Source organism: Bradyrhizobium centrosematis, from assembly GCF_045571495.1.
Classification (GTDB): domain Bacteria; phylum Pseudomonadota; class Alphaproteobacteria; order Rhizobiales; family Xanthobacteraceae; genus Bradyrhizobium; species Bradyrhizobium centrosematis.
In genome coordinates this window covers 508,598-564,132 of the sequence record NZ_CP120703.1, presented here as the reverse complement: position 1 = coordinate 564,132, position 55,535 = coordinate 508,598, and the positions used below count along the sequence as shown (strand labels likewise).

Annotated in this window: 55 protein-coding genes, 1 tRNA gene and 1 pseudogene (2 of these 57 running past the window's edge); 19 read left to right on the top strand and 38 right to left on the bottom strand. The window is 63.6% G+C overall.

From position 1 onward, the window contains the following. Nucleotides 1-706: the 5' portion of a methyltransferase domain-containing protein gene (locus P6U31_RS02665; RefSeq protein ID WP_407186734.1), read on the bottom strand. It extends 41 nt beyond the left edge of the window; the window shows 706 of its 747 coding nt (coding positions 1-706); the start codon lies at nt 704-706; the stop codon falls past the left edge of the window. A 108-nt stretch (nt 707-814) separates the two neighbouring features. Here P6U31_RS02665 and gloB point away from each other — a divergent pair, with 108 nt between their 5' ends. Continuing rightward, nucleotides 815-1,582 carry a hydroxyacylglutathione hydrolase gene (gene gloB / locus P6U31_RS02660; RefSeq protein WP_407186733.1) on the top strand — a complete coding sequence of 256 codons (768 nt, stop codon included), beginning with the start codon at nt 815-817 and terminating at the stop codon, nt 1,580-1,582. A gap of 23 nt (nt 1,583-1,605) precedes the next feature. Next, nucleotides 1,606-2,028, top strand: a complete 423-nt coding sequence (locus tag P6U31_RS02655; protein WP_407186732.1) for a cupin domain-containing protein — start codon at nt 1,606-1,608, stop codon at nt 2,026-2,028. Nucleotides 2,029-2,047: 19 nt separating this feature from the next. On the opposite strand, the gene P6U31_RS02650 is transcribed toward P6U31_RS02655, so the two are convergent. The 3 genes from P6U31_RS02650 to P6U31_RS02640 all read right to left on the bottom strand — a co-directional run bounded on the left by P6U31_RS02650 (nt 2,048) and on the right by P6U31_RS02640 (nt 5,226). Further along, nucleotides 2,048-2,917 (bottom strand): DMT family transporter, encoded by an 870-nt coding sequence (locus P6U31_RS02650; protein ID WP_407186731.1) that lies wholly within the window; start codon nt 2,915-2,917, stop codon nt 2,048-2,050. Nucleotides 2,918-3,079: 162 nt separating this feature from the next. Then, complete coding sequence (gene phbB, locus P6U31_RS02645) at nt 3,080-3,805, bottom strand: acetoacetyl-CoA reductase (RefSeq protein WP_407186730.1); 726 nt, start codon at nt 3,803-3,805, stop codon at nt 3,080-3,082. 242 nt (nt 3,806-4,047) lie between these two features. Beyond that, complete coding sequence (locus tag P6U31_RS02640; RefSeq protein WP_407186729.1) at nt 4,048-5,226, bottom strand: acetyl-CoA C-acetyltransferase; 1,179 nt, start codon at nt 5,224-5,226, stop codon at nt 4,048-4,050. 314 nt (nt 5,227-5,540) lie between these two features. Here P6U31_RS02640 and phaR point away from each other — a divergent pair, with 314 nt between their 5' ends. Continuing rightward, nucleotides 5,541-6,131, top strand: a complete 591-nt coding sequence (phaR, locus tag P6U31_RS02635; RefSeq protein WP_407186728.1) for a polyhydroxyalkanoate synthesis repressor PhaR — start codon at nt 5,541-5,543, stop codon at nt 6,129-6,131. A 97-nt stretch (nt 6,132-6,228) separates the two neighbouring features. After that, nucleotides 6,229-6,846 carry a class I SAM-dependent methyltransferase gene (locus tag P6U31_RS02630; protein ID WP_407186727.1) on the top strand — a complete coding sequence of 206 codons (618 nt, stop codon included), beginning with the start codon at nt 6,229-6,231 and terminating at the stop codon, nt 6,844-6,846. Between the two features lie 44 nt (nt 6,847-6,890). Here the strand turns inward: P6U31_RS02630 and P6U31_RS02625 are convergent, their stop codons facing one another. Beyond that, nucleotides 6,891-7,778 (bottom strand): branched-chain amino acid aminotransferase, encoded by an 888-nt coding sequence (locus tag P6U31_RS02625; protein ID WP_407186726.1) that lies wholly within the window; start codon nt 7,776-7,778, stop codon nt 6,891-6,893. A 351-nt stretch (nt 7,779-8,129) separates the two neighbouring features. On the opposite strand from P6U31_RS02625, the gene P6U31_RS02620 reads away from it, so the two are divergent. Then, on the top strand, nt 8,130-9,065 hold the full coding sequence (locus P6U31_RS02620) for an alpha/beta hydrolase (protein WP_407186725.1): 936 nt from the start codon (nt 8,130-8,132) through the stop codon (nt 9,063-9,065). Nucleotides 9,066-9,071: 6 nt separating this feature from the next. On the opposite strand, the gene P6U31_RS02615 is transcribed toward P6U31_RS02620, so the two are convergent. Next, nucleotides 9,072-9,317 (bottom strand): hypothetical protein, encoded by a 246-nt coding sequence (locus tag P6U31_RS02615; protein ID WP_407186724.1) that lies wholly within the window; start codon nt 9,315-9,317, stop codon nt 9,072-9,074. Between the two features lie 209 nt (nt 9,318-9,526). On the opposite strand from P6U31_RS02615, the gene P6U31_RS02610 reads away from it, so the two are divergent. After that, on the top strand, nt 9,527-10,405 hold the full coding sequence (locus P6U31_RS02610) for a hypothetical protein (protein ID WP_407190069.1): 879 nt from the start codon (nt 9,527-9,529) through the stop codon (nt 10,403-10,405). Between the two features lie 229 nt (nt 10,406-10,634). Then, a complete protein-coding gene (locus P6U31_RS02605) occupies nt 10,635-12,218 on the top strand; it encodes a diguanylate cyclase (RefSeq protein ID WP_407186723.1) in 1,584 nt (527 codons plus the stop codon). Nucleotides 12,219-12,231: 13 nt separating this feature from the next. Here P6U31_RS02605 and P6U31_RS02600 read toward each other — a convergent pair. From P6U31_RS02600 to P6U31_RS02590, 3 genes and pseudogenes are all read right to left on the bottom strand, one after another. Next, nucleotides 12,232-12,795, bottom strand: a pseudogene (locus tag P6U31_RS02600) (carboxymuconolactone decarboxylase family protein). Nucleotides 12,796-12,902: 107 nt separating this feature from the next. Continuing rightward, nucleotides 12,903-14,066 (bottom strand): PLP-dependent cysteine synthase family protein, encoded by a 1,164-nt coding sequence (locus tag P6U31_RS02595; RefSeq protein ID WP_407190068.1) that lies wholly within the window; start codon nt 14,064-14,066, stop codon nt 12,903-12,905. A 66-nt stretch (nt 14,067-14,132) separates the two neighbouring features. Next, on the bottom strand, nt 14,133-14,597 hold the full coding sequence (locus P6U31_RS02590; protein WP_407186722.1) for an Lrp/AsnC family transcriptional regulator: 465 nt from the start codon (nt 14,595-14,597) through the stop codon (nt 14,133-14,135). A 158-nt stretch (nt 14,598-14,755) separates the two neighbouring features. On the opposite strand from P6U31_RS02590, the gene P6U31_RS02585 reads away from it, so the two are divergent. After that, nucleotides 14,756-15,772, top strand: coding sequence for a 1-aminocyclopropane-1-carboxylate deaminase (locus P6U31_RS02585; protein WP_407186721.1), 1,017 nt, complete (start codon nt 14,756-14,758; stop codon nt 15,770-15,772). Between the two features lie 181 nt (nt 15,773-15,953). Here P6U31_RS02585 and recQ read toward each other — a convergent pair whose 3' ends face one another. The 6 genes from recQ to P6U31_RS02555 all read right to left on the bottom strand — a co-directional run bounded on the left by recQ (nt 15,954) and on the right by P6U31_RS02555 (nt 24,704). Continuing rightward, entirely contained in the window at nt 15,954-17,819 is a 1,866-nt protein-coding gene (gene recQ / locus P6U31_RS02580; protein WP_407186720.1) for a DNA helicase RecQ, read from the bottom strand. 321 nt (nt 17,820-18,140) lie between these two features. After that, complete coding sequence (locus tag P6U31_RS02575; protein ID WP_407186719.1) at nt 18,141-18,884, bottom strand: polysaccharide deacetylase family protein; 744 nt, start codon at nt 18,882-18,884, stop codon at nt 18,141-18,143. A gap of 64 nt (nt 18,885-18,948) precedes the next feature. Next, on the bottom strand, nt 18,949-19,989 hold the full coding sequence (locus P6U31_RS02570; RefSeq protein ID WP_407186718.1) for a homoserine O-succinyltransferase: 1,041 nt from the start codon (nt 19,987-19,989) through the stop codon (nt 18,949-18,951). A 12-nt stretch (nt 19,990-20,001) separates the two neighbouring features. Further along, on the bottom strand, nt 20,002-21,303 hold the full coding sequence (locus tag P6U31_RS02565) for an O-acetylhomoserine aminocarboxypropyltransferase/cysteine synthase family protein (RefSeq protein WP_407186717.1): 1,302 nt from the start codon (nt 21,301-21,303) through the stop codon (nt 20,002-20,004). A gap of 527 nt (nt 21,304-21,830) precedes the next feature. Beyond that, on the bottom strand, nt 21,831-23,393 hold the full coding sequence (locus P6U31_RS02560) for an amidase family protein (protein WP_407186716.1): 1,563 nt from the start codon (nt 23,391-23,393) through the stop codon (nt 21,831-21,833). A gap of 129 nt (nt 23,394-23,522) precedes the next feature. Continuing rightward, complete coding sequence (locus P6U31_RS02555) at nt 23,523-24,704, bottom strand: MFS transporter (RefSeq protein WP_407186715.1); 1,182 nt, start codon at nt 24,702-24,704, stop codon at nt 23,523-23,525. Between the two features lie 98 nt (nt 24,705-24,802). Here P6U31_RS02555 and P6U31_RS02550 point away from each other — a divergent pair, with 98 nt between their 5' ends. Beyond that, nucleotides 24,803-25,753: a LysR family transcriptional regulator gene (locus P6U31_RS02550; protein WP_407186714.1), complete on the top strand. Its 951-nt coding sequence runs from the start codon at nt 24,803-24,805 to the stop codon at nt 25,751-25,753. A 262-nt stretch (nt 25,754-26,015) separates the two neighbouring features. Next, the gene (locus tag P6U31_RS02545) at nt 26,016-26,852 is read left to right on the top strand and encodes a hypothetical protein (protein ID WP_407186713.1); all 837 of its coding nucleotides are present in this window, start codon (nt 26,016-26,018) and stop codon (nt 26,850-26,852) included. A 20-nt stretch (nt 26,853-26,872) separates the two neighbouring features. Here P6U31_RS02545 and P6U31_RS02540 read toward each other — a convergent pair whose 3' ends face one another. From P6U31_RS02540 to P6U31_RS02530, 3 genes are read right to left on the bottom strand one after another with little or no spacing between them, the layout of a single operon-like run. After that, nucleotides 26,873-27,811 (bottom strand): hypothetical protein, encoded by a 939-nt coding sequence (locus P6U31_RS02540; protein WP_407186712.1) that lies wholly within the window; start codon nt 27,809-27,811, stop codon nt 26,873-26,875. 18 nt (nt 27,812-27,829) lie between these two features. Further along, nucleotides 27,830-28,600, bottom strand: a complete 771-nt coding sequence (locus tag P6U31_RS02535) for a DUF4145 domain-containing protein (protein WP_407186711.1) — start codon at nt 28,598-28,600, stop codon at nt 27,830-27,832. Between the two features lie 40 nt (nt 28,601-28,640). Next, entirely contained in the window at nt 28,641-29,057 is a 417-nt protein-coding gene (locus P6U31_RS02530) for a hypothetical protein (protein WP_407186710.1), read from the bottom strand. 117 nt (nt 29,058-29,174) lie between these two features. Here P6U31_RS02530 and P6U31_RS02525 point away from each other — a divergent pair, with 117 nt between their 5' ends. The 3 genes from P6U31_RS02525 (at nt 29,175) to P6U31_RS02515 (ending at nt 29,891) form a co-directional block, all read left to right on the top strand. Then, nucleotides 29,175-29,381 (top strand): GDCCVxC domain-containing (seleno)protein, encoded by a 207-nt coding sequence (locus P6U31_RS02525; protein WP_407186709.1) that lies wholly within the window; start codon nt 29,175-29,177, stop codon nt 29,379-29,381. A gap of 78 nt (nt 29,382-29,459) precedes the next feature. Further along, nucleotides 29,460-29,645 carry a hypothetical protein gene (locus P6U31_RS02520; protein WP_407186708.1) on the top strand — a complete coding sequence of 62 codons (186 nt, stop codon included), beginning with the start codon at nt 29,460-29,462 and terminating at the stop codon, nt 29,643-29,645. Between the two features lie 84 nt (nt 29,646-29,729). Beyond that, nucleotides 29,730-29,891, top strand: a complete 162-nt coding sequence (locus tag P6U31_RS02515; RefSeq protein WP_407186707.1) for a hypothetical protein — start codon at nt 29,730-29,732, stop codon at nt 29,889-29,891. Nucleotides 29,892-30,202: 311 nt separating this feature from the next. On the opposite strand, the gene P6U31_RS02510 is transcribed toward P6U31_RS02515, so the two are convergent. The 5 genes from P6U31_RS02510 to P6U31_RS02490 form a co-directional block, all read right to left on the bottom strand. Continuing rightward, nucleotides 30,203-30,517: a hypothetical protein gene (locus tag P6U31_RS02510; RefSeq protein ID WP_407186706.1), complete on the bottom strand. Its 315-nt coding sequence runs from the start codon at nt 30,515-30,517 to the stop codon at nt 30,203-30,205. A 528-nt stretch (nt 30,518-31,045) separates the two neighbouring features. Then, complete coding sequence (locus P6U31_RS02505) at nt 31,046-31,402, bottom strand: hypothetical protein (protein ID WP_407186705.1); 357 nt, start codon at nt 31,400-31,402, stop codon at nt 31,046-31,048. Next, the gene (locus P6U31_RS02500) at nt 31,399-32,952 is read right to left on the bottom strand and encodes a hypothetical protein (protein WP_407186704.1); all 1,554 of its coding nucleotides are present in this window, start codon (nt 32,950-32,952) and stop codon (nt 31,399-31,401) included. Before P6U31_RS02500 ends, P6U31_RS02505 begins: the two co-directional genes overlap by 4 nt. Continuing rightward, nucleotides 32,949-33,350 (bottom strand): hypothetical protein, encoded by a 402-nt coding sequence (locus P6U31_RS02495; protein WP_407186703.1) that lies wholly within the window; start codon nt 33,348-33,350, stop codon nt 32,949-32,951. Before P6U31_RS02495 ends, P6U31_RS02500 begins: the two co-directional genes overlap by 4 nt. Then, nucleotides 33,350-33,694, bottom strand: a complete 345-nt coding sequence (locus tag P6U31_RS02490) for a hypothetical protein (protein ID WP_407186702.1) — start codon at nt 33,692-33,694, stop codon at nt 33,350-33,352. The genes P6U31_RS02495 and P6U31_RS02490 overlap by 1 nt, the downstream gene beginning before the upstream one ends. A gap of 270 nt (nt 33,695-33,964) precedes the next feature. Between P6U31_RS02490 and P6U31_RS02485 the strand changes: the two genes are divergently transcribed. Continuing rightward, nucleotides 33,965-34,117: a hypothetical protein gene (locus P6U31_RS02485; protein ID WP_407186701.1), complete on the top strand. Its 153-nt coding sequence runs from the start codon at nt 33,965-33,967 to the stop codon at nt 34,115-34,117. A gap of 175 nt (nt 34,118-34,292) precedes the next feature. On the opposite strand, the gene P6U31_RS02480 is transcribed toward P6U31_RS02485, so the two are convergent. Beyond that, complete coding sequence (locus P6U31_RS02480; RefSeq protein ID WP_407186700.1) at nt 34,293-35,000, bottom strand: hypothetical protein; 708 nt, start codon at nt 34,998-35,000, stop codon at nt 34,293-34,295. Between the two features lie 6 nt (nt 35,001-35,006). On the opposite strand from P6U31_RS02480, the gene P6U31_RS02475 reads away from it, so the two are divergent. After that, complete coding sequence (locus tag P6U31_RS02475) at nt 35,007-35,450, top strand: hypothetical protein (RefSeq protein WP_407186699.1); 444 nt, start codon at nt 35,007-35,009, stop codon at nt 35,448-35,450. A gap of 109 nt (nt 35,451-35,559) precedes the next feature. On the opposite strand, the gene P6U31_RS02470 is transcribed toward P6U31_RS02475, so the two are convergent. The 4 genes from P6U31_RS02470 to P6U31_RS02455 form a co-directional block, all read right to left on the bottom strand. Then, nucleotides 35,560-35,790 (bottom strand): helix-turn-helix transcriptional regulator, encoded by a 231-nt coding sequence (locus P6U31_RS02470; protein ID WP_407186698.1) that lies wholly within the window; start codon nt 35,788-35,790, stop codon nt 35,560-35,562. 77 nt (nt 35,791-35,867) lie between these two features. Continuing rightward, complete coding sequence (locus P6U31_RS02465; protein ID WP_407186697.1) at nt 35,868-36,368, bottom strand: hypothetical protein; 501 nt, start codon at nt 36,366-36,368, stop codon at nt 35,868-35,870. Next, a complete protein-coding gene (locus P6U31_RS02460) occupies nt 36,358-37,557 on the bottom strand; it encodes a tyrosine-type recombinase/integrase (protein WP_407186696.1) in 1,200 nt (399 codons plus the stop codon). Before P6U31_RS02460 ends, P6U31_RS02465 begins: the two co-directional genes overlap by 11 nt. Nucleotides 37,558-37,686: 129 nt before the next feature. After that, a tRNA-Ser gene (locus tag P6U31_RS02455) sits at nt 37,687-37,776 on the bottom strand. A 195-nt stretch (nt 37,777-37,971) separates the two neighbouring features. Between P6U31_RS02455 and P6U31_RS02450 the strand changes: the two genes are divergently transcribed. Then, entirely contained in the window at nt 37,972-38,313 is a 342-nt protein-coding gene (locus P6U31_RS02450; protein ID WP_407186695.1) for a hypothetical protein, read from the top strand. A 51-nt stretch (nt 38,314-38,364) separates the two neighbouring features. Here P6U31_RS02450 and P6U31_RS02445 read toward each other — a convergent pair whose 3' ends face one another. The 3 genes from P6U31_RS02445 to P6U31_RS02435 form a co-directional block, all read right to left on the bottom strand. After that, on the bottom strand, nt 38,365-39,828 hold the full coding sequence (locus P6U31_RS02445; protein WP_407186694.1) for a trehalose-6-phosphate synthase: 1,464 nt from the start codon (nt 39,826-39,828) through the stop codon (nt 38,365-38,367). Between the two features lie 242 nt (nt 39,829-40,070). Next, nucleotides 40,071-40,889: a trehalose-phosphatase gene (otsB, locus tag P6U31_RS02440; protein ID WP_407186693.1), complete on the bottom strand. Its 819-nt coding sequence runs from the start codon at nt 40,887-40,889 to the stop codon at nt 40,071-40,073. Between the two features lie 4 nt (nt 40,890-40,893). Next, nucleotides 40,894-42,378 (bottom strand): MFS transporter, encoded by a 1,485-nt coding sequence (locus P6U31_RS02435; RefSeq protein ID WP_407186692.1) that lies wholly within the window; start codon nt 42,376-42,378, stop codon nt 40,894-40,896. 181 nt (nt 42,379-42,559) lie between these two features. Here P6U31_RS02435 and P6U31_RS02430 point away from each other — a divergent pair, with 181 nt between their 5' ends. After that, nucleotides 42,560-42,943 carry a DUF3175 domain-containing protein gene (locus tag P6U31_RS02430; RefSeq protein WP_407186691.1) on the top strand — a complete coding sequence of 128 codons (384 nt, stop codon included), beginning with the start codon at nt 42,560-42,562 and terminating at the stop codon, nt 42,941-42,943. 219 nt (nt 42,944-43,162) lie between these two features. On the opposite strand, the gene P6U31_RS02425 is transcribed toward P6U31_RS02430, so the two are convergent. After that, the gene (locus P6U31_RS02425) at nt 43,163-45,196 is read right to left on the bottom strand and encodes a methyl-accepting chemotaxis protein (protein WP_407186690.1); all 2,034 of its coding nucleotides are present in this window, start codon (nt 45,194-45,196) and stop codon (nt 43,163-43,165) included. Nucleotides 45,197-45,473: 277 nt separating this feature from the next. Then, on the bottom strand, nt 45,474-47,513 hold the full coding sequence (locus P6U31_RS02420; protein WP_407186689.1) for a methyl-accepting chemotaxis protein: 2,040 nt from the start codon (nt 47,511-47,513) through the stop codon (nt 45,474-45,476). 248 nt (nt 47,514-47,761) lie between these two features. Here P6U31_RS02420 and P6U31_RS02415 point away from each other — a divergent pair, with 248 nt between their 5' ends. Further along, the gene (locus P6U31_RS02415; RefSeq protein ID WP_407186688.1) at nt 47,762-48,928 is read left to right on the top strand and encodes an FIST N-terminal domain-containing protein; all 1,167 of its coding nucleotides are present in this window, start codon (nt 47,762-47,764) and stop codon (nt 48,926-48,928) included. Continuing rightward, nucleotides 48,925-50,283: a hybrid sensor histidine kinase/response regulator gene (locus P6U31_RS02410; RefSeq protein WP_407186687.1), complete on the top strand. Its 1,359-nt coding sequence runs from the start codon at nt 48,925-48,927 to the stop codon at nt 50,281-50,283. Before P6U31_RS02415 ends, P6U31_RS02410 begins: the two co-directional genes overlap by 4 nt. 7 nt (nt 50,284-50,290) lie before the next feature. Here the strand turns inward: P6U31_RS02410 and P6U31_RS02405 are convergent, their stop codons facing one another. From P6U31_RS02405 to P6U31_RS02385, 5 genes are all read right to left on the bottom strand, one after another. Next, on the bottom strand, nt 50,291-50,980 hold the full coding sequence (locus tag P6U31_RS02405) for a response regulator (protein ID WP_407186686.1): 690 nt from the start codon (nt 50,978-50,980) through the stop codon (nt 50,291-50,293). A 100-nt stretch (nt 50,981-51,080) separates the two neighbouring features. Then, the gene (locus tag P6U31_RS02400; protein WP_407186685.1) at nt 51,081-51,767 is read right to left on the bottom strand and encodes a response regulator; all 687 of its coding nucleotides are present in this window, start codon (nt 51,765-51,767) and stop codon (nt 51,081-51,083) included. A 123-nt stretch (nt 51,768-51,890) separates the two neighbouring features. Continuing rightward, nucleotides 51,891-53,087, bottom strand: a complete 1,197-nt coding sequence (locus tag P6U31_RS02395; protein WP_407186684.1) for a c-type cytochrome — start codon at nt 53,085-53,087, stop codon at nt 51,891-51,893. 134 nt (nt 53,088-53,221) lie between these two features. Continuing rightward, nucleotides 53,222-54,937, bottom strand: a complete 1,716-nt coding sequence (locus P6U31_RS02390) for a PQQ-dependent methanol/ethanol family dehydrogenase (RefSeq protein ID WP_407186683.1) — start codon at nt 54,935-54,937, stop codon at nt 53,222-53,224. Nucleotides 54,938-55,198: 261 nt separating this feature from the next. Next, nucleotides 55,199-55,535 carry the 3' portion of an SRPBCC family protein gene (locus P6U31_RS02385; RefSeq protein ID WP_407186682.1) on the bottom strand. It continues 113 nt past the right edge of the window, so the window shows 337 of its 450 coding nt (coding positions 114-450); its start codon lies beyond the right edge, outside the window; it ends in the stop codon at nt 55,199-55,201.

The following is a 55,535-nucleotide window of genomic DNA, read 5'->3' as shown; positions in this document are numbered from 1 at the left end:
GCTTCGCCAGCGAGGGGATCAGCCGCGCCCGCTCCCGCTTGGCGGGGATCGCGCGGTAGACCTGCTTGGTGGCCTCCACGATATGCACGCCGGCAAAAGGCAGCGACAGCGCCGCGCCGGCACGCTCCCACATCTGCGCCGATTTCAGCACCCAGCCGCCGGCATAAGGCGGCATGAACAGCGCTTCGCCCCAGGCGGTCGGCGTGAACCAGGTCTGGCGCAGCAGCTCGGTGATCTGCGAGCGCGAATAGGGCCGGCCGTGTCCGAACGGCGTGCTGTCCGTGCGCGTCCACACCCCGCGCCGGTTCGGGATCACCGCGATCACCCGGCCGGACGGCGACAGCACCCGCCACACCTCGCGCAGCAGCGCGGCCGGATCGTCCGACATCTCCAGCGCGTGAACCAGCAGGATCCGGTCGACCGCGGCCTCAGGCAGCGGCAGCGAGAATTCGTCGACCAGTGAGGCCAGCGCCGGCCGCCCCGTCGGCCATTTCAGCACGCCCTGGGCCGCCGGCATGAAAGCGATGCAGCGCTCGGCATCTTCGCGGAACAACCCCAGATAGGGCGTGGGATAGCCCAGGCCGAGCACGCGCTGGCCCTCGGCGCTCGGCCAGCGTTCCCTGATGCCGCGATTGATCATTTGACGCGCCACAATTCCGAGGCGACGGGAATAGAACTCGCGGAGATCGACGACATCGATGGTCATGACCGCAATGTAACACGCGCTGGGCCACGCCCGCGCGCGGAATATTGCATTGCCTGCGCAACGTTAACGCCATATTTGTCTGGCGGGGCTGAGCGCGATGGAGATGACATGGCCGCCGAAATTCGTACCTTCACCTGTTTAAACGACAATTTCGGTTATCTGATCCACGATGTCGAAACCAAGGCGACGGCGTCGATCGACGCGCCGGAAGCCGGCCCCATCGTCAAGGCGCTGGAGCGCGAGGGCTGGCAGCTCACCGACATCCTGATCACCCATCATCACGGCGATCATGTCGGCGGGGTCGCCGAACTCAAGCGGACATACAATTGCCGCGTCGTTGCACCGCACGACAAGACCACCGCAATCGCGGACGTCGATCTGCGTGTCGCCAACGCCGACGTGGTCAAGATCGGCAATTTGCTGGCACGCGTCATCGAGACGCCGGGCCACACGCTCGACCACATCTCCTACGTGTTCGACACCGAGAAGACGGTCTTCGCAGCCGACACGCTGTTCTCGATCGGCTGCGGGCGCGTGTTCGAGGGCACCTACGCGATGATGTGGGATTCGCTGCTGAAGCTGCGCGCCCTGCCCGACGACTTCAAGCTCTATTGCGGCCACGAATACACCGCCTCCAACGTCAAGTTCGCGCTGACCGTCGATCCCGAGAATGCGGCGCTGCAGGCGCGCGCCGCGGAGGTGGCGAAGCTCCGGGCCGAGAACAAGCCGACCATTCCCACGCTGCTTGGCGAGGAGAAGCGGGCCAACGTGTTCCTGCGCGCCGACGAGCCGCAGATCGCAGCAAGGCTGCACATGAAGGGCGCCGATGCCGCGGCGGTGTTCGGCGAGCTGCGCGAACGCAAGAACAAGTCCTGACGGACAAATCCTGACGAGGACCGATGCCAACCGCAGCCGAGATCATCGCGCGCCTTGAACTGCGGCCGCATCCCGAGGGCGGCCATTATCGCGAGACGTTTCGCGATCAGGCCACCGACCCCAACGGGCGCTCGCGCTCGACCCTGATCTACTTCCTGCTGGCACGCGGCGAACGCTCGCACTGGCATCGCGTCGATGCGGTCGAGACTTGGCATTATTATGCCGGCAGCCCCCTGACGCTGCGCATCGCCCATGACGGCTGCTCGCAGCATGTCGTGCGCCTCGGCACCGATCTTACCGGCGGCGAGCGGCCGCAGGCGATCGTACCGGCGCAGGCCTGGCAAATGGCGGAAAGCACCGGCGAATGGACGCTGGTCGGCTGTACCGTCGCGCCGGCATTCGAGTTCGCAGGCTTCGAGCTCGCGCCGCAGGGCTGGGAGCCGTAGCCTCACCCGGGCACGACGATCATCGCTTCCGCAGCACCATGTCCTTGGCTGCGATCAGGCCACCGCCTGCAATCAGGATTGCGGCAATGGCGATGTTGGCGCTGGCCTTGGCAAAACCGGCGGCGATGAGGAAACCGGTCGACAAGAGCGGCGTCGCATAGGAGGCGGCGCCGAGCACGCGGATGTCGCCACGCTTCATGCCGACGTCCCAGGCGTAGAAGGCGGCGCCGACGGGACCGATGCCGAGCGCGATCACCGAGAGCCATTGCAGCGTCGTCTCCGGCCAGACAGTGGCCTCAAGCAGGCCATGCATCAGTGCAGCGAGCACGGCCGTGGCAAGGCAGAAGCCCGCCACCGCGTCGGTGGGCACCGCCTTCAACCGACGCGACAGCACCGAATAGGTTGCCCAGACGAAGGCTGCGATGAAGGCCGCGATCAATCCCGGCACCGCTCCCGGTGCGAAGCCGGAGGTGTTGCCGGCGAACAGCAGCACGGTGCCGACCAGGCCGAGCACGGCGCCGACAATGTGATGCAGAGCAAGCCGCTCGCCGGGCAGGAAGGATGAGAACAGCACGATCAGCAGCGGCCACATGTAGTTCAGAAGGCCGGCTTCGGCCGGCGGCGCGAAGCGGAGCGCGAGGAAATACAGCGCGTGATAGCCGAACAGGCCGCCGACACCGATGACCCAGACCACCAGTGGCTGACGCAAGCTTCTCGCCGCATCGCCGCGGCCGATCCAGGTGAGCAGGCCAACGAGGCCGCCGATCGCAAACGTCATCGCGGCGAGCTGAAACGCCGGGATCTTTCCCGTTGCCACCGTCATCACCGAAAGCAGCGACCACATCAGGATCGCGGTCAATCCGATCAGCGTGGCGGTACGGGGAGTCATTCCAGGGCCTCGTCGTTCCGGGGCGGCTCGAAGAGCCGAACCCGGAACCTCGAGATTCCGGATTCGCCGCTGGCGCGGCGCTCCGGAATGACAGGGCATCATGCCCGGGACAAGCCCGGGCATGACGATGTGGAAAATATCAACCCGCGTGATGCGATCGCATCACACCATGTACTGGCCGCCGTTGACGGTCAGCGTCGAGCCGGTGATGAAACCGGACTCGTCGGCGGCGAGGAACACGACCGCGCGCGCGATCTCCTCGGGCTCGCCGAGCCGGTTGGCCGGGATCTGCGGGATCACGTTCTTCTCCAGAACATCCTTTGGCACCGCCTGCACCATTTCGGTGTTGATGTAGCCGGGGCAGATCGCGTTCACGGTGATGCCGCCCTTGGCATTCTCCAGCGCCAGCGCCTTGGTGAAGCCGATGTCGCCGGCCTTCGCCGCGGAATAGTTGACCTGACCGAACTGCCCCTTCTGTCCGTTGATCGACGAGATTGAGATGATGCGGCCGAACTTGCGCGCACGCATGCCCTCGATCACCTGGCGCGTCATGTTGAACAGCGAGCCAAGATTGGTGTTGATGACGGCATTCCACTGCTCGAGCGTCATCTTGTGGAAGGCGGTATCGCGGGTGATGCCGGCATTGTTGACCAGCACTTCGATCGGCCCAAGATCGGCCTCGACCTTTTTCACGCCCGCGGCACAGGCATCGAAGCTGCTGACGTCCCATTTGTAGACGGCAATGCCGGTCTCGGCCTTGAACTTCTCCGCCGCCGCATCGTTGCCGGCATAGCTCGCCGCAACCTTGTAGCCGGCCGCCTTCAGCGCCTTGCTGATCGCAGCACCGATGCCCCGCGTACCACCCGTGACCAATGCAACACGTGCCATGTCGGATTCCTTCCCTTGGACTCTCGGACGTTTCTGGAGTGATCGTTTTTAGCGTTGGATTATGCGGTTGGTTTGACGGACATCAAGAACAAAACGCCCGGCGTCGAGCCGGGCGTTTGTATTTAGTCGAGGCCTGCGCGGTTGCGAAGAATATATGATTTGCAACCGCTGCTTTTTAATCGCGTGCAACGCACTCACTGAGGTGTGCAGCGCACGCGCGCGAGCTGGACGTCAGCTATCGTTCAGTCGCGCGCGACACACATCGCGATGCCCATGCCGCCGCCGATGCACAGCGTGGCGAGGCCCTTCTTGGAATCGCGCTTCTGCATCTCGTGCAGCAGCGTCACCAGCACGCGTGCGCCGGAGGCACCGACCGGATGGCCGATCGCGATCGCGCCGCCATTGACGTTGACCTTGGAGGTGTCCCAGCCGAGATCCTTGTTGACGGCACAGGCCTGGGCCGCAAAGGCCTCATTGGCCTCGATCAAATCGAGATCGCCGACGCTCCATCCGGCCTTCTTCAGCGCGGCGCGTGAAGCCGGAATCGGGCCCGAGCCCATGATCTTCGGATCGACGCCGGCCTGCGCCCAGGAGACGATTCGCGCGAGCGGCTTCTTGCCTTCCTTGGCCGCCTGCTTGGCGGTCATCAGCACCACGGCGGCAGCGCCGTCATTGATGCCGGAGGCCGAGCCCGCGGTGACGGTGCCGTCCTTCTCGAAGGCAGGCTTGAGTTTGGCCATCGCGTCGAGCGTGGCGCCATGCCGCGGATATTCGTCGGCACTGACGACCACGTCGCCCTTGCGGGTCTTGATGGTGACGGGGACGATCTCGTCGTTGAACTTGCCGGCCTTCTGCGCGGCCTCGGCCTTCTGCTGCGAGGCGACCGCGAACTCGTCCTGCTGGGCGCGGGTGATCTGCCACTGCCGCGCGACGTTCTCGGCGGTGTTGCCCATGTGATAGCCATTGAAGGCATCCCAGAGGCCGTCCTTGATCATGGTGTCGACCAGTTCGAGGCCGCCCATCTTGACGCCGCCGCGCAGATGCTGGGCGTGCGGGGCCATGCTCATGGATTCCTGGCCGCCGGCGACCACGATCTCGGAATCGCCGTTGAGCAGCGCCTGGTAGCCGAGTGCGACGGTGCGCAGACCCGAGCCGCAAAGCTGGTTGACGCCCCAGGCCGGGCTCTCCACCGGGATACCGGCGCCAATCGAGGCCTGACGGGCCGGGTTCTGGCCCTGCGCGGCGGTCAGAATCTGACCCATGATGACTTCCGAGACCCGGCCGGGCTCGATGCCACCACGTTCCAGCGCAGCCTTGATGGCGATGGCGCCGAGATCATGGGCGGGAAGGGTCGCGAACGCTCCGTTGAAGCTTCCGACCGGGGTGCGGGCGGCGCTGACGATGACGACATCGTCTGACATGGGCATCTCCTGAGGCTTGAGGTTCTTGAAAGGGGCAGGCGGGGCTTGGGAAAACGGCTCGCCAGTCTCGTGAGCCATCCTCTTAACGTCGTTGAGGCATGTCAATTGGCCGACGACCGAATTCATGCCGCAGCGCATTCAAAATAGCGTTCTTGGCGCTTTCGCAAGCAAGATTTTGCCCGGCGATTAACCGTGCCGCACAAAACGGTAGCGTAAGCCCTTTGAAAATGTTTATTTTGTTGCGTTGCGTACTCTTCCCGCCCTGCGGCATCGCCCGCCGGGTTCCCGTTCTCCGCGTTTGCAAGTGAGAGCCCATGGCGAAATCAGACCAACCCACAACCATCAAGAAATACGCGAACCGCCGGCTCTACAACACCGGAACGAGCACCTACGTGACGCTGGAAGACCTCGCCGCGATGGTCAAGGATGGCGAAGATTTCCTAGTCTATGACGCCAAGACCGGCGACGACATCACCCGCTCCGTGCTCGCCCAGATCATCTTCGAGCAGGAGAACAAGGCCGGCCAGAACCTGCTGCCAACCACCTTCCTGCGCCAGCTGATCCGCTTCTACGGCGACAGCATGCAGATGGTGGTGCCGAAATATCTGGAGCAGTCGATCGCGACCCTGACGCAGGAGCAAGAGAAGTTCCGCAAGCAGATCGCCAACACCCTGTCCGGCACTCCCTTTGCTCCCTTGGAGGAGCAAGTTCGCCGTAACATGGAGCTGTTCCAGCAGACCTTCTCGATGTTCAAGCCGTTCGCCGCGCCCCGCCCGGCGGCCACGGCCGAGCCGGAGCCCGATGCCAATGCAGAGGCCCCGAAGGACAGCAACATCGACGATTTGCGCCAGCAGATGAAGGAAATGCAGGAACGCCTGGAGCGGATGTCGAAGAAGGACGAGTAGGTCTTTCGTTCGCGCCGGCGCGTCCGCGTGCGGGCGCGCGAATTTCATTGCGGCACCGCCCATGCGCGCTGCCGTTCCGGCCCAGGCCAGAGCCGCCATGTCCGACCGCACCACGCACTGGCAGAACGTCTACGCCACCAAGGGCGAAGCCGAGGTCAGCTGGTTTCAGGATGACCCGGCCATTTCGCTCGCGATGATCCGCGCGGCCAATTCCGATCGCGAGGCCGCCATCATCGATATCGGCGGCGGCGCTTCGCGTCTGGTCGATGCATTGCTGCAGGACGGATATCGCAACATCGCCGTCCTGGATCTCTCCGCCAATGCGCTCGACACAGCCAGGAGGCGCATCGGCGCGACCGCTTCGATGGTCGACTGGATCGTCGCCGACGCCACGACATGGCGGCCCGGGAAGACCTACGATGTCTGGCACGATCGCGCAGCGTTTCACTTCCTGACCGATCCACGCGACCGAGCCGCTTACGTCGAACGTCTGCGCTCTGCGGTTGCGCCCGGCGGCTATGTCGTCATCGCGACGTTCGCGCTCGATGGTCCGGAGAAATGCAGCGGCCTGCCGGTGCAGCGCCATGACAGCGCCAGCCTCGCAGCAGAGCTCGGGCCGGACTTCGAGCTGGCCGAGACGCGCAGCGAGACGCATCAGACGCCGTGGGGTTCGACGCAGGCATTTCAGTTCAGCCGGTTCATGCGACGAGGCTGATAAGCACGCGACGCAAGCTTGGCATGTTCACGGAAGCAGCGAGATCAAGCCGCCAGCTTCACCGCATGCGCAAAGTCCCAATAGAGCTTTCGCGCTTTGGCATAGAGCGGGCCCGGCTTCAGCTCGCGCGCGTCGATGCGGATCACCGGAGCGACCTTGGCGAAATTGCCGGTGGAGAAGATCTCGTCGGCGGCCAGGAAGTCGGCATAGCGTAGCGTCTTCTCGACCACGGTGACGCCGTCGCCGCGAAGCAGGTCGATGACACGCTGGCGCGTGATGCCGTTCAGGAAGGTGCCGTTGGGAACCGGCGTGTAGACTACGCCGTCCCTGGCCATGAACACGTTGGAATTGCCGAATTCGGCGACGTTGCCGAGCATGTCGAGCATCAGCGCGTTCTGGAAGCCGCGTGAAGCGGCTTCCGCCAGTGCGCGCGAATTGTTGGGATAGAGGCAGGCCGCCTTCGCCTCGACCGGCGCACATTCGGCGGTGGGCCGCCGGAACGGCGACAGGGTGATGGCATTGCCGACGGGCTTTGGCATCGGCGCCTCGTAGATGCACAGGCACCAATTGGTGGTCTCGGGGTCGAACAGCACGCCGCCACCCGAGCCGTTCTGCGCCCAGTACATCGGACGGATGTAGAGCTCGGCATTGGCCGCAAAGCGCGCGATGCCTTCGGTTGCCAGCGTGAGCCAGGTGTCGGTCTCGACCACCGGCTTCAGGCCGAAATTGATGGCGGATTGATTGGCGCGCGCGAGGTGACGGTCGAGATCGGGCGCGACGCCCTCGAACGCGCGTGCACCGTCGAACACCACCGAGCCGAGCCAGGCCGCATGCGTGCGCGGACCCATGATCGGCACATTGCCGTCGTGCCATTTGCCTTCGAAGAAGGTCCAGCTCGGCGAATATTCGATCGGCTTCTTGATCTCGGCCATATCAGGCCTCCCCCTTGAAAAGATCCCGGCACTATTGTCCCGATTTCTAAACGATTTACTGCGGGAACTGGGCATCTCCCTCTGCGGGCTTGCTCCGCCTCTCCCGCTTGCGGGAGAGGCCGACGCGCAGAGCGCGGCGGGTGAGGGGTCTCTCGACGTAGGGATATCCTCCCTAATCCCTAGCAATCCCGACGCGGAGACACCCCCACCCCAGCCCTCCCCCGCAAGCGGGAGAGGGAGCCTAGCGCCGATGCCGCCGTATGGTTCACTCCATATGCGATGGCCCTGCCCTGGAGGGAGGGAAAGACGTGACAAACCGGCTATACTGTCGACCACGATACGGAGTGTCCCATGCCGCTCGATCCGCTCGCAAAGCGTCTGTTGACCATGATGGCTGCGGCTGCGCCGGAGGCGCGAGGTCGGCCGAGCGTGGAGGCGCGGCGGCAATCGCTGGCAAAGCTGATGCAGCTCGCCCGCACTGATGCGCCGGATGTGGCGACACGCGACGGCGTGCTGCCCGGCCGCGCCGGCGAACTGGCCTATCGCCTTTACACGCCTGCAAATGCCGATGAGCTTGCGCCCGGCTTCGTGTTCTTTCATGGCGGCGGCCTCGTCGCCGGCAGCATTGCCACGCATGACCGCATTGCGGCGGCGCTGGCGCATGCCACCGGCTGCCGCCTCGTCTCGGTCGACTACCGGCTCGCGCCGGAGCACAGATTTCCTGCCGCCGTCGAGGACGCGATCACCGCCACTGAATGGGTCGCGCGCGAGGCCACATCGCTCGGCATCGATGCGGATCGCCTCGTGGTCGGCGGCGATTCCGCCGGTGCAACGCTCGCTGCGATCGTATGCCAGGAGGCGACGCAAACCGCCGGCCTCGCCATCGCCGCGCAATGCCTGATCTGCCCGGTGCTCGACTTCGAGGAAACCTCGCCTTCACGCGAAGCTTTTGCCGAGGGTCATCTGATCGATCGCGTCACCATCGAGGCCGACCTTTCCGACTATCTGCCAGACGGCATCGACACCGCCGATCCCCGCGTGTCTCCCCTGCGCGCCGCACGGTTCACAGGCCTGCCGACCGCGATCATCCACACCGCCGAGTACGACCCGATGCGCGATGAAGGCAATGCTTATGCCCGCAAGCTGCTCGCCGCAGGCGTCGCCGTCGAGCATGTCTGCCACGAGGGCATGGTTCACAATTTCCATGCCATGGGTGCGATCCTGCCGCAGGCGCAGCTCGTGCTGTCGCAGATCGGCGAACAGGTGCGGCGAGCGGTGGAGAGGTAATGCGAATCACGCGCGCGCGTCGAGCACGGCCCTGGCTGCCACGACATAATCGGGCCAATGCGCGTCCGCATAGCGCTCCGCCTGGCGGGCGCAGGTGATGTCTGGCGCATGCGCGGCAGCGATCATGCGGGCAAAGCGTTCTTCGGCAACCGTGGTGTCATCAGGCCTGCGCGCAGATGCGGCCGCGACCGCGGTCGGAGCGACGGCGAGCCCCGCCATTCCAGCGAGCAGGATGCGGCGTGACGTGGTCATGGCTGTCGTCCTCCATTGTCCGGCCGACTGCTCCTGCGAGCGAGTCGATGCAGTCATGGCAAGGTAGCTGCGCCTATCGATGCAGTCCATGGCTTGCGGATAGTGCTTGACCACGGGAACGATCACGTTCCATCTAGCACGCCATCCCGCCAACATGGCCCCACGCGTCGGATTGTCACGTGTCCCCTCGCCCATCGCATCGTCCGGCCTTGCGCGCTGTCGCGATGGGGCTGGCCTGCCTGACGATTTCGGCCAGCGCGGCCTGCTCCGCCGAAGCCGACGATGAGGAGGACGCACCGGCGAAACCTGCGGTCCCAAACATCTACCTCGACCTGCGCACGAGCTATGCGTCGATTCCGGCTGGGACGCTCGGGCTCGGCTTCGGCACCACGGCACTGTCGGCGGCGCTCGAAGCCCTGGCGGTGCGGAGAGGCGCAGCGCTGGCGAACGGCCTGCCGGCGGCGAAATCGGTTGCCGTCGACCTGCCGCTGACCGTCGACGTCAACGACCGCGTCTCACTCTATGGCGGCGTGTCGGGCTCGACGACCGATATTGGCGGCGGCTGGTCGACCTTCGACATCACGAGCTGGAACATCGGCGTGCAGGCCGATCTCTACCAGCAGAATGGCGGGACAATCCCAACCATCACTCTGCAATCGACCCTGACGCAATCGGTGCCGAACGATCAGGGCATGACGAATTCGTTCAACAACATCCTGGAATTCGATTACGCGCTCGACGAGGACGAGACGCGAGGCTGGCTTGCCGGCATGCAGTATACCTACGCCACCATCGCCAGCCCGTTCTCCAGAATCCGGCCGAACACGATCCTCTATGCCGGCGGCTATTATCAATGGCCGAGCAACTGGAAATTCACCGGGCGCCTCGGCATGCAATCGTTTGGCGGCGCGCAACTCGCGGGCCGAACGCTGGCAGAGTCTTTCACGCAGCCGGTCCTACGGCTCGACCTCGATCGCATGGACGACAGCGACAACCGCCTGTTCGGCGTCACCGCGCAGATCGCGTGGATGCCGAAGCCGTCCTACCAGGTGACGTTGCGAACGCCGCTCTACGCCGTGCGCAACTGACTGGGATCATGGTGGATAGGTGGTAAACCGAATCTGCCGATTTCCGGGGGTCGCTCCAGCGGGCGATCCCCTGACGTTGAAGATGAACGACTTTCGCATCGCTGCGGGCCGTCAGCGGCCCTTCCGGGCCATGGCCTGCTTGTGAGTTCTCTCGCCGGAGAGCCCATCCAGTTACCTCTCGGCAATATGCTTGCGACAGACTGGGCCGGAGTGACGCTGGGAGGTGCGAATGCCCCACTTGGTCCCGGAACGGACGTTCCTTGCCGGAAAGATCTTCTTCAATTTCGGCCAGTCGACGATCGATTGCGTCGTGCGCCGGCTGACCGAAGAGGCGGCGACGCTCGAGATGGAGAGCGGCCTCGGCGTGCCCGAGCGCTTCCAGCTCAGGCTCGGCGGGCGCGAGGTCCTGACCTGCCGCGTCGTCTGGCGATCGGACCGTCAGGTCGGCGTCGTCTTCGAGCAGGAAGGCAGTGTCGATCGCCTCGCCGGCGAGGAGCGCGGGCGCTCGTCCGACGCAATGATGCGCGGACAAATGCTCGCGCTTCGCGCAGCCCTCGATTTTGTCCCGCTCGGCATCGTGCTTTTGGACGCAAATCTTCGAGCAAGGTTGATCAACCGCGCGTTCCGCCAGATGTGGCAATTGCCGGATGAAGTCGCCAACAGCTATCCGTCGTTCATGACCCTGATGCATCATGGCCGTGACACACTCGCTTACGAGATTCCGCAGGCTGACCTCGAGGCCTATGTCGCTGAGCGGGTCCGCCACGTTCAGGCCGGGGACGCATCGCCGCTTGACCTCCGCCGCTCCGTCGGCGACGTCGTTCGCATGCAATGTACGCCGCTGCCCGATGGTGGGCGGATGCTGACCTATACGCCCGTCACCGACATCGTGCGCTACTCCGACGAGCTGAAACTGCTGCGCGACGCGCTTGAGAATGTCGAAGACGGCGTGCTGCTGCTCGATCACGACCTACACGCCACCTTCATGAACCGGCGGATGCGCCGGTTCTGGGATGTAAGCGAGCGGGAGGCCGCGAGCCGGCCGTCCTATGCATCACTGGTGACCCGCGCCCATCGCGCCAGCGCGCCGGACATTCCGACAAATGAGCTGGCACGATTTCCGGCCAAGCGGGTGGCGGAAGTCAAGGCTGGCGACCATGTACGCGACCTGCAGACGCCGGACGGGCGGCGCATCAGGGCTCATTGTACCACAATGTCGAACGGCGGCCGCATGTTGACCTATGTCGACATCACCGACCTCACGGAAAAAGCCGCGTTGTTGGAGACGCTCGCGAAAACCGACCCGCTCACCGGCCTCTACAATCGTCGCCACTTCCTCGAGAGCCTCGATGCCGAATGGAGCCGGTTCCAGCGCTACTATCGCTCGGTCTCGGTGCTGATGCTCGATATCGATCACTTCAAATCGGTCAACGACCGCTACGGCCATGCGGTGGGCGACGCCGCGATCAGGGCTGTGGCGACCGCGTGCCTCGACGGCAAGCGCAAATCAGACATCGTCGGCCGCCTCGGCGGGGAGGAATTTGCAGTTCTGCTGCCCGAGACCAGCCTGTCGCGCGCGCGGATTGTCGCCGATCGTATCCGCAAACGCGTGATGGGCGCGCAGGTCGTCGCCGGCCAGATCCAGTTCGGCATTACCGTGAGCGTCGGCATCGCCGAGGCCACCGTCAGCATGTCCGGCATCGACGCGCTGATGAGCGCGGCCGACAATGCGCTGTACCAAGCCAAGGCCGAGGGCCGCAACCGCTGCATCGCCTTCGCAGCCCCGCCGCCAGCAAGCAAGGCGGCGGAGTGATGGACGGACGCAGCTATTGTTCCGGCACCGGTACGTCGAACGTGTTGAGCGTGACCGAGACCATGCAATAGACGCCGACGAGATAGGACAGCTCGGCCGCGCCATGCTCGCCGAACTCCCTCACCGCGGCGCGCCAGGTCAATTCCGGCAGCACGCCGCCGCTGACCAGCGCGGATGCCATGTCGTAGGCGACCGCCTCCTGCCTCGTGAGATCGACCGGCCGCTGGCCGGCGACGATGGTCGCGAGCTTCTCGTCGGAGAGGCCGCGCTGCTCGGCCACCAGCACATGGGCATAGAGCTCGTAGCCGGAGCGGAAATGTGAGCCCGTGACGAGGATGGCGACCTCGCGCACCGGAGCCGGCAGCAGCGGGTTCGAGGCGATCGCCTTGACCAGATCCCACACCGGCTTGCCGAAACGCGGCTCGCGGATCTAGGGATTCCAGGGCCCGAGCAGCGCGCCGTCCTCGCGCATGTTCACGAAGCCCTTGAAGTGGTCCTTGATGCCCGCCCGCATGTCGTCATAGAGCGGCTTCTGTTCGTCGGTCAGATCCTTGGGATCGAGAATGGGAAGGCGCACGGCGCAGATCTCCTCGTTGATAAGACGAGGCTTGCCCGCATGTGCGTGCAACGCAAGTGAAGTTGCCGTGACATCGCACGCCGGGCGGGCGTTCTGACAAAATTCGATTATGTCGCCTCGGCGCTCCGGGCGCTCTGTGGATTTGCGACGTCATCGACGGCAAGTGTCAGCGGCTCCCCCGTCGCGAGGAATGACGACAACATGGCTTCGAACGGCGCCGGATCGAGACCGCGTGCGGCGAGCCAAGCGGGCTCATAATAGGTCTGCCGATAGCGCTCGCCGGAATCGCAGATCAGCGTCACCAGCGATCCCGCGACATTCGCTTTGCGCATCTCCGAGGCGAGCCGGCACAGTGCCAGGAAGTTGGTGCCGGTGGAGCCGCCCACCGGGCGGCGCAGCCGGCGCGACAAGACGTTCATTGCCGCGATCGTTGCTGCATCCGGGATCTTCATCATGCGGTCGACCACGCCGGGTACGAAGGACGGCTCGCAGCGCGGCCGGCCGACGCCCTCGATCAGCGACGGGCGATCGCAAGTCTGGGAGCGGTCCTGCGTGCGGAAGCAATCGAAGAAAGCGGAATGCTCGACATCGGCGACGCATAGCCGGGTCGGATACTGGCGATAGCGCAAATAGCGCCCGATGGTGGCCGAGGTGCCGCCGGTGCCGGCGCCCATCACGATCCAGTCCGGCAGCGGCCGCGGCTCGCCGGCCAATTGCGTGAAGATCGATTCGGCGATGTTGTTGTTGCCGCGCCAGTCGGTTGCGCGCTCGGCAAACGTGAACTGGTCCATGTAATGGCCGTTCAGCCGGGTCGCGAGCGCGGCAGCTTCCGCGTAGAGCGCGCGGCCGTCGTCGATCAGATGGCAGTTGCCGCCATAATGCTCGATCGCGGCGATCTTCTCCGCCGAGGTCGTGCGCGGCATCACCGCGTAGAAGGGCACGCCGATCATCTCCGCGAAATAGGCCTCCGACACCGCGGTCGATCCCGACGATGCCTCGACCACGGGTGTGCCTTCGCGGATGTGGCCGTTGCAGAGCGCATACAGAAACAGCGAGCGCGCGAGGCGATGCTTCAGGCTGCCGGTCGGATGCGTGGATTCATCCTTGAGGTAGATGTCGATGCCCGATAGGGCCGGCACGATCAGCCTGATCAGATGCGTGTCGGCGGTGCGGCACTGGTCGGCCTCGATCGCGGCCACAGCCTCGTCGACCCAGCCGCGCCGATAGGCCGGTCCGGCTGGATGATGGTGGCGGAAGGGAAGCGGCTCCATCGGCATGACCATGCGAATCCTTGAAAACTGACGCCCATCTAGCATGAGGGGCATCGCGTCTCCCGCTCAAAATTCCAGCGGCGCGTTGTCGACGACCTCCTTCATCACGAAGAAGGTGCGGGTCTGGCGCACGCCGGGCAGCGCGATGAGCTGCTCGCCGTGGATGCGGTTGAAGTCCTCCATGTCGCCGACGCGAATCTTGAGGAAGTAGTCGAAGTCGCCGGCAACGAGATGGCAGTCGAGCACGAATTTCAGCTTGGCGATCGCCTGCTCGAAAATCGCAAAGCTCTCGGGCGTCGAACGATCCAGCACGACGCCGACCATCACCAGCGTGCCCTTGGCCACCTTCTTGGGGGCGATCATGGCGCGGACGGCAGCGATGAAGCCATCCTCGAACAGTCGCTGGGTGCGGCGGTGGCAGGTCGCAGGACTGATCGCGACCGTTTCGGCCAGCTCGGCATTGCTGAGCCGACCGTTATTCTGCAGCAATCTCAGGATCTTAAGGTCAGTGCGGTCGAGCCGGGAAGCCATGAAAGAAGCTTTCATAGATAGCTATGATTATGGAAGATTTAGTGGAAGATAGCGTCAATTCTGCAACAAGGTACACAACATGGACGCAATATTCGAGAGCACATTTTTACGACGCGATGCTAGGCAGCGGGCAACACCAACGCCAATCCGGATGACCCATGAAGCTGGACAAATTTCCGCGCTATCCTTTGACCTTCGGCCCGACGCCGATCGAGAAGCTGGAGCGGCTATCGAAGCATCTCGGCGGCAATGTCGAGATCTATGCCAAGCGCGAGGACTGCAACTCGGGCCTTGCCTATGGCGGCAACAAGCTGCGTAAGCTCGAATATATCGTTCCCGACGCGATCGCCTCCAACGCCGACACGCTGGTCTCGATCGGCGGTGTGCAGTCCAACCACACCCGCATGATCGCCGCGGTCGCGGCCAAGCTCGGCATGAAGTGCCGCCTGGTGCAGGAAGCCTGGGTGCCGCACGAGGACGCCGTCTATGACCGCGTCGGCAACATCATGCTCTCGCGCATCATGGGCGCCGACGTGCGCCTGGTCGACGACGGCTTCGATATCGGCATCCGCAAGAGCTGGGAGCAGGCGATCGAGGACGTGAAGGCTGCCGGCGGCAAGCCTTACGCCATTCCCGCCGGCGCCTCCGTGCACAAATATGGCGGCCTCGGCTATGTCGGCTTCGCCGAGGAGGTGCGCAAGCAGGAGGCCGAACTCGGCTTCAAGTTCGACTACATCATCGTTTGCACGGTGACGGGCTCCACCCACGCCGGCATGCTGGTCGGCTTCGCCGCCGACGGCCGCGCCCGCAAGGTGATCGGCATCGATGCCTCGTTCACGCCGGCACAGACCAAGGCGCAGGTGCTCGAAATCGCGAAGAACACGGCCAACCTCGTCGAGCTCGGCAAGGACATCGTTGCCGATGACGTCGTGCTGATCGAGGATTACGCCTATCCCGCCTATGGCGTGCCGTCGGAAGAGACCAAGGAGGCGATCCGCCTCACCGCACGGTTAGAGGCGATGATCACCGACCCTGTCTACGAGGGCAAATCGATGCAGGGCCTGATCGACCTCGCGAAGAAGGGTTACTTCGAGAAGGGCGCCAAGATTCTCTACGCCCATCTCGGCGGTGCGCCGGCGCTGAACGGCTACGGCTACGCGTTCCGGAACGGGTGAGGATACCCGTGTCGTCCCGGGCAAGCGTCAGCGCAGACCCGAGACCCATAACCACAGGGAGTGGTTTGACGAAGAACGTCGTCGCGCCTGCCTCGAGATAGATCACGCGGTATGGATCCCGGATCTGCGCGCGCTTTGGGCGCGCTTGTCCGGGATGACGATATGGAGGAATTAGCGCGCCTTACCGCGTCCTGACGATCTGCAGCAATTCCTCGCCATAATGCTCGAGCTTCTTGTCGCCGATGCCGGGAATGTTGCGGAGCTCGTCGAGTGTCGTCGGCCAGGCCCGGACGATGCCGTCGATGGTGGCATCGTGCAGCACGACATAGGCCGGCACGCCGCGCTCGCGCGCCACCTCCGCGCGCCATGAGCGCAGCCGGGCGCGCAGCTCGGGATCGACATCGCCTTGCGGTGCGCTTGCGGGGGTCGCAAGATCGCCGCGGCGGGATTTGGCGCGGCTGGCGCGAACGCGCGTGGCGGGCGCTTCCTCGCGCAGCCATACCTCCGTCTCGCCGCGCAGCACGCCGCGCGCGGTCTCCATCAGCTTCAGCGCGCCATAGGCCTCGCTGTCGCTCTGCAGATGGCCCATCGCCACCAGTTGCCGAAGCACGGTGCGCCACTGCTTTTCGTTGAGCTCGCGTCCGATGCCGAACACGGACAATTTGTCGTGGCCGAACTGCGTCACCTTCTCGGTCAGGCGCCCCACGAGCACGTCGATCAGGTGCATGGCGCCGAAACGCTGCCCGGTGCGATAGACACAGGACAGCAGCTTCTGCGCCAGCACCTTGCCGTCGCGCATCTTCGGCGGCGTCAGGCAATTGTCGCAATTGCCGCAGCTCTCGCCCATCACGACCTCGCCGAAATAGGCGAGCAGCCGGCGGCGCCGGCAATGCGGCGTCTCGGCAAGGCCGACCAGCGCATCGAGCTTGCCGATCGAGACCCGCTTGAATTCGTCGGAGGCGCTGGACTCGTCGATCATGCGCCGCTGCTGCACGATGTCCGAGAGACCATAGGCCATCCAGGCCGCCGACGGCTTGCCGTCACGCCCGGCACGTCCCGTCTCCTGATAGTAGGCCTCGATGCTCTTGGGCAGGTCGAGATGGGCGACGAAGCGCACGTCCGGCTTGTCGATGCCCATGCCGAACGCGACGGTCGCGACGATGACGATGCCGTCCTCGTTGAGAAAGCGGTCCTGGTTGCGCGAGCGCAGCTGGCCGTCGAGCCCGGCGTGGTAGGGCAGCGCCGTGATGCCGGCGTCCTGAAGCGCGGCGGCGACCTCCTCGACGCGGTTGCGGGACAGGCAGTAGACCACGCCGGCATGGCCCGCATGCCGCTCCCGGATGAACTCCTTCAGCTGCGACACCGCGTTGCGCTTGTCGACGATCTCGTAGCGGATGTTGGGCCGGTCGAAGCTGGACACGAATTGCGGCGCGTCCGCGAGCTGAAGCCGCGCAACGATCTCCTTGCGCGTGAGCTCGTCGGCGGTCGCGGTCAGTGCGATGCGCGGCACGCCGGGAAAGCGCTCGGCGATGATGGAAAGGCCGACATATTCCGGGCGGAAGTCATGGCCCCATTGCGAAACGCAATGCGCTTCGTCGATCGCGAACAGCGCCACCTTGGCCTGCGCCAGCAGCGACAGGCAGCGCGGCGTGACCAGGCGTTCCGGCGCGACATAGAGCAGATCAAGATCGCCCGCGAGCAGGCGCCGCTCGATGTCGGAGGCCTCCTGCGGCGTCAGCGACGAGTTCAGCGCGGCGGCGTTGACGCCGGCCTCGATCAGCCCGGCGACCTGGTCGCGCATCAAGGCGATCAACGGCGACACCACGACGCCGCAGCCTTCGCGCAGCAGGGAGGGAAGCTGATAGCACAGCGACTTGCCGCCGCCGGTCGGCATCAGCACCAGGCAGTTGCCGCCGTCGGTAACGTGACTGATGATTTCGCCCTGCGCACCGCGAAAGCCGGGCAGACCGAACACCGAATGCAGCACCGACAGCGCATCGCGGCCGTTGGCCGGCGCAGGCAGCGGAGCGGTGGAGGGAACGGACATGGGCGTTCAGGGTACAAGACCGAAGAGATTCGTCACAACGCCAGTCGCATGCTGGCGCGGGCGTGGCAAGTCCATCTTCCGCCTCTCCCCGCTTGCGGCAGGGCAATCGCATATGGGGGCGACTCGCCTGTGGCCGTCCTTCGAGACGCCCGCCGTTGGCGGATGAGGACCGAATGCGCGGCTGCAGGCTCAACGAGCACCGGTGCTGCTTAGCCTCATCCTGAGGAGACCGTGAAGCGGTCGTCTCGAAGGACGAGGCGCGCACTCAGCTCGCTAAACGCCAATGCGACTGCCCTGCAGCCAGCGGGGCGAGGTGAAAAGCTACGCCCCGATTCGCCGGAGCGCTTCCGCAACCGTCACGATCGGCATGTTGCGCTTGCCGGCGGCCTCCAGCGCATGACGCATCAAATCCGGCCTGCAGCCGTAGGGGCTTGGCCTGTCGGCGACGTCATGGCCGTAGAAGATCAGCCATCCGCCGCTCGCGACGGCCTCGTCGAAATAGCGGTCGACGCCCGCTCTATCGATCTCGCAATCGACCAAGGGCGAAGCCCGCAGGAACTGGAGATCGATGACGTCGCGATTGACGCCGGGAAGGATGCCGCGCGCCGAACGGAACGCCTTGGCGAGCTGCGGCTTGCGCCAGACCGAGGCGATGCCGAAGGGATAGGCGAAGTTCTCCAGCGTGATCGAGGAGTCGATCGCGCGAAAATGGGCGCGGTTGCGCTCGATCTCGCGCGCCATCGCGGCCTCGTCGAGGTTGGCCGAGCTCCGGTGCGAGAAGGTGTGACAGGCAATCTCGTGCCCGGCGCGGTGAAGCCGGACGATCGCGTCGCCCGACAAGCCGCGCCAGTAGTCCGATGGCTGATCGATCAGGCTTCCGGCAAGATAGAACGTGCCCCGGCCGCCATGCTTCTCGAGAAGCGCAGCGCCCTCGCCTGCGGCGCTATCGGGCGCATCGTCGAAGGTGAAGCTCACCATCGGCGCATGAGCGGGCAGCCGGTGCGGCGCGGCGCGGAAATGCCGGGCCAGCCGATTGCTCACGCGTCCCTGGAGTGCCGACCACACGACCGCATTTCCCGTGATTTCCGTAGTCCCGTACTGAAACATTCCTGCGCCGGATGAGGCAAGCTCAACGCTTGCGCAATCCTAACGCGGAGCCAATATTCTTCGCCCGGCGCACAGGGATCGAGGTATCTGCCTCCGCGCTGAGATATTGCAACCAATTGCGAAAAAGCACCGCTGCCGCACTGCCGGCGCCGATATCGGCACGCAAATTCAGCCCAGGCAGCTCGTTGGTGAGCGCGGGATGGCGCTCGTGCGCCGCCTTCTTCTCGAAGCGGAGCAATTTCTCTTCCGTCACTGCGTCAAAATAGCTCACCGGAAGGCGCGGATAAGTCTCGCGCTCCCGCGCAAGATAGCGGCCGATGTCGCGCAGATATTCGCGCTGGAGCGACAGGGCGTCGTATTCGGGGTGGCCCTGGAAGAACACGAAACGGCTGGCATATTGGCGCACGAAAACGTCGACGCCGGCCTGCGCCGAGCGTGTCAGCACCTGGTAACCGGCCTGTACCAGGTCGCTCTCCGCGATCTCGTTCAGGCGTGAATGCGAAACCTTCAGCGGCGCCGGCGCGCCGTGCGTCAGCGGATCGCTCGCTACCGCATCGCAATCGAAGATGCCGTGGCATTTGGCCGGCAGCCGTCGCCGTTCGATATTGTCGAGGTGCAGCACCGCGGCGTGCGCGGCAAGGCACGACCAGATCGTCGAGCGCGTGTTGGACTTGGCCCAGTCGATCAGCTCGGTGAGGTCGCGCCAGTATGGCTCCTGGTCGAGCTCGGGCGCGACCGGCTCCGCGCCTGTCACGATCAGCCCATCAAATTTCTGGCGCTGGAGGTTGGAAAGGTCGGAATATTCGTTCTCGACATGCCACCTCGCTTCCGGTGAACGCTGCACGCTCGGAAGCGAGAAGCAGTGGAAGCGGATGCGGCAAGGGCCGGCTGCGGCCTGGAGCAGCTTCATGAACTGCCGCTCGGTCGCCTTCAGCGCCGGATCCGGCATATTGTTGACGAGCCCGATCGTGAGTTCGACGCCGTGGTCGCGCGCGAGATCGCGCTCGGTCGGCGCCAATGCCGGGCTCGAGATGGCTTGATCCCTGTCGATCAAGATCGTCATTGGCGCGGCCGTCTACTCCGCGGCCTCGAGGCGCGCCGACCGGCAGGCCTTCTCCAGCGCCTGGTCGATGTCCTCGATGATGTCGCAGACGTGCTCGATGCCGATCGAGAGGCGAATGGTTTCCGGCAGCACGCCGGCAACCCGCTGCTGCTCGGCCGACATCTGCCGGTGGGTGGTCGAGGCCGGATGGCAGGCCAGCGACTTGGCATCGCCGATATTGACGAGGCGCGTGATCAGCTTCAGTGCGTCATAGAAGGTCTTGCCCGCCTCCATGCCGCCCTTGATTCCGAAGGTGAACAGCGAAGAGGCATTGCCGTCGAGATACTTTTGGACGAGCGGGTAGTACGGGCTGTCCGGGAAACCGGTGTAATTGACCCACGCCACACGGGGATCGCCGCGTAAAAATTCGGCGACCTTGCGGGCGTTCTCGACGTGGCGCTCCATGCGCAGCGCCACGGTCTCGATGCCCTGGAGCAGCAGGAAGGCGTTGAACGGCGACAGCACCGAGCCCATGGTGCGCTGGTAGACGCTGCGCGCACGCTCGATATAGGCGGTGCGGCCAAAGCGCTCGGCATAGACGAGGCCGTGATAAGAGGCGTCCGGCTTGTTGTAGGCCGGGAAACGGTCGGCGTATTTGGCCCAGGGGAAGTTGCCGGAATCGACGATGGCACCGCCGAGCGTGGTGCCGTGGCCGCCCAGGAACTTGGTCAGCGAATGCACGGCGATGTCGGCGCCGTAATCGAACGGCTTGAGCAGGATCGGGGTTGCGACCGTATTGTCGACGATCAGCGGCACGCCATGCGCATGCGCGATTCTGGCCAGCGCCTCGATGTCGCAGACATTGCCGGCGGGATTGCCGATGGTTTCGGCGAACACCGCACGGGTGTTCTGGTCGATCAGCTTCTCGATCGCCTCGGGCTTGTCGCTCTCGGCGAAACGGCCGGTGATGCCCTGCCGCGGCAGGATGTGCGAGAGCAGCGTGTGCGTGGTGCCGTAGAGCTGCGGCACGGAAACGATGTTGCCGCCGTGATCGGCGACGTTGACGAAGGCGAAATGCAGCGCCGCCTGGCCGGTCGCCACCGCCAGCGCGCCGACGCCGCCTTCGAGCTGGGCGATCCGCTTCTCCAGCACCGCGCTGGTCGGATTGGCGATGCGGCTGTAGCGAAAGCCCTCTGCCTCGAGGTTGAAAAGCGCCGCGCCGTGATCGGCGCTGTCGAAGGCGTAGGCCGCCGTCTGGTAGATCGGCACAGCGACCGCGTGCGTGGTCGCTTCGGGCTCGTAGCCGGCGTGAATAGCGATCGTCTCGTTGCGCATCGTGCCACCTCCGCGTGGGGCGGACCGCACTTATTGGCCTGGAATGAGGCATGCGCGTTATCCGCCACGCCCGTGTTAGAGGCGGGTGGTAAAGCGGACAATAATTCGCATAGAGATCGAGGAAGTAACCCTAACGTTTGCCGGGGAATTGCCCAGGATTCGGGTTAAAGCGAATTAACGAAATTGCTGATTGGTCCGCCGCGTGGGCTCCGAACCACCCTCTCCCCCAAAAGGTAGGGCAATCGCATATGGATTTCGCGAGGACCGCGGGCTTGCTCCGCCTCTCCCGCTTGCGGGAGAGGCCGACGCGCTCGCAGAGCGCGGCGGGTGAGGGTTTTCGCCACTCGGGGGCATCTTCCGCAATTTCTAGCAATCCCGATGCGGAGACAGCCCCCACCCCAGCCCTCCCCCGCAAGCGGGAGAGGGAGCCGACTGCCACTGCCGCCGCATCGTGCACACCATATGCGATTGACCTGCCCCCAAAGGGAAGAGGGGGCACCTTCATTGCGTCGACAGATTGCTTAGCCTCACTTCATCCTCGCCCAGAGCTGGCGCGTGAGCACGCCGGCGCGCTTCTCGATCGCGGCTGCCGCATCGAGCGCGAGATCCTCGCGATAGCGGCCGGCAATGAGCTGCACGCCGATCGGCTTGCCGTCGTGGAGAGCCACCGGCACCACCGCGCCGGGCAGGCCCAGCACGTTGATCGCGGAGATGAAGCGGATCTCGCCCCAGAAGATCTCGCGGACGCGCTCGGCGCTGACGGTGTCCTCGCGCGGGCCGGGCGTCGGCTTCACCGTGGTCGGCGCCAGCACGACCGGATACTCCTCGAAGAACAATTGCCAGGCGCGGATATGGCCGTTGCGCGCGGCGGTCGCCTGCATCCAGGCCTTGAGATCGAGCAAATTGGCCTTGGCCTTCATGCCGCCCCAGGCCTTGTGGAAGTCCTCGGAGGTGACCTTCAGCATGCCGGCTTCCTGCATCACCACGGTCTCGTTGGTGATGATGTCGCACCAGGTCTGCCAGACGCCGTTGATGTCGGGCACCTCGAGCTCGGTGACGCGATAGCCGGAACGTTCGAGATGATCCGCGGCACGGCGCAGCGCCGCGGCGACGGACGGATCGACGTCCATGTCCTCAGGGATCTTGGCCAGCGCCACCTTGATCGGTCCCTTCGGCTTCTCGCCGACGAGCGGCGCCGGCACCCACCAGGGATCACGCGGATCGCGCTGGCTCATCACCTCGAGCGCAAGGCGGACGTCCGCGACGTGGCGCGCAAGCGGCCCCTGCGCCGACATCAGATGCGCCAACATCGGCCGTTCCGCCGTTGCGCTCCCGTTGAACGCGGGGATGCGTCCCTGGGTCGGCTTGATCGTGGCAACGCCGTTGCAATGCGCCGGCCAGCGCAGCGAGCCGCCGATGTCATTGCCGTGGGCGATGGTGCCGATGCCGGCGGCGACCGCCGAACCCGCACCGCCCGACGAGCCGCCGCAGGTGATCTCGGGATCCCAGGGATTGAGCGTCAACCCATGCAGAGGATTGTCGGTAAAGCCGCGAAAGGAGAATTCCGGCGTGTTGGTGAGCCCGATGACAATCGCGCCGGCCTTCTTCAGGTTGCGCACCACGGGCGCATCGGACGGCGCGACCAGATCCTTGTTGGCGGGCACGCCGTTGAAATTCGGCCGGCCTTCGTAATCGACGTTCTCCTTGATCGTGATCGGCACGCCGTGCAGAAGGCCGAGCGCACCGCCCTTGGCGCGCTGCTTGTCGGCCGCATGGGCGGCGGCAAGCGCTTCTTCCGAGAGATCGACGACGACGGCGTTCAGCTTCGGATTGACGGCGCGCATCCGCTCGAGATGGGCTTCGACCGTCTCGACTGCGGAGATCGCGCCGGAGCGGATTGCGGCCGCGGTCTCCACCGCCGACCATTGCCAGGCTGGCCCCTTCGGACGCTGTGATGCGGCGGACGTCCCTCGAACCGCCTTCCTGGCCGGCTTCGCGACCACGCTCTTGCGGTTGGGGCTCGCCTTGCTCGGAGTCTTCGCCGCTTTTTTCAAGATACTTTTCTTCTTGGTCGCCGTCTGCTTCGCCACGCCAGCATCTCCTTCAATTGCGCGGCGGAGGTTACGGACGACACCCGGCCCTGTATAGGTGCGTTTCTGCATGGCGCGTTGGCGTGAGGACCGATGCGACCAACCGTCACCGGTCCCCACACCTTCGCTCTACTCGGCCGGACACGCTGCGGCGCCGGCCGGCGCACGGTCGAGCCGGAGGCTCCACAGCGCCAGCACGAGACCGATGGCCGTGATCCCGGCTGCGGCCAGAGGCAGCGCGGACAGACCAAGTCCGCGATCGATGGTGACGCCCCCGGCCCAGGCGCCGAGCGCGTTGCCGAGATTGAACGCGGCGATGTTGAGGCTGGAAGCAAGCGTGCGACCGCTGGGGCCGGCGGCCTCCAGCACCCGTAGCTGGAGCGGGGCGACGGTTGCGAAGGCGGCGACGCCAAGCAGCAAGATCAGCGCGATGGAAAGACTCTTGATCGATAGCACGGCGGCCAGGCCAAGCAGCACGATCGCAAGCGCGCCAAGCGTGCCGGTCAGGGCCCGTGCGAGGCCGCGGTCCGCAAGCCTGCCACCGGCGACGTTGCCGATCGCAAGGCCAACGCCGAACACCAGCAGGATCGGTGAGACGGCAGCCTCCGAGAAGCCGGTGAAGCGTGTCAGGATCGGCTGGATGTAGGTGAAGACGACGAACAGCCCGGCGAAACCGAACACGGTCATGGCAAGACCGAGCAGCACCTGCGGACGGCCGAGCACGGCCACTTCTTCGGCGAGCGAGATCGGCTTGTCGCCATTGCCGACATGGCCGGGTACAAGCACCGCCACGACCACAAAGGCTACCATGCCGATGACCGTCACCGCCCAGAACGCCGCGCGCCAGCCGAGCATAAGGCCGAACCAGGCGCCGAAGGGCACGCCCAGCAGCGTCGCGACCGTCAGGCCGATGAACATGGTGGCGATCGCAGACGCACGCTTGTCGTCGGGGACGAGGCTGGTGGCGACCACCGAGCCGACACCGAAGAACGTGCCGTGGGCAAGCGAGGTCAGCACGCGTGCGGCCATCAGCAGCTCGTAGTTCGGCGCCAGTGCGCAAGCCGCATTGCCCAGCGTGAAGATCGCCATCAGCGCCAGCAGCACGGTTTTCCGCGGCATCCGCCGCGTCGCCAGCGTCAGCACCGGCGCGCCGACGAACACGCCGAGCGCATAGCCTGAAATCAGCAGGCCCGCGACCGGCACCGAAACATGCATGTCGGCGGCGACCTGCAGCAGCAGGCCCATGATGATGAATTCGGTGGTGCCGATACCGAAGGCACCGGCGGTAAGCGCGAGGACGGCGGGAGGCATGCGTTGCTCCAATGGATGAAACCAGCCGCGGAGATAGCGGCACCGTCGTGAAATCATTAGAATGTCTGCAATCCAATCATTTGTGACATGAATTCAACATGGCTCGTTTTGACACCAACCGCTCGGCCGAGATGGAGGTCTTCGTCCGGGTCGTCGACCTCGGCGGCTTCACCCAGGCCGGGAGAAAGCTGCGCCTGACGCCGTCGGGCGTCAGCAAGCTGATCTCGCGTCTGGAGTCGCGCCTTGGCGCGCGGCTCCTCAACCGAACCACGCGCAAGCTGACGCTGACGGAGGAAGGCCAGGCCTTCTACGAGCGCGCGTTGCGCATCCTGGCGGAGATGGAGGAGGCCGAGCGCGAGGCGGCCTCGGGCGCGGCGCCGCGCGGCCGCCTCACGGTCAATTGCAACATTCCCTTCGGCATGCTGCATGTGATGCCGCTGATCCCGCGCTTTCTGAAGCAGCATCCCGACGTCACGCTCGATCTCGTGCTGACCGACACGGTGATCGACCTGATGCAGGAGCGCGCCGATGTCGCCATCCGCGTCGGCCCGTTGCGCGCATCAAGCCTGGTCGCGCGAAAGCTCGGCACCAGCCGCATGGTCGTGGTCGGCGCGCCGGATTATCTCGCCCGCTGCGGCACGCCGAAGATTCCGGCCGACCTCGCCGATCACCGCGGCATCGGCTGGACCTTTCCGCGCAGCATCCGCGGCTGGCCGTTCAAGCGTGGCGAGCACGCCGAGGAGGCACTGCCCCCGCCCGTCGCGCGCGCCAGCGACGGCGAAGCCGCCCGCCGCCTCTGCCTCGGCGGCGTCGGCCTGGCCCGCCTCGCCCTCTTCCACATCGGCCCCGACATCGAGGCCCGGCGCCTCGTCCCGGTGCTGCAAGGCTACAATCCCGGTGACCGCGAAGACATCCACGCTGTCTATGTCGGCCACACCGCCCCGCTCCCCGCACGCGTGCGCGCGTTCATCGATTTCCTGGCGGAGCATGTGAAGGTGAGCGATCCGGCGCTGAAGCGAGCCGGGGATGGGAGGTGGAAATTGGTGTGAGGCCGATGGCGGAGAGAGTGTCCATTCGCTTAGCCCCCGTCGAAGTTCGTCTAAGCTCGCCAAGTCTTTAGAATTCAGCAGCTTACGCCCGTCGAAAGCCCGCCGAGCTTCGCGGAAGCCCGTCTCATGCCACCCGCCTGGAATGGGTATCTCGATTGGTACAGCTCATTGCATCCTTATTCGTGAAAATCGGGAATTATCCAGCAAAGCCAATCCCTCTTTTCGGCGCTACTTGGAGAGTTCAAGGAGAAGGGCCTCCAAAATGTATCTGGGAAAAGGACGGGCGGCGGACTATGAGCGCGTGGCTAAGAACACTGACTATGTCCCCCCACCAAAAAGCGGCGAGCCGGTCGAGAGATCGCTTCCCCATGGCGTCGAGATTTGCGCGACGGGACTGATCTTGCCCAAGAAGCTGGATGTTGCTCAATGGGAGGAGATTGGAGCCAAGCTCTGCACCATCGATAGAGCGATGCAGTGGGCCATTGGAGATTGGTGGGCATATGGCGACAAGACTTATGGCACCCGCAAGGCGGCGGCGCTGGCGAAGAAGCTCCCTTATGAATTTGGCAGCTTGATGAACCTCGGCAGTGTTGCCCGCCGAGTGACAAGCTCATCTCGAAATGAGGCTCTTAGCTGGAGCCATCATGTGGCTGTGGCGGCTCTTACTGCCGAAGACCAAAAAGAACTGCTGGCCAGAGCGGCAGAATTCAGGTGGCCGGTCAGCAAGCTGCAAGAGGTGGTCGCGGGCAGACGGGCTCGGGCGAGCGAAGACGGTCTCGGTGCCCGGCAGCCTCATGAGCCAGAGCAGAACGGAGAGTCCGGGCAGGCGATCGGGCATAATTCTGAACAAACCCAAGGCTACTTTAATTGGAGCGCAGATTTCTTGATGCGGGCAAGCAAGGCTTATCGATTATGCCCATGGAATGGCATGGTCGACATCGAGCAGCTGAAGGATGCAAGCGAAGCAGCAATCCAGGAACTTGTTGAAGAGGCCTCAATTGTCGCGGAGTCTTGGACAAAAGTCGCCCGCCAGCTCAAGGAACACCAACAAACCCTTCTAGCGGTTCGCAATCCGCGCTCTGCTCGCAAGCTCAACTAGGGAGCGTCCGCTTGGGCACCTCATCGGGCTTGCCCATCGTCTCTAAAGAAATCCGGGTGGCTGTATTCATTCTCAAGCACTTCGACGACCTCATCGATGCGGTAGGTCTCCGACACCAATTCGTTGTCATACCCGTAGGCCAGCTCGACCCCGACGCGACATTTCAGTGCATCGCCAGGACGGACATCTATCTTGCGATTAAGAAATCCAGCCAGCCACACCTTGTCTTCAATCTTGGCTCGCAGAAGCTTTTTTCCATGCCTGAACTCCCACTGGGTCTCACCAAGATAGTCCGGCCGACGAACCGCCAAAATCATTGGAGCTGGCGGCATCGTCAAGGTCTCCCTGATTGCCAGGTCAGCGATTGTGTCCGGACCCCAGTCAATCGTCAGATCAAAGTTCTGCTCGCCCTGAGCGGTAATGAGCTTTGCTTTGTCTTTTGTGTCGAGATACGAAAGAGCCTTTGTCATTTCGCCGGCGCTGGATATTAGTTCGGTTGCGCTCGGCGGCGAATAGTCAGCCATTTTCTTGACATCGGTCTGGGCCGCTAGCTGGACGAACTCGCGCCGGAGATCGGCTAGCGAGCCCTTCTCCCCACGTCTTTCACTATCATTCACCCAAGCTACAAAAGCGTACTTTGCAGCAACCAGGTATTTGCCAACCGCTTGCTTCCAATCCAATTTATGCAGAGCATCGTCATCGGTATTCTTCAATCTATCGCGGAGCCAGACTTTCAGAGAGCCGGCTTCGATATCCTCCAGCATTAAGACAGGTTCGATGGTGGGAGATATCGCCTCAGCGAGCGCCCGGTCGAGCCGCTCGAACGCGGAAATCAGACCGTCAATGGCTTTGAATATCCGCTGAGGTCTCGCGGCGCCTTTCTCGAAATCGATGTAGATTGCAAAATCTGCATCCGGCGGCTCATCAGGTGCTCGGGTGGTAATCCCAGTACGAGGCATTCCTTGAAACCCAAGTAACTATTTTTGCGGGGCGGGGAGTGCTTTGGCCTTTTGCTCTTCGATGAGCTTTTGCTTTTCAGCTCGCTTCGCTTCCGCGACGGCCAGAGGACCTGCGAAGCGCGCGCGCCTCATCTCTCGCTCGACGTACCAATCTTCAAGCAGCGTCTCTATCAGGTCGATCAGCACCTGAGCTTCACCATCGTCAATATCGACTATTAAGCCGACGTCCTTCTCCATGTGCGCCCCGATATTACCCACTTCGCGGACCGCATCGATGGCATCAACGCTCTCGTGCGTGACGCCGCGCGGCGCGCGCCCCTCATTGATTTGGGTTCGCAGCTCCTTGATCTCATCAACCAACCTAGCCTTCTTGATCTGACAAAAGTCACGGATCATCCCTTGCAAGCACCGCCGCGCGAGAGTTGCGCTTGCTTTCGGACTAAGCTCCCGAATGCGACAGGCCTCCGTGTAGTCCGCGACGATCGCGCGCGGGATAAAATCAGGCTGCGGCTTTGCAACGCTTTCAGGTATCAGTCGCCAATTGGCGAGATCTTCTCCCACATGCCAGCCATTTCTGACATCAAGCCTCTGAAATAGGTCAAAGGTTAGCGTGAGCTTTCTGCAATCAGGGTTTTGGCAGGTGATCGAAGTGATCCGCCCCCCAACATCGCCTAAATCCGATGCGGGCGGATTTTGGATCGATATGTTCTGAGTGAAATGGTTCTGGTAGTTGACAACTTGCGGTCGCTGACAATGCGGGCAGGTCCACGTAAAGGGGTCAATCGCCATAACATAGCTCGGGTGAATCAATTCGCCCAAAGGTAGTGACCTAGAGTGGAAAGCTCAATGCTTCTTTAGGAGCCAGACCAGTCTGGCCAGCAGCCATCCTCTTCATGGCGGCCGGTGCGATTGGTGCAAGTCTGATCCAGCAGCGCTGGCCGACATTCTTCCAGATCGCGTCGGCTCCGAAGTAGCGGATGGCTTCCGCCTTCTGCATCTCGACAATGCGAGAGCAGCGCGAGCATTCGACACGCAGCATATGGCTCTCGATATCAGCGAGGCGGCATTGCTGGATCGGCACCGTGGGCTTGCCGGCCGCGCGCGGGTCGTCCAGCAGCGATTGCCAAAGGGCATCAGGGATCGGCTCGGAGGGGGCCAGATCGGTCGCCGACGGCCTTCTCTTCGGCTCGGCGCGTTCGGTCAGCTTGTCGATCTGCTTCCTTGAGTACATCCGCCAGCTCGCCATCCGCTCTTTGCCCATAAGCAAACTAGAACATAACAGGAACAAGAGTCGAGTCCGCAGCTAAGCGTGGCTTAGGCTCTGCTTGATCCGGAGTACCGCTCCCGGTAACACCAGCCCGGAATGATCGTGAATTCCACCATCACGTGCCCCAATTGCGGTCATGCTGCTGACGAGGTCATGCCGACCGACGCTTGCCAGTTCTTCTACGACTGCCAAGGCTGCGGCGAGCGCCTGAAGCCGCTCCCCGGCGACTGCTGCGTGTTCTGCTCTTTCGGCACCATTCCCTGCCCGCCCGTTCAGGAGAAGGGAAAGGGCTGCTGTAGCTAGTTGCCCCGAGAGGGTGGACGGAGCGTCCACATTTACCTGTGTGAATGCGAAAGGTCTCGAACCTCTTTACGAGGCGCCATGACCGACGATCTTCGACATCTAGAAGCTGTTGCCCGCCGACAGGCCGCTTTGACGGACGAACCGAGGGCCAAAGCCGCGCTGCTTGAAATCGCCGAAGAATACCGCGAGCGGACCGCAAACCTGGAGTCGGCGGTGAACCGCTGCGGATCGGGAAGCGGGGCCGTGAATAGCCGCGCCAAGTAATTTAGAAGCCCTCTAAGCTTCAAGCTCTGGAACGCCTACCTCATTTGATAATTGAGGAACCGCAGATACCCGTGCGGTGCGGTCATGTGTGATCAATGCAGTGAGATCGATAAGAAAATTGAGCATTACCGGCGGCTCGCCCCCCGCATCACCGACAAATCAACTTTGGACGGCATAGCCGAGCTGATCGCGGAGATGATTGCCAAGAAGGCCGAGCTGCACGCGGGGACGGATCAGGAGGAGTAAGCCGCATGGCAGACTCTCTCATCAAGTCACCTGAATCCGCACAAGACAGATGCGTCGTGAGATCGAAGTGTCTGCTTGTCGGGCCAAAGACGAACGAGTTGGCCGGCGCAAGAGAGCGAGCCGCCACTGGGACGCCGGACAGGGAGCGGCGGCTCGCTTCGCCTGCCGCGACGGGTGAAAGGCCCATCCGCAAGCTGTCGGGGTTATTCCATGAAGGTCGGACACTCGCCGACTTGTCCGCCCCCGGATCGTTATCGATGCCGATCCGGGTACCGCCCTCCCGAGACGACGGCTTATCGGGAGGGTATTCGCTAAGCGGCTCTGACGCGCTCCGTCTTCGCCTTCTTGGCGCGCGCTATGGCGATGCCGAGTACGGCTCGGGGGTCGGCGTCTAGCCTGCGCGCGATGGCTGCTCCTTGCTCTTCGGCGAGTTCAATCAGGGCCTCCTCCTCCCGCTCGCGGGCCAGCAGCTCGGCCTCCAGCTGCAGCAGCTTGGCCGCGCGGTCATCTGCCGACATCGCAAGCGCCGGCTGCGGCAGGTTGTCGATCTCCTCGTGCAGCCTCTTCTCGAAAGCCGTGGGGTCGAGCCAAGAGAGCGCCGCGCCACATCCAGCTTTGCCGTCCAAGCGCCCTCAACCGACGTGGTGAAATCCGCTTGGAAAGGCCGCCCATGATCGAAGGTGATCTTTGGGCGCCCGCGTTCGCGCTGAGCCGCAACATAACCTGATGCCAGCTTCTTGATGTCGGCGGCGGGGAGCGCCGCTTGTAGTACCCGCACGCGCTCTGCGGCGAGCGCCTTGATCTGCGCTCGCAGGTTCGACACGGCTTGCGCCGGAGTCATTTTCGTCGCATCAAGCTTGGCGCGACCGGGCTTTGCCATCTCGTAGGTCCCGGCCGCGCCCAAGAGCCAATGCTTGATATTGGCGACGAGGTTCGCCAGCTTTCGATGCTGCTCTTGGAGATCGGTTAGCCGGCCTTGAAGACGCGCTAGCTCCTGATCCATGGACGCCAGCTCGGACGCGGGAGCCGTGCTCCGCGCTCTGGAAAGCTCGGAAGCTCGGCGTGCGACCGAGCCGGCGGCCTCATGCAGCTCCATGGCCCGCGTGTCGAGCCGGTCCAGCTTCACCTGGGCCAGGGTTGGCAATTGCAGCATGTCAGACCCTCCGCCACGCCTGCTCAAGAGCCGCGCATCGCTCGGCATATCGAGCATCGGCATCTGACAGGCCCGCCATGGGGGCTGGCGGCGGCGTCTGACGCGGTATCGCGCCGGCCGGGGACTGAGCAGGCGCCGGATGCCGCCACCGATCTGACAAGCTTCGCTTGCGATCGTCATAGGCGGTCTGCCGAGCATCCAGCTCCGCATCCGCCAGCGGCAGTGATCCGGGACGGTGCAGCCCCGCCGGTGCCGCATCCATGATCATCTGCGCTACTCGGACGGTGGCGCCATCTGGGATTACATTGCCGGTCAGCGTAATCCGCTTGCCGTCCTTGTCGAATACTTCGCTCTTCATCTGATCAGTCCTCCTGAGAAGAGATACCGGGTGATCCGCCCGGCGCGGAAAGTCGCGTTCTCGTCGAGATCCTCGCCGCCTACCCAAGAAAGGTCGCTCAGGTACCGATAGCGGCGGGTACCGATATTCGCGATCAAGCCAGCGACGGCATTGCTCAGGTCGTCGTGCTGATTAGGAGCGTGATCGATGCTTGGCTTGCCGGCCCGGGATGTCCGCATCTCCAAGCCGACGAATTGCTGAACCATCCGCTTATGGTCGAGGAAATCGATCTTGCGGCTATTGATCAGCGGCAGCACGTCCCGATAGAGGTCGCTCTTTGCCTTGGCGCTGGGATCGTAGCTGATGCCATGCTTGCGCAAGGGCTCGCGCACCCACTCTCCCGCGAAGCGGTCGCCGATAACTTTCTTGATCCCATAGCTCTTGAGAGTCGCGGCAAATGCCGCAGTCGTCTCTTCGGGACTGAAGGGCGGCTTTGCTTCGCGGATACAATCCACAATCGCGATGCCAGTCGGAGCATCGCGGTGGCCAATTGCTAGCGTGTAGCTATCTTGTCCCGATCCGCCGGCCGGATCGAGGAAAGCTGAATAAGTGATCCCTCTTTCGGCCGGCCGCTCGTAGATACCCTCAGAGACGCAAGCAAGGACGGCATCAAGCGAGATATAGCTTTCAATGTCATTGCGGAATTGCGCGCCGAATTCAGCCGACGCGGTCGCCGGATCAGCGGCATAAGCTTCGTCGATCTCCGATTGCGGCACGCTCGGGTTCATCGTGCGAGTATCGGCTTGCCATACAAGCGCCGGATCGCCGTCCTTGCCGAAATGGTCGCGATAAGCTTCGTAAAGAATGCCGCGCTTGGCATAAGGCGAGCTGGCGACGAGCAGCATCGCATTTGGAATTGTGGACATAGCCGGCTTGATCGCCTTGACGATCTCCGCGTCCGGCGATGCCGAGCCCTCGTCAGTCGTGAAGAAGGCCGCTTCGTCCAAGAGAGCGGCGACGACCGTATACCCGCGCACTGATTTCATCGAGGCTGTCGAAATCTCGATCGTCACCCGATTGTCGAGATCGAAGCCCTCCGCCGTCTCGCGCTCAATCATCCGAGCGAGCAGCGGCACTTGATTCAGCAGCGCGCGGATATACCGCAAGATCGTCCGAGCTTGCCGGCGATCAGAGGCGACAATCATGACCGTGCCGCGCTCGCCCGGAGCCAGATACGGCCGATAATCAAAGAAGCAGGCAAGGAAAGTCGCGACGAGCGCCAGAATGAAGGACTTCCCGGCCCTTCGCCCGCAGATCAGATAGGCATATCGAGCAACCGATGTCGGCGGCTTCTTGCGTCCCGTGCATTTCCGATAGAGCTGCATTTGCGCGGGCGTCATCTCAAGCGCAAAGAGCGCCGCCAGAAAAATCAGCCAAGCCGCCCAGCTCTCCGGCTTCTTGGCGAACCAAGGCCAGAAGAGCCGTGCATCACGAATAGCATCAAGGATAGAGATACCCTTGCGCGCCCATGGCGAGCTCGTCCGGCTCTCTTTGGCTTGGAAGCGCTTCATAGCTGGGCCCTCGCACGCTCGGCAGCTCGACGGAAGCTCCAGCTCATCTGCATCGCGAGCGAAATCAGAGCGCGAGTCTCCGGAGATCGAGGCCTACCCTTCAGAGCCTCGGCAATGTTCTCGCTGGCGAGGATGATCTTCACATTGCCGGCTGCATAAGGACCGCGATCGCCATACCTTGCCATCACATATTGGCCGCGCCGGCATCCCCGCTTCCGTACCTTGCCGCTGGCGATCCAAATTTCCAGCCATTGCGAAAAGGTCAACTCGAAGCCGATGCCGCGATCCTTCGCATTGACGCGATGCTCAATGAAGTCGGTGCGCAGCCGGCGCAAGAAAGCTTGAGTTAGATAGCGCGGATAATGCGACCTGATGCGATGGATCATCTTTGCTGGCATCAGTCAGCCTCCTCATGATCGAGGATCACGCTGCCATGGCTGGCGCTCCGCCTCGCCAAATAGCTATGCAGGTCTTGCGGTTCGTCATTGAGCGGCTTTGCGTGCCGCTCCCATCCGATCTCTCTGCTCAGGCGAAGCTGCTGAGCCGTCAGCGATGCATAGCTCTGCAACAGCGACTGGGGCGGCTCCTTGCGCGAGCGCCGCAATCGAGCGAGCCGATCCTCGATATGCACAAGCTCGGCTTCTAGCGCGCCGATGCGCCGGCACGCAATGCGCTGCGGATCGGTCACGGCGTCGTCACCACCACAATGCTGGATGAGCGCTCGATAGGTTGCCTTGAGCAAGCGAGCCCATCGCGATCGTCCATCTTCATTTGGCAGAAGATCGCGGCCCGTGCTGATGCGCGACGACTGCCGGCCATCAGCATTGCCATCCCGCGGGCATCCAGGTGATCTTTTGTCAGTCGCCTTTACGCGCTTCAGCATCGCTCGAAATACCCGATTTGCGCTGCGAGTTACTGGGCAGCGGGTGAAGGGTACAGCTAGCGTCAGCTCTCGGGATCAATGCAACCCGCCTCTAAAAGGCAGGCAATCGCGTTAGGTTAGGCGGACCATATGTCCGCCGACGATTGGCAGATCGCGCAAATTCCTTCCGATTTCATCCGGCTTGATTTGTCCGATATGCCGTCAAATTTGGCCCTGTCGGCTCCGGCTCAATTCCGGATCATGGGTATGTCGCTATCGCTAAAGCCCTGCTTTGCTGCATAGTAGGCATCAGCGTATCGGCTCAGCTCGCCCGCGCTATGTCAGCCTTTCGTGCGCGCGAGGGAGTCGAGGTCCGCCTTTTCTGGGGTCTTAGATCGCGGAGCTAGCGGATCGATACCGTTGGATTGCTTAGCGACGATCCGGGTCTCGACTGCCGGCTGATCTCTGATCTGATCTCTTAGCATGCCAGATCGAAATTGGCTTCCACATGGATTGGCTCAATGAAGCGATGCATTGGAATGATGGTATTGAGGCGGTCATAGATGTTCTGGATGCTGATCAAAGATCGAATGCTCCAATACCCTGGCAGGTTCTCCAGCTTGCAGCGCGCAGCTTTGGCCTCTTTGCTCATCGTCAGCTGCTCAGCCCGGAATGATCCAAGTGTGCGGATCAGCAATGCTCCGGTGCGCAGATCGATGTTCATGGTCATATGTTCGGTGATCTTCTTGATGAGCGGCTTTCTTCGCGACTTCCTTGGGAGAGAATTGCCGGCATCTATTGCGTTGTTGTAAGCGCGTCCCAGACCTTCGACATCGGCAACATAGTAGAAGCGCTGGTTCTCTTTCCAGAAGGCGGTCGGGTCCGGCATCAAGCCGAGCTGCTTCCGCCGATGCGCTCTGGCGCCTCTGGTGCGGCGCTCATCGTGCAGAGGGGGAATTGCCGAGCTGGAGACTTTGGATGCTTTATCGGCGTAGGTGACGCTAACCTGCGGTGCATTTCGCTCGCCGCTATAGACTGTGAAGCCCTTCAAGCCGAAGCAGACCCTGACCCGCTGATCACCTCGGTTCTTGACGAGTGCATGTGCGAGGACAAATTGCAGGGCATGGCGCAAGTCTTGCTCCGAGCCATAGAAGCGATCCAGCGCGAATTCACTGTAGTTGAGCATGAAGTCATGCTGCCTGAGATATTCGAGCGCCGCTCGGGTCGGCTGCCTCAGGGTCAAGCGCTGGCGATATTCGAGCGTCGGCCGGCCGGATCGCCGGAAGCGCGGCTTTCGCTCTTTCGCATCGAGCCTGCCGCGACATTGGCGCCGGAGGTAAGCCAGATCATCAGCTGTAAGCGGCTGCTTTGCCCAGCCGGATATCACATCGCAATAAGGGGTCGCCTGCAGTGGCTTGCCGAGGCCGTCGAGGTGCGTCTCGGTAAAGGGGGCATCTTCAGAGGCAGCCGGCTGCGGCAGGCGCTTGGACGCCCGTCTCTGACGGTCAGCGCGTCGCGTCGGCTGGTGATCTGCGGCTGGGGTGGCGCCTATCGGCGCACTATGGCAAGCTTTCGACACAGCATCCCTTTCATGCTGTCGGCGACAGCGCTCTTGGCGGAGCGGCTGCGCAAGTGATCGGGGCGCCTCTTGGTGGTCGAGGCGCCCCTTTCCATTGAAGCTGGCATTTTTCGATCGAGTGGATCAACCGGGACAGAACCTCACTTCATAATGAGGTTCTAGCCGCCTATGATCTGCGTCGCCTGATGCTGCGGGCAGACCGATCGAAGATCAGAGCGCGACCGTCCGCTTTCGCCTTGCACCATGCCGTGATCTGATCTTCGCGCCATCCGACGCAACGCTCGCTCAATGGAATTGAGGGCGGGAACGTCCCCTCGCTGATGCCCTTATAGATCGTCGTCTCTTTAAGCCCTGTCCGCTCTTTGACGGCCGGCAGCCGCAAGAAAATGATGCTCATCCTTTACTCCTCGTAGAGCTTCGCTGGAAGCCGAGGAGCAGCGTAAATCTATCGAGGGGGATGAAAATGCGGACTTATTATTTCGACGCCCCGGGATTATGCGGCACTAAGCGCTCATCTACGCCATCGTACCAATCCGGCGCTCGGTACCTTTGAACCGGCCTGCCCGGACGCTCCGGATTGTAGCTGCGATATCGAGCAATCTTGCTTCTGATGCTCCTCTTCTTAGCTTGAGGAAAGAGAGCGTGCATGCGCTCGATGATTTCTTCGCGCCTTTCAGAGGGAAGCCGGTCTGACTTGCCGAGCTGCCGCTGATCATGCTGCCATTTGTGAATGAGCTGAATTCCAATTCGCGCGGCCCGCTCTAAATCCGCTGCTACTGAACCGGGCTTCGGAACATAATGGGTCCAGCGCCGGCCGGGAGGCGCTTTCGGCAATTGCTTAAGCCTCGTCTGCACGTCTCTCAGTTCAGCTTGAAGTACCTTGATCTGTAACTTGAGATCCTCTTGGAGCATCTTCAGTGTCGCGCGCTCTTGATCCAGATCATCCCCAGCAGTCTCTGTTACCTTAGGCGCCATAGAGATAGGCCTCCCATTCATTCATCAGGCTGCGCCGCAATTCTAAAAGCTCTCCGCGCCGATAGGCAGCCTCGGTCTTATCCTTGATCGTGTGAGCCATAGCCTTTTCGACGACTATATGCTTCGCGTCAGTCTGCTCGCTGGCCCAATCATTGAAGCTGGACCGAAAGCCATGCGGGACGTACTCCGGCGAAATCTTCCGCATTAGCTCCAGCATGGCCATGTTGCTAATATGCGTACCGGGCTTTTGGCCCATGAATATGAAAGGGCTGCCTTTCTCGCGTGGAATGGTGCGCACGATTTGCTGAGCGCGCTGGCAAAGCGGGACCGCATGCTCCTTGCCGCCCTTCATCCGCTCCCCTGGGATCGTCCAAGTGTGAGCATTGCGGAGATCAAGCTCTTCATCTCTCATGCCGATTAGCGAGTTCGTCCGCGCGACGGTAAGGATCAGCATCTCCAGAGCACGCGGCGTAATGCCATTCTGCTTGACGAGGTCGCGCATGAAGGCGGGCAGCTCGGCATACGGCATAGCCGGATGGTGTCGCTCCGCCTTCTTCTTGCTGGGCAAGAGATGGTCGAGATGGTTCTTCCAGATCGCCGGATTGTCGCCCGAGCGCAGCTTGGCCGCCTTTGCCGCGTGGAGGATTTTCTCTATCCGGCCGCGCACGCGATCAGCTGTCTCCAGCTTCGTGGCCCAAATCGGCTTCAGGACGCGCAACACATCTGCGGTCTCGATCTCAGCCAGGTTCATCTTGCCGATAGTCGGATAGGCATAAGCTTGAAGCGTCGATGTCCATTGCTTGCGATGGATTTCATTCCGCCATGAGGGTGAATGCGTCGCGATGTACTCGGCGGCGAATGCCTCGAAGCTCTGGGGTAACGCGACTTCCACGATGGCGGCCCTGCGCTCAGCGTGCTTCTCAGCTATCGGATCGATGCCATCGGCTACCTTTTCCCGCGCCAGCTTAGCCCGCTTGCGGGCCTGAGCGAGTGTCACAAGCTCCAGTGAGCCGAGACCCATCTGCCGGACCTTGCCCTTCCACGAATATTGAAAGAGCCATGCGCGCGTGACCCCGCCAGTCTTCCGAGCGGTCACCTGCAGATAGAGGCCTCCGCCGTCAGCGTATCGGCCGGGCTTCCGATATTCTGGCTTTCGTGTGATGGCGGCGGCGCTGAGCTTTTCGAGCATGTCGAAAGCTTATCTGCTGCGAGCCGCATGCCCCACCGGGAAGGCGCAATATGCTTAATTGGTAGGCAAGGGGGTACAAGCAGCAGATTTGAGGAAAAGCCCGCAGAATTCCCGGATTCTGAGAGACTCTGGCGGAGAGAGTGGGATTCGAACCCACGGTACGGTTTCCCGCACACACGCTTTCCAAGCGTGCGCCTTAAGCCACTCGGCCATCTCTCCGGAGCGCCCTCTCTTGAAGGGGCGCCGACGATTTTGCAAGGGACTGCGAGGGAAACGGGCGAATTTTCCGCAAGCGATTGTATTCAAAAGACAATATTTGGCGCCGCCGACGCCCTGATCCGCCCCGCGGCTGAACCTGTGACGGGTTTGGCGCGACGATTCACAGGAAGCTGCCAAACACGCTGCCGGGACATCATGACCATCCGCAGGACCATCGCCATGCTGAGCCTGATCTCGGCCCTTGTCTCCGCCTCCGCCGCGCCGGCCCTGGCCCAGGTCTGCACCCGGCAGGGCGTCGATGTGAGCTGCGACGACGGGCGGCGCGGGGTGCTGTCCGGCGACGCCATCCTCTGGCCGGACGGCACGCGCTCGAGCTCGACGCCGCATCAGAGCGTCATCATCGGCAACAAGAGCTCGATCCATGTCGGGCCCGGCGTGTTCGTCGGCCAGGGCAAGGGCGTGGTGCCGATGGATGATCCCAACGCGCCGAACAAGCGGCAGTGCGCGATTCTGGATGGCGTGTCGTATTGTTATTGAAGCCGCAGATGTGCCGTCATGCCCGGCTTGTCCCGGCCATGACGCAGGATCCTAAATCAACCGCACGCCTGAGATCGCCGATTTCAGCCAGCGCAGCGCCTGCGGCGGTTGCGCGGCGAGAGGGGCGACGGCAGCCTTTCTGGTCCGGCAGTTCTCGAGCTCGGCGACGAAATCGGCCGACCATTGCTGGATGGTGTGGCCGCGCAGCTTCTTCATCATCGCCTCCCACCGCATCTTGCGCTCGGGGAGCGGCATCGCCGCGGCGACCGCGATCGTGCGCGCCATGCCGTCGATGTCATGCGGGTTAACCAGCAGAGCGGTGTCGAGCTCGTTGGCGGCGCCGGCGAATTTCGACAGCACCAGCACGCCGGGATCGGCCGGGTTTTGCGCAGCGACATATTCCTTCGCGACGAGGTTCATGCCGTCATGCAGCGGCGTCACCACGCCGACCTGCGCGGTGCGATAAAGTCCCGCGAGCACGGCCTGGCTGAAGCCCTTGTTCAAATAGCGGATCGGCGTCCAGTCGACCTCGCCGTGCCGCCCATTGACGTCGGAGACGAGGCGCGCGACCTCGTTCTGGAGATTGCCATAGGCCTCGATGCCGCCGCGGGAGGGATTGGCGATCTGAAGCAGCGAGATGCTGCGCGCAAATTGCGGCTGCTCGGTCCAGAGCCGGTCGAACGCGCTGATGCGATTGACGAGGCCCTTGGAATAGTCGAGCCGATCGACGCCGATCGCAAGGCGCTCGCCATTGAGGCTGCGACGCAGCCGCGACACGTCCGGATGGGAGGCCGACTTGGCGGCATAAGCTGCGAACTTCTCCGCATCGATGCCGATCGGGAAGACTTCGCAGCGGGTGCGGCCGTGCTGCGACAGCACGACGCCGTCCTCGACGACAAGGCCGAGCTCGCCGCCGACATAGCCGAGAAAATTCTGACGATCCTCCTCGGTCTGGAAGCCGAGCAGATCGTAGGCCAGCATCGCCGTGATCAGCTCGCGATGATGCGGCACGCCCTGCATCACCGCAGTAACGGGCCACGGCGTATGCAGGAAGAAGCCGATGGGGTCGTCGACGCCGAGGTCCCGCAGCTCGGCGCCGAGCGCGAGGAAATGATAATCCTGCACCCAGAACGCTGTTTGGGTCTTGCGGAAGCGCAGCAGGGCGCGCGCCATGAAGGCGTTGACTTCGCGATAGCTGACATAGTCACCCTGCGAGACGCGGATCAGATCGCTGCGCGAATGCAGCGCCGGCCATAGCGCGGAATTGGCAAAGCCCTCGTAATAGCCGCCGTAATGCGCCGCCGGCAGATCCAGCGTCGCGATCGCGCCCGTGCCCAGCGCTTCGATCTCCGCAAACGGTTCCTTCTGATGGCCATCACGCACGCGGCCCGAGGAACCCACCCAGATCGCCCCCGAATGTTCCACCACGGGCAGCAAGGCTGCCGCGAGGCCGCCGGTCATGGGCTCGTTGGGCTTGCCGCGGGCGACGCGATTTGAAACGACGACTAAGTTCACAGGTCGTCCCCTCCTGTTCATTCCACCCCGTTTAACTGCCGTTCATCAATATGGTTCCTGATCATCGTTTCAACGAATTGAAACCAAAATCGGGCGTGCGCGTTGGAACTGGTTTCGCTCGCGGAACCCGCAGATTTCGCTGCAAAGACAGCTTGTGCGATCGTGTTGCGCAGCAAGTCTTGCGGCGCAAGATGGCACCGTTCCGATCGGCATTATGTCTGCGAAATGGCGCTGCCTTCGTTTCACCTTGGGTCGAGCAGACGTGCCAGGAATGCACGCACATCCGCCGGCGCGTCGAAATGGCCACTCACGCCCATGGCACGACGTCCGACCGAGAAGGCGAGCCCGTCCATGTCGGGCATGATCGCGAACACGGTCTCGTCTGTGACGTCGTCGCCGATGAAGATCGGACGCCGACCCCTGAACGGCTCGCGCTTCATCAGTTCACGCACGCCGGTCGCCTTGGTGAATCCGGAATGCTTGATCTCGCAGACGAACTTCCCGGGCAGCACCTCGATCGGCGCATTGGGCAGGTCGGCGCGGATCACCGAGACGGATTCGTAGATTGCCTTCTCTGCATGCGGCGCCAGGCGGTAATGCAGCGCGAGCGAATAGCCCTTGTCCTCGAGCAGAATGCCAGGCGAAAGCTTGGCGATGGCGGCCAGACGCCGCTTCAGCTCCTTGTCCAGCGGCGGCGCATGCATGTCATCGGCCTCGTTGTCCACCGACAGCCGCATCTCGGCGCCATGACCGGCGACGGCACGAAACACATCGGGCGCGAAGATCAGGTCGATGTCGTTGAGCGAACGACCGCTGACCAGCGCCAGCGCGCCGGAGGTGCGCTCGGTCAACCGTTTCAGCGTGTCCGACAGGCCCGGCGGCACCCACACCTCGCGCGGCGTCGGCATCAGGTCGAGCAGGGTCCCGTCGATGTCGAGCAGAATTGCGATCTTGTCGAGATGCGGCACGAGCGCATGCGGCACCGGCACCGTTTCCGGCGTGTCGTCGTCGCGTCCGGCGGGCTGCTGGTCCAGGGCCATTTCTGCAAGTTCCGATTTCATCAGTCTACTCCATGAGGGCGAGCGGCCGCGCGATTTGTTCGAGCGATTTGCGCTCCGCCGAGACGGCATAGCGCCACGCCACGAGCGCGGCCGCGATCATCAAGACAGCCCCCAGCAGATAGCCGGCGAACACGCTGGGGCGTGATCCGGTGTCGATCAGCGCACCGAACAGCGCCGGCCCGATCACGCCGCCGATGCCGGTGCCGACGGCGTAGAACACCGCGATCGCCAGCGCGCGAACTTCCAGCGGGAAGGTCTCACTGACAGTGAGATAGGCCGCGCTGGCGGCCGGCGAGGCAAAGAAGAAGATCACCATCCAGGCGATGGTCTGCCCCTGCGCCGAGAGCGCGCCGATCGAGAACAGATAGCCCGACAACGCCAGCAACAGGCCCGAGACGCCATAGGTGAACATGATCATGGTGCGGCGGCCGAGCGTGTCGAACAGCCGGCCGAGCAGCAGGGGCCCGAGGAAATTGCCGGCCGCAAAGGGCAGCAGGTACCAGCCGACGTGATCGGCACGGATGCCGTAAAAGTCGGTCAGCACCAGTGCGAAGGTGAAGAAGATCGCATTGTAGAAGAACGCCTGCGCGCTCATCAGCACGAGGCCGACCAGCGCGCGCTGCCGGTACGCCGAGAACAGCGTGTGCACGACCTCGCCGATCGGCGTGTGATCGCGCATCTTCAGCCGGACCCTGGTGAAGCGCGCCTCGCTCGTATCCTGGTAATGTCCGATCACCGAGCGCTCGATCTCGTCGACGATGGCATGGGCCTGATCGGGACGGCCGTGGATCATCAGCCAGCGCGGACTTTCCGGAATCCACATTCGCATCAACAGCACGACGAGGCCGATGCTTGCGCCGATCAGATAGGCAAGACGCCAGCCGAGATCGGGCGCGATCACGGCGGGATCGAGCAGCACGATGGCGGCGACCGCGCCCATCGCGGCGCCGATCCAGAAGCTGCCGTTGATGACGAGATCGGTCCAGCCGCGATAGCGCGCAGGCACCAGCTCCTGAATGGTCGAATTGATCGCCGTGTATTCACCGCCGATGCCCGCACCGGTGAGGAAACGAAACAGTGCGTAGCTCGCGACGTCCCACGACAGGGCGGTCGCGGCTGTTGCCGAGAGGTAGAGCGCCAGCGTGATGAAGAACAGCTTCTTGCGGCCGATGCGATCGGTGAGCCAGCCGAAGCCGAGCGCGCCGAGCACGGCGCCGGCGAGATAGGCGGAGTTGGCAATGCCGAGATCGAGATTGGAGAAATGCAACGACGGGCTCTGCTTCAACGCACCGGAGAGCGCGCCCGCCAGCGTCACCTCGAGCCCGTCAAGGATCCAGGTGATGCCGAGCGCGAGCACGACGCGGGTGTGAAAACCGCTCCAGGGCAGCGCGTCGAGCCGCGAGGGAATGCTGGTCTCGACGATGCGGTCGGTCGCCTCCGCCGCAACCGCAGGTGCGTAGTTCAGCGCTGGGCTTTGCTGCAATTCCATCGGGTTGTGCGTTCGATCAATGGAAGCGGCCCCGGCTCACATGATGTGAACGGGGACGATCCGATCATCGGGGTGCGGCATTCCGCCTGCCACCTGCGACAACGCCTGCGGCGAGGCCGGGTTCCCGTTGGAACGGCTCCCCGGCCTGTCCGTTTTCGTCGGTGCCGCAAGGAGTTGACGCATGGCTCAGGTCAGAAAGACGACACAATCTCGCAAACCTGCGCGCAAGAAAACGAGCGCAAGACGCAGCACTGCGCGCAAGAGCGCGACGCGGAAGAGCTCGAAACGTGCCGCACCGAAGCGCTGGTCGCAACGCGTGACAAAGGAGAGCGACGCGCTCGACCTCAAGCAAGGCGTGTTCAAGCTGACCAGCCCGAGGAAGATCGCGACATCTCTGAAGCGATCGGCCGAGCACAGCTCACGCCGCAAGACCGGCGCCTACCGCTCGGCGCTGTCGATGCTGACCTTCTACATCAATCGTGCCGGCAAGACGCTGCCGAAGACGCAGCGAGCGCGACTGGAAAAGGCGAAGGTGGAGCTGAGGCGGGCGTTTGGGCGAGAGTGAGTTTCAGATTCCCGCTGTCGTCCCGGACAAGCGGAGCTCCGGCAGCGCACAGCGTTGTCAGGAGCGGAGCGGCGATCCGGACTCAGCCACAGGATTGGGTTTGGCGAAAACTCGGAGTTAGCAGTCCCAACCACAACCACATCCTGGGAGTATGGGTCCCGGATCGGCGCGCGCTTGAGGGCGCGCTTGTCCCGGACGACAGAGTGTGGAGCAGCGAGCTTACGCCGCGCGGATATTGCCCATGAAGCGGTCGAGCTCGGCGCGAAGGCGGGTGCTTTCGGATGACAGCGTCTTGGCCGAGTTCAGCACCTCTTCCGAGGCCGAGCCGGTCTCGGCCGCACCGCGGTTGACCTGGCCGATATCGGCGGCCGCGGTCTGGGTGCCCTGCGCCACGGTCTGGACGCTGCGCGCGATCTCCTGCGTGGCCGCACCCTGCTGCTCGACTGCGCTGGCGATCGAGGTCGAGATCGAGGAGATCTGGCCGATGGTCGCGCCGATCTCCTTGATCGCGGCGACCGATTCGGCCGTGGCGCCCTGCATGCCCGCGATGTGCGAGGAGATCTCGTCGGTGGCTTTCGCGGTCTGGCTCGCCAGCGATTTCACCTCGCTGGCGACCACGGCAAAGCCGCGGCCGGCTTCGCCGGCGCGTGCCGCCTCGATGGTGGCGTTGAGCGCGAGCAGATTGGTCTGCTCGGCAATCGCCGTGATCAGCTTGACCACTTCGCCGATCTGCTGGGCGGCATGCGAGAGCTTGCCGATGCGGCCGTCGGTTTCCTTGGCCTGCAGCACGGCGGCTTCTGCAATCCGGCTGGAGTCGCGGACCTGGCGGCCGATCTCCTCGACGGAGGCGGAGAGCTCTTCAGTCGCGGTGGCGACCGACTGCATGTTGGAGGAGGCCTGCTCGGAGACGCCGGCGACCTGGCTCGACAGGCTCTGAGTGGTCTCGGCGGTGCGGGTCAGGGTGGAGGCCGCCGATTCCAGCTGCACGGCCGAGGCCGAGACGTTGGAGACGATGGCGCCGACCGCGCTTTCGAAATCATCGGCAAAGCGGATCAGCTCGGCGCGGCGGCTTGCGGCCTGCTCCCGGTTCTGGACTTCGCTGGCGGCGGCATCGCGCTCGGCCTTGGCGATGGCCTGGACCTTGAACTCCTCGACCGCGCCCGCCATCTCGCCGATCTCGTCCTTGCGGCCAAGACCCGGCAGCACGACGTCGAAATTGCCCGAGGCGAGCTCGCGCATCGCCTTGCACATCGCGATCATCGGCCGCGAGATGCCGTTGCCCAGCATCAGGGCGAGCACGATGCCGATGGCAAGGCCGCCGAGCGCCAACATCAGCATCAGCCGCTCGGTATCCACGATGGTCTCGTTGGCGCTCGTCTCGATACGTTGTTGGTCGGCGGTCAGATCCGAACGCAGCTCGGCCGAGAGCTTGAGGATGGTCGCCGCCGTCTTGGTCATCTCGGCGTTCGCCTTGACGATGACCTTCACGTTCTCGGTCAGCTTTGCGAAGGAGATGCGGTACTGCTTCAGGAGATCGCCGATCTCCTTGACGCGATCCGTGATCTTCTGGTCATTCGCGTAGATGGAGACCAGCAATGTCTCCAGGAACTTGATGCGAGCGATCACGCCGTCTGCGGTCTTGGGCTCCGGCTTGGCCACGAAGGCGCTGACCGAGGTGGAGACCGCCAGATATTGCGAGGTGATGTCCTTGGCCGTGGTCTGGACCGAGGCCAGCCCCGCCAGCGCCGCGGTATCGGAGAGATCGTCAAACTTGAAACGGATCTTGTTGCCGACGCTGTTGAGCTCCTCGGCCGCGATCTTGTTGTTCTCGCGCGTCAGGGTGATGATCTCCCCGAACACTTTCGTGAAGCGCTGGAATTCGGCCTCGAGCTTGCCGACCTGCTCGCGGCGGGCGGCGCCGGTCGTGGCGGACATTGATTTGGCGATCGCGCTCTTGAGATTTTCCTCGGCGGCCTTGGCTGCGGTCTCGTCGTCCGCCGAACCCGTCAGCGTATAGGCTCGTGCCAGGCCCTGATAGGCGATCAGCTCGCGATCGACCGTCCGGGCCAGATCGGCTTCCGACACGCTGGTGCGATAGGAGGCCACGGCGCCTGCGATTCGCTCGAAGCCGAAATAGGCGAAGCCCATGCTGACGGCGAGAATGGCTAGCACCGCCACGAAGCCGAGGATGATTTTTGCGCGAAACCGCAAAGTTGGCAGCTTCGATTGGTTCGACTTCGACTTGACCGACATTCCCCCACCCCATTCCATTCGCGGAAAACCAGGCGCAGCCCGAGAGCAGCCCGCTCTCCGACTCGGACCGCACGGTAATCGGCAAAGGATAAGCTGTGGTAAATTTGCGGCGCCGCAACTGGCGGTTAGGTGATGCAGGGAATTGTTAAGGTGCGCCTTCCCGCGCCGTTACAAATCGACTTGCCGCGCCCCTTGCTCCGCTGTCGTCTCGGATCGGCGCGCGCTTGAGGGCGCGCTTGTCCGGGACGACAGCGGTGTGTGAGGCGACGGCGGCGGCTTACGCCGCGCGGATATTGCCCATGAAGCGGTCGAGCTCGGCACGAAGGCGGGTGCTTTCGGATGACAGCGTCTTGGCCGAGTTCAGCACCTCTTCCGAGGCCGAGCCGGTCTCGGCGGCACCGCGGTTGACCTGGCCGATATCGGCGGCCGCGGTCTGGGTGCCCTGCGCCACGGTCTGGACGCTGCGCGCGATCTCCTGCGTGGCCGCACCCTGCTGCTCGACTGCGCTGGCGATCGAGGTCGAGATCGAGGAGATCTGGCCGATGGTCGCGCCGATCTCCTTGATCGCGGCGACCGATTCGGCCGTGGCGCCCTGCATGCCCGCGATGTGCGAGGAGATCTCGTCGGTGGCTTTCGCGGTCTGGCTCGCCAGCGATTTCACCTCGCTGGCGACCACGGCAAAGCCGCGGCCGGCTTCGCCGGCGCGTGCCGCCTCGATGGTGGCGTTGAGCGCGAGCAGATTGGTCTGCTCGGCAATCGCCGTGATCAGCTTGACCACTTCGCCGATCTGCTGGGCGGCATGCGAGAGCTTGCCGATGCGGCCGTCGGTTTCCTTGGCCTGCAGCACGGCGGCTTCTGCAATCCGGCTGGAGTCGCGGACCTGGCGGCCGATCTCCTCGACGGAGGCGGAGAGCTCTTCAGTCGCGGTGGCGACCGACTGCATGTTGGAGGAGGCCTGCTCGGAGACGCCGGCGACCTGGCTCGACAGGCTCTGAGTGGTCTCGGCGGTGCGGGTCAGGGTGGAGGCCGCCGATTCCAGCTGCACGGCCGAGGCCGAGACGTTGGAGACGATGGCGCCGACCGCGCTTTCGAAATCATCGGCAAAGCGGATCAGCTCGGCGCGGCGGCTTGCGGCCTGCTCCCGGTTCTGGACTTCGCTGGCGGCGGCATCGCGCTCGGCCTTGGCGATGGCCTGGACCTTGAACTCCTCGACCGCGCCCGCCATCTCGCCGATCTCGTCCTTGCGGCCAAGACCCGGCAGCACGACGTCGAAATTGCCCGAGGCGAGCTCGCGCATCGCCTTGCACATCGCGATCATCGGCCGCGAGATGCCGGTACCGAGCAGGAACGCGAGAACCGCACCAAGCAAAGTACCGCCGATGGCCAGCATCAGAACCAGTTGCTCGGTCTTGCCGATCGTCGCTTCCGATTCGGAATCCAGCCGCTGCTGCTCGGCGACGAGGTCCGCCTTCATGGCGGTCGCACCTTGCAGGATCGCACCCGCCGAACCGCTCATCTCGGTGACGAGCTCGTCGACCAGCTTGGCGTTGGCGATCAGCTTCTCCAGCGCTTCGCGATAGGCGCCGAGGATGGTCTTGGCGTCCTTCAGGCCGGCGACGATCTTGTCGTCCATCGAATAGACCGCGCCGAGCGAGTTCTCGACGAATTTCAGCCGCGCCAACGCGCTGCTCGCGATCGCCTGATCGGACGTCAGCACGAAGTTGGTGGCTGCGGCGCTCGCGGTTTGGAACTGAGCATTGACCTGCTTGGTGCCGAACTCGATCGCCTGCGCCTCGGAATCGGAGGCGTTGTTGCCGATGTCGTCGAGCTTGTATTTGAGGAGATTGGCTTGGCGTTGCAGCTGGTTCTGCACCAGCAATGTGCTGTCGCGCTTGGCCTGGAGAACCTTGGCGAAGGTCGCGGAGAAATTCGAGAACTCCTTGGCGAGCTTGTCGAGACCCTCCTTGCGCGCCGGGGACTTGGCGCTCTTGACGGCCTGGTCGATGGCATTCCTCAGGCTGGTCTCGGCATCAAGCGCCGCCTTGGCGTCGTCTTCCTTGCCGGTGACGACGAAATATTTGACGGCCGAACGGTAGGCAAGCAGCTCGCGATCGATGTTGCGGGCGAGGTCGGCCTCCGACACGCTGCTGCGGTAGGAGCCGACCCCGGCCGAGACCCGCTCGAAGCCGAAATAGGAAAAGGCCATGCTGCCGGCGGAGATCGCCAGCACCGCGGCAAACCCGAGGATGATCTTGGCGCGGAACCTAAGCGTGGGAAAAATTGTGCGCTTTGACGGCGACGCGATACGCCCGGACATTCCCACCCCCAAAAGATCTGTTCTTGCATGTGCAGCCCGGCCTGGGAGCAGCCCTTCCCCGACCGGCGATGAAAATTAGGGCAGAATCGTCAAGGGGCGGTAAATTCGTCCAGCAGAGACGGCTCGGGCGGAGCACACGTTCCGCGGGGCGGCCCGCCAGGTTGCGACCAGACGAAAAAGGCCATACTCTGTGGGCACTTGTCAGGCACTTGGCATCAGACCGAGCCGGACCTTGAGGGAGAAACGGAGTGGGGCAAACCGACTTTCGGTTTGGCGGTGCGTCTGGCGTTGCCGTCGCGAAGTCGAAGGCCGCGGGCATCGAGCAAGCCGTTGCCGACCTTGCCGCCCAGCTCCCATCCGACGAGCTGGCGCTGATTCTGCTCTTCGTCTCCCCGGCCTACGATCCGCACCAATTCATCGCCGAGATCAGCCGGCAATTCGACGGGATCCCGGTCTGCGGCTGCACCACCGCCGGCGAGCTGGCGCCTGACGGCTGGGACGAGAACAGCGTCGTCGCCCTGGCCTTCAGCCGCGCCGACTTCTCGGCCGTGGTCCGCCCCATTCTCAATCTCGACAGCTTTCGCGTCGAGGACGGCCGCAGGATCGGCGCCGAGCTCCGGCAGGAATTGCTGCGGGTGTCCTCCCAGGTCGAGCGCGGAAATCCGTTCGGCCTGGTCCTGATCGACGGCCTCTGCCGCCGGGAAGAAGCGGTGATGTCCGCGATCTACGCCTCGCTGGACGACATTCCCATCGTCGGTGGATCTGCGGGCGACGGGATGCGGTTCGAGCGGACCTGGGTGTTCCTCGACGGCAAGGCGCACACGAATGCCGCGCTCCTGATCCTCTTGAGCACGTCGCTGCCGTTCCGGGTTTTCAAATGCGACAATTTCGAACCGCGGCCTCAGAAGATGGTGGTCACCGAGGCCGACATCGAGAATCGAACGGTCAGGGAGCTGAACGCCGAGCCTGCGGCCCAGGAATATTCCCGCGTCGTCGGGATCATGGACGCCAAGCTTGATCCGTTCTCGTTCGCCTCACATCCCGTCCTGGTCCGCGTCGGCGGCTCCTATTACGCCCGCTCGATCCAGCGCGTCGAACCGGATGGGTCGCTGCACTTCTTTTGTGCCATCGACGAAGGCATGGTGCTGACGGCAGCGACGTCGCGCAGCCTCGTCGGCACGACGCGCGAAGCCTTCGCGGAAACGCGCGACCAGATCGGCGAGGTCTCGCTCTATATCGGGTTCGAATGCCTGCTGCGCCGGCTCGATGCCGAGCAGCACCAGCTCGCCCGCGACATGTCCGAGCTCTACCGTCAGAATCGCGTGGTCGGTTTTCATACCTATGGCGAGCAGTTCGGCTCGATGCACGTGAACCAGACGTTCACGGGCGTCGCCATCGGCAGGCGTCCGTCGTGACAGAGCTTTGGCAGGACCCTGACACGGTCGCGCAGCTGCAGCGGGAAACCGCGAAGCTGAAGAAGATCAATGCCGCGCTGATGTCCCGCGTCGAGCGCTCGATGGACCAGCAGCTCAACGCCTTCTCGCTGTTCGAGACCGCGATCGCGCTCGACCGCCAGGTCCGGGACCGGACCTGCCAGCTGCGTGAGGCGCTGCATTCGATCGAACGCGCCAATGAGGGTCTGTATCGCGCCAAGCAGCAGGCCGAGGCCGCAAGCTCGCTGAAATCGTCGGTCCTGATCTCGGTCACCCACGATCTGTTGCAGCCGCTGAACGCGGCGCGCCTGACGCTGTCGGCGCTGGCCGAGATGATGGAGGCGCAGGAGGCGGGTCTTTTGATCGACCAGGTCGACCGCTCGCTGGTGACGCTGGAGGACCTGTTGCGGTCGTTGCTGGAGATCGCCAAGCTCGACGCCGGCGCGCTCAGGCCCGACGTGCGTCCGCTGGCGCTGGCGCCGCTGTTCGAGCAGCTTCGCAACGAATTCGCGCCGATCGCCGCACGGCAGGGCCTGTCCTTGCGCATCCGCAGCTCGCCACTCGCGGTGTCATCGGACGCGATGATGCTCCGGCGCATCCTGCAAAACCTGCTCGCCAACGCCATCCGCTACACCCGCAGCGGCGGCGTCGTGATGGGGTGCAGGCGCCGAAACAACCGCATCTGCGTCCAGGTCTCCGATACCGGACCAGGAATTGCGCCGACACAGCAGGAAGCCATCTTTCGCGAATTCCAGCGCGGCGAAGTCAGCGCAACCGACCAGGCCGGGTTCGGGCTCGGCCTCTCCATCGTTCGCCGCTTCGCGACCGTGCTCCGCCACGAGGTCCGGCTGTCGTCCCAGGTCGGCAAGGGGTCGACGTTCGTCCTCGAGCTCGAGCCGGCCGATCTCGCCGAGGTCACCGACGAGGTGCACGAGACCAAGCTCAGTGAGCATCAGTATGGCGGCCTCGAAGGCGCCAAGATCCTGCTGGTCGAGAACGATCCGTCCGGCTCCGACGCGATGGCCGCCCTGCTGGAAGGCTGGGGCTGCGACGTCGCGACCACGCCATCGGCGGCGGACGCGCTGCTGCGCCTCAGTGAGCTCGGCGGTGCCCCCGACGCGGTGATCGCCGATCTTCATCTCGATCACGGCGAGAACGGATTGTCGGCGATCGCCGACATCCGGGAGCACCTGAAGCTCGATGTACCCGCGATGATCATCACCGCCGACTACTCCGAGAAGGCCGCCAAGCAAGCGAGCCTCTCCGGCCTCGAAGTGCTGAAGAAGCCGGTCAAGCCTGCCGAGATGCGCGCGCTGTTGTCGTTCCTGCTGACGTGACGGCGATCTACTCCGACTGCGCGCGATCGTGCTTGGCCCGCCTCCCGTCGCTCGCCAGCGTCGCAAAGTCGATCTTCGACATCTCGACGATCGCCTTGGTCCGGCTCACCACATTCAGCTTGCGCAGGATGTCGGAGACATGGACCTTCACGGTGGTCTCGGAAATGTTCAGCTCATAGGCGATCTGCTTGTTCTGGAGACCCCGCTTGAGCATTTCGAGCACGCGCAATTGCTGCGGCGTCAGGTTGTGCAGCCGTTTCAGCAGATCATGAGCGGGACTGGGGGCCCGCTGCGGCCGGGCTGCACGATAGGCGTCGGGAATGCAGACGAGACCCTGCAGCGCCTCACCGATCGACCGGGCGAGCTCCTGCTTGGACGAGGATTTGAAGATGTAGCCGGCCACGCCCAGCGACAGCGCGCCGGAGATGATCCTGGGATCCTGATGTCCCGACACGATGACGACAGGGACTTTCGGGAAGGCCTTGCGGATGCGAACGACGCCCGAGAGGCCGGTCGTGCCCGGCATCGACAGATCGAGCAGGAGGAGGTCGAGCTCGGCGCCCGTGGACAGCTGCTCCAGCGCGCCGTCGACCGACATGGCCTGCAGGATCTCGGCCCCGGGCGCCACCATTTGCAGCGCGCCTTCGAGCGCCTCGCGAAACAACGGGTGGTCTTCGACAATCAGAAATCGCGTCACGCGTGAGCCATTTCCAAATCGTTGCTGGATTTCGAGCTTGAACGAGGATGTATCAGACCGCGCCGGCCGGGTTGATCGAGGTCAACAATGGCGGGGCGGATCATTGCGGCCTCCCGCGGTCGGCCTTCGCATAGGAGCGGTTCCTGGGATCGGGCAGCTCCATCTTGCCGATCTCGATGATCGCCTTGTTGCGGCTGAACAGTCCGAGCTTGCGCAGGATCTCGGTGATGTGCGCTTTGACCGTGGATTCGGCGAGCTGAAGCTCCTGCGCAATCTGCCGATTGGGATAACCGCGACGCAGCAGGTCCAGCACCCTGATCTGCTGCGGCGTGAGCTCGCGGAGCTTGACCTCGAGGGCTTTGCTGGTCTCGGCTTTGCGCCGCTGCGGCGTCGCCACGAAATCTCGCGGCACCGAAACCGAGCCGGAAAGCACGCCCTCGATCGACTGGGCCAGCTCGCGCTTCGACGTCGACTTCGGCAGATAGCCGGCCGCGCCGAGCGCCAGCGCCTCGCGCACCACATGCTGGTCCTCCTCGCTCGAGACGATGGCGACCGGCAGGCGCGGATATGTTTCGCGCAAGCGGAGGAAACCGGAGAAGCCGGTCGCATCCGGCAGCGACAGATCGAGCAGCGCGAGATCGATCCCCTGCTCCGCCGACAGGATCTCCAGTGCGTCCTCGATCGACATCGCCTCGAGGATGCGAGCCTCCGGCAGGGCCAGCCGCACTGCACTGCCCAGCGCTTCGCGAAACAGCGGATGATCGTCGATGATCAGGAAGCTGGCCATGGCGCCTTCCAAGGATCCACCGCACGCGCGGCAGCAGCGCACCCATCCTGTGCCGGTCCGGCGCCGGAAAGATGCAGGGGTAAACGCTACCACATCTTCCCGATGCCGTCCGGTCAAGACCGTTCAGTCATTCGATTCGACCTGAACCGTCAGCAGGAACGAATAGATGCTGGCGAACTGATCGTCGGTGAAGACTTCCTTCCAGGCCGGCATGCCCTTGGCGGGACGCCCCTCATGCACGGTCTTCCAGAACGTGTTGCGCATGTCGTCGCCGTAGCGGTGACGCAACAGCCGCAGGTCGATCTTCCGCTCGCTCTGGATGGCGTCGGGGCCGTGGCAATGCGCGCAGGTTCCGTTGAAGATCTCCTTGCCCGCACCGGCGATTTCCGCATTCGGCGCGGCTGCATCGCCCTTGGTCTCGGTGGCCACCACATTTGCGACCTGCGCCACGCCCGCCCCGGGACCCGTTCCGACCGTGGTTCCCGCCGGCACGGTCTCAGTTGCGCTGAAGCGAACCGGCTGTCCGGCCGGCAAGCCGTATTTCACCGCGAGGTCGGCAATTGTGCTCTGAAGTGTCGGCAGGATCGCGTCGACACGATCGCGGAGCTCGGTCGACCCTTTCGCGAAGCCGATCGCGGCATCCCATGACAGGCCTTCGCCTTCGGTGAGTCGGATTTGATAGCGATCGTTGTAGGCAGTCATGTTCAACCAGCCGGCGACCGGCCCCCAGATGAAGGCAACGTCCGCCCTGCCCTGGTCGAGCGCCTGCATGGCCTCCTCGGGCGACAGCACGGTCACCTTCTGGATGTCGTCACGGGTCGCAAGCAGGTTTTGCGGGGTGCTGGCGTACTGGACGGCGACGCGCTTGCCTCTGAGGTCGTCGACGCCGCCGATCGCCTGCCCCTTTGCCGAAACCAGGGCGTAGCCCTCCCTGGCAAAGGTGTTGGAGAAGATCACGGCGGGCCCCATGAAATCCTCCGAGCGCGGCAGGCCGATCATGGCGTCGCACTGCTTGCCCAGCAACGTGACCCGCACGGTGCGCTTGCCGAAATAGGATTTGTACCAATCATAAGCAATGGGTTGGCCGAGTGCCTGCGCCAGCGCCTGGCCAATTTCGACATAGAAGCCCGGTTGCGACGGATTATCGCTCGAGAACGGCAGGTTGGTCGGATCGGCGCACAGACGGAACGGCTTGGTCTCGTCGGCATAACCGATTGCTGTCGATGCGATCCACGTGGCCGCGGCGGCCGCTGCGAGCCGTCCCGCGGTGGCGCGATGCCGGTTGTTGCCGTTTCCTGGATTGATCGGACGCATCCTCATCTCCGGAAGTTGGGAATTGTTGGACCAGGCGTTGCGGCACGGGACCTCACCCAAGATCCGGCCCGTGCCGTCGCCGCGCGATGTCGAGAAAGCGCGCGCGTATCCCGTCTCCTTCGGGATACGCGCGCGAGTGGTCACTGGACGGAGAACACGAAGAGCGAACCGCCCTCGGGGGCTGCGGCCGTCATCTTCTTCCCAACCTCGCCCAGGAACGCGGGCAATGCAGCCGTGCGGCCGACGACGATGGCCACATATTGCTTGCCGTCGACACTGTAGGTCACCGGGCCCGCGCCGATGCCGGAGCCGAGATTCTTGCTCCACAGCACCTTGCCGGTCTTGGCATCGATGGCGCGGAAGTCGCCATGAATGTTGCCGGCGAAAACGAGGCCGCCGCCGGTGGTCAGCGTGCCACCGTTGAACGGCAGGTCTTCCTTGATCGACCACACCTTCTTCTGGGCGATCGGATCCCAGGCCACGAGCTCGCCGAGGAAGCCGCCGGGACCTTCCTTGGTCGGGAATTCGGCGCCCAGATAGAACACGCCGCGCTTGTAGGCGACATCGGAAACCGACCAGTCCATGCAGACATTGTTCGAGGGGATGTAGACGAGCCCGGTTTGCGGATTGAAGGACATCGGTTGCCAGTTCTTGCCGCCGATCAGGTTCGGGCAGATGTCCTTGGCGGGATGGCCCGGCCCCGGACGCTTGTCCGGATCTTCGACCGCGCGCATGGTGTTGACGTCCCACTTCTTCGCCCAGTTGGAGAAGACGTACTTCTCCGCCGAGAGCACCTTGCCGGTCTCGCGGTTGGCGACGAAGAAGTAGCCGTTGCGATCCGCCTTCATCAGCGCCGGCACGGTGCTGCCGCCGATCTTCAGATCCGCCAGCACGGCCTCGTTGACGCCGTCATAGTCCCAGGCATCGGCCGGCGTGGACTGGATGTGCCACTTGATCTTGCCGGTATTGGGATCGAGCGCGAGCGTCGAGGCGGTGTAGAGGTTGGTCAGCTTGCCGAAATTGCCATCGCCGGTCGAACGAACGCCGGTATTCCACGGACCGGGATTGCTGGTGCCCCAATAGACGGTGTCGCTCTTGGGATCGTAGGAGCCGACCAGCCAGGCCGCGCCGCCGCCATGCTGGGCGGAATCGCCCTTCCAGGTGTCACCGCCGGGCTCGTCCGGACTGGGGACCGTGAAGGTCTGCCACAGCTGCTTGCCGGTGTTGATGTCGAAAGCCTGGAGCGAGCCGCGCACGCCGTACTCGCCGCCGCCGAAGCCGGTGATGACCTTGTCACGCACCACCAGCGGGGGCGAGGTGATGACCGAACCCTGCTTGTAGTCGACGACCTTCGTGGTCCACAGCGACTTGCCGGTCGCGGCATCGAGCGCCGTCAGCTTGCCGTCGAGACGACCGACGAAGATCTTTCCATCGGCATAGGAGACACCGCGATTGTTGACGTCGCAGCAGGCATATTGCAGCACGTCCTCGGGGATTTCGGGCTCCCAGGTCCATTTGCGCTGCCCCGTCGCGGCATCGAGCGCGTAGACGTATTTCGGCCCCCAGGAGCTCGAGACGTACAGCGTGTTGCCGACGACGATCGGCGAGGATTCATTCGAGCGCAGCGAGGCCAGCGAGAACGAATAGGCAAGTGTCAGCTTGCCGGCGTTCTCGGTATTGATCTGCTTGAGCGGGCTGTAACGTGTATTGCCGTAGTCGTGGCCGGCAACCGCCCACTGATTCGAATCGGATTGCGCCTTGATCAGCGAGTCGTTGGCGCGAACGCCTGAAGTAACGGCGGCCAGCATCGCAATCATCGAGATGCCAGCCAAGAATCCCTTCGTTCCAAAGGTCATGTATTCCCTCCACGATGTTGTTGTGCACGCCATGTTGGGCGCCTGAGCGCGCTGCGCCCGTGATGCGCAGTTCGTCTGCGAGCCATCGTTCGAAATTACAGCATCGGCTTTTCGCGCTTAGTATAGGCGGAAGGTAGTAGTGCAAATCATTGGCGACTTTCGCCGCTCATCTCGTTGTCCGCGCTCGCGTCTTCCCCGTATTTTTGCCGCTCGAAATGCGTCGTCGGATCCAGCAGCATCGCTGCCGCGATCGCGCATCAGTCACGATGATGGCGCTACCACCGCGGCAAAGCTTTCGAAGAAGTTCGCAGCAAGTTTTCGCGAGGTCGAATCGATCAGCCGCGAGCCGAGCTGCGCGAGCTTGCCGCCGATCTGCGCCTCGGCTTCGTAATGCAGGATGGTGACCTCCGACGCCTCTTCCGCGAGCCTGACCTTCGCACCGCCCTTGGCGAAACCGGCGACGCCGCCGGCGCCCTCGCCGATGATGCGATAGCCGTTGGGTGCATCGATGTCGGTCAACGTCATCTTGCCGCTGAACGTCGCCTTCACCGGGCCGACCTTCAACACTACCGTTGCCGTCATCTCCGTGGGCGAGGCC

Excerpts from the sequence above, each read along its gene's own strand:
- gloB (WP_407186733.1), top strand. The coding sequence starts at position 815 with ATGGCCGCCGAAATTCGTACCTTCACCTGTTTAAACGACAATTTCGGT.
- P6U31_RS02655 (WP_407186732.1), top strand. The coding sequence starts at position 1,606 with ATGCCAACCGCAGCCGAGATCATCGCGCGCCTTGAACTGCGGCCGCAT.
- P6U31_RS02650 (WP_407186731.1), bottom strand. The coding sequence starts at position 2,917 with ATGACTCCCCGTACCGCCACGCTGATCGGATTGACCGCGATCCTGATG.
- phbB (WP_407186730.1), bottom strand. The coding sequence starts at position 3,805 with ATGGCACGTGTTGCATTGGTCACGGGTGGTACGCGGGGCATCGGTGCT.
- P6U31_RS02640 (WP_407186729.1), bottom strand. The coding sequence starts at position 5,226 with ATGTCAGACGATGTCGTCATCGTCAGCGCCGCCCGCACCCCGGTCGGA.
- phaR (WP_407186728.1), top strand. The coding sequence starts at position 5,541 with ATGGCGAAATCAGACCAACCCACAACCATCAAGAAATACGCGAACCGC.
- P6U31_RS02630 (WP_407186727.1), top strand. The coding sequence starts at position 6,229 with ATGTCCGACCGCACCACGCACTGGCAGAACGTCTACGCCACCAAGGGC.
- P6U31_RS02625 (WP_407186726.1), bottom strand. The coding sequence starts at position 7,778 with ATGGCCGAGATCAAGAAGCCGATCGAATATTCGCCGAGCTGGACCTTC.
- P6U31_RS02620 (WP_407186725.1), top strand. The coding sequence starts at position 8,130 with ATGCCGCTCGATCCGCTCGCAAAGCGTCTGTTGACCATGATGGCTGCG.
- P6U31_RS02615 (WP_407186724.1), bottom strand. The coding sequence starts at position 9,317 with ATGACCACGTCACGCCGCATCCTGCTCGCTGGAATGGCGGGGCTCGCC.
- P6U31_RS02605 (WP_407186723.1), top strand. The coding sequence starts at position 10,635 with ATGCCCCACTTGGTCCCGGAACGGACGTTCCTTGCCGGAAAGATCTTC.
- P6U31_RS02595 (WP_407190068.1), bottom strand. The coding sequence starts at position 14,066 with ATGGAGCCGCTTCCCTTCCGCCACCATCATCCAGCCGGACCGGCCTAT.
- P6U31_RS02590 (WP_407186722.1), bottom strand. The coding sequence starts at position 14,597 with ATGGCTTCCCGGCTCGACCGCACTGACCTTAAGATCCTGAGATTGCTG.
- P6U31_RS02585 (WP_407186721.1), top strand. The coding sequence starts at position 14,756 with ATGAAGCTGGACAAATTTCCGCGCTATCCTTTGACCTTCGGCCCGACG.
- recQ (WP_407186720.1), bottom strand. The coding sequence starts at position 17,819 with ATGTCCGTTCCCTCCACCGCTCCGCTGCCTGCGCCGGCCAACGGCCGC.
- P6U31_RS02570 (WP_407186718.1), bottom strand. The coding sequence starts at position 19,989 with ATGACGATCTTGATCGACAGGGATCAAGCCATCTCGAGCCCGGCATTG.
- P6U31_RS02565 (WP_407186717.1), bottom strand. The coding sequence starts at position 21,303 with ATGCGCAACGAGACGATCGCTATTCACGCCGGCTACGAGCCCGAAGCG.
- P6U31_RS02555 (WP_407186715.1), bottom strand. The coding sequence starts at position 24,704 with ATGCCTCCCGCCGTCCTCGCGCTTACCGCCGGTGCCTTCGGTATCGGC.
- P6U31_RS02550 (WP_407186714.1), top strand. The coding sequence starts at position 24,803 with ATGGCTCGTTTTGACACCAACCGCTCGGCCGAGATGGAGGTCTTCGTC.
- P6U31_RS02545 (WP_407186713.1), top strand. The coding sequence starts at position 26,016 with ATGTATCTGGGAAAAGGACGGGCGGCGGACTATGAGCGCGTGGCTAAG.
- P6U31_RS02540 (WP_407186712.1), bottom strand. The coding sequence starts at position 27,811 with ATGCCTCGTACTGGGATTACCACCCGAGCACCTGATGAGCCGCCGGAT.
- P6U31_RS02535 (WP_407186711.1), bottom strand. The coding sequence starts at position 28,600 with ATGGCGATTGACCCCTTTACGTGGACCTGCCCGCATTGTCAGCGACCG.
- P6U31_RS02530 (WP_407186710.1), bottom strand. The coding sequence starts at position 29,057 with ATGGCGAGCTGGCGGATGTACTCAAGGAAGCAGATCGACAAGCTGACC.
- P6U31_RS02525 (WP_407186709.1), top strand. The coding sequence starts at position 29,175 with ATGATCGTGAATTCCACCATCACGTGCCCCAATTGCGGTCATGCTGCT.
- P6U31_RS02520 (WP_407186708.1), top strand. The coding sequence starts at position 29,460 with ATGACCGACGATCTTCGACATCTAGAAGCTGTTGCCCGCCGACAGGCC.
- P6U31_RS02515 (WP_407186707.1), top strand. The coding sequence starts at position 29,730 with ATGTGTGATCAATGCAGTGAGATCGATAAGAAAATTGAGCATTACCGG.
- P6U31_RS02505 (WP_407186705.1), bottom strand. The coding sequence starts at position 31,402 with ATGAAGAGCGAAGTATTCGACAAGGACGGCAAGCGGATTACGCTGACC.
- P6U31_RS02500 (WP_407186704.1), bottom strand. The coding sequence starts at position 32,952 with ATGAAGCGCTTCCAAGCCAAAGAGAGCCGGACGAGCTCGCCATGGGCG.
- P6U31_RS02495 (WP_407186703.1), bottom strand. The coding sequence starts at position 33,350 with ATGCCAGCAAAGATGATCCATCGCATCAGGTCGCATTATCCGCGCTAT.
- P6U31_RS02485 (WP_407186701.1), top strand. The coding sequence starts at position 33,965 with ATGTCCGCCGACGATTGGCAGATCGCGCAAATTCCTTCCGATTTCATC.
- P6U31_RS02480 (WP_407186700.1), bottom strand. The coding sequence starts at position 35,000 with ATGCTCAACTACAGTGAATTCGCGCTGGATCGCTTCTATGGCTCGGAG.
- P6U31_RS02475 (WP_407186699.1), top strand. The coding sequence starts at position 35,007 with ATGCTGCCTGAGATATTCGAGCGCCGCTCGGGTCGGCTGCCTCAGGGT.
- P6U31_RS02470 (WP_407186698.1), bottom strand. The coding sequence starts at position 35,790 with ATGAGCATCATTTTCTTGCGGCTGCCGGCCGTCAAAGAGCGGACAGGG.
- P6U31_RS02465 (WP_407186697.1), bottom strand. The coding sequence starts at position 36,368 with ATGGCGCCTAAGGTAACAGAGACTGCTGGGGATGATCTGGATCAAGAG.
- P6U31_RS02460 (WP_407186696.1), bottom strand. The coding sequence starts at position 37,557 with ATGCTCGAAAAGCTCAGCGCCGCCGCCATCACACGAAAGCCAGAATAT.
- P6U31_RS02450 (WP_407186695.1), top strand. The coding sequence starts at position 37,972 with ATGACCATCCGCAGGACCATCGCCATGCTGAGCCTGATCTCGGCCCTT.
- otsB (WP_407186693.1), bottom strand. The coding sequence starts at position 40,889 with ATGAAATCGGAACTTGCAGAAATGGCCCTGGACCAGCAGCCCGCCGGA.
- P6U31_RS02435 (WP_407186692.1), bottom strand. The coding sequence starts at position 42,378 with ATGGAATTGCAGCAAAGCCCAGCGCTGAACTACGCACCTGCGGTTGCG.
- P6U31_RS02430 (WP_407186691.1), top strand. The coding sequence starts at position 42,560 with ATGGCTCAGGTCAGAAAGACGACACAATCTCGCAAACCTGCGCGCAAG.
- P6U31_RS02425 (WP_407186690.1), bottom strand. The coding sequence starts at position 45,196 with ATGTCGGTCAAGTCGAAGTCGAACCAATCGAAGCTGCCAACTTTGCGG.
- P6U31_RS02420 (WP_407186689.1), bottom strand. The coding sequence starts at position 47,513 with ATGTCCGGGCGTATCGCGTCGCCGTCAAAGCGCACAATTTTTCCCACG.
- P6U31_RS02400 (WP_407186685.1), bottom strand. The coding sequence starts at position 51,767 with ATGGCCAGCTTCCTGATCATCGACGATCATCCGCTGTTTCGCGAAGCG.
- P6U31_RS02395 (WP_407186684.1), bottom strand. The coding sequence starts at position 53,087 with ATGAGGATGCGTCCGATCAATCCAGGAAACGGCAACAACCGGCATCGC.
- P6U31_RS02390 (WP_407186683.1), bottom strand. The coding sequence starts at position 54,937 with ATGACCTTTGGAACGAAGGGATTCTTGGCTGGCATCTCGATGATTGCG.